This is a genomic window from Shewanella sp. M16 (assembly GCF_018224605.1).
Lineage (GTDB): Bacteria > Pseudomonadota > Gammaproteobacteria > Enterobacterales > Shewanellaceae > Shewanella > Shewanella oncorhynchi.
The window spans coordinates 1-57,671 of the sequence record NZ_JAGTUL010000002.1; the positions used below are offsets into that span (position 1 = coordinate 1).

At 45.1% G+C, this 57,671-nt stretch carries 50 protein-coding genes and 2 rRNA genes (1 of these 52 running past the window's edge); 24 read left to right on the plus strand and 28 right to left on the minus strand.

The genetic code is table 11. The features are described 5' to 3' along the window. The 3 genes from KFE26_RS01360 to KFE26_RS01370 form a co-directional block, all read left to right on the plus strand. Positions 1-102: ribosomal RNA gene (locus tag KFE26_RS01360) — 23S ribosomal RNA — on the plus strand; the annotation flags it as partial. Positions 103-240: 138 nt separating this feature from the next. Next, a 5S ribosomal RNA gene (gene rrf / locus KFE26_RS01365) occupies positions 241-356 on the plus strand. A gap of 299 nt (positions 357-655) precedes the next feature. Continuing rightward, positions 656-3,106 carry a GGDEF domain-containing phosphodiesterase gene (locus KFE26_RS01370; RefSeq protein WP_212599424.1) on the plus strand — a complete coding sequence of 817 codons (2,451 nt, stop codon included), beginning with the start codon at positions 656-658 and terminating at the stop codon, positions 3,104-3,106. Here the strand turns inward: KFE26_RS01370 and KFE26_RS01375 are convergent. Together KFE26_RS01375 and KFE26_RS01380 are read right to left on the minus strand one after the other, a co-directional pair. Next, the gene (locus tag KFE26_RS01375; RefSeq protein ID WP_105250768.1) at positions 3,063-4,046 is read right to left on the minus strand and encodes an alpha/beta fold hydrolase; all 984 of its coding nucleotides are present in this window, start codon (positions 4,044-4,046) and stop codon (positions 3,063-3,065) included. The two genes, KFE26_RS01370 and KFE26_RS01375, sit on opposite strands and share 44 nt — an antisense overlap. A gap of 95 nt (positions 4,047-4,141) precedes the next feature. Continuing rightward, positions 4,142-5,953 (minus strand): DUF885 family protein, encoded by a 1,812-nt coding sequence (locus KFE26_RS01380; RefSeq protein WP_212599425.1) that lies wholly within the window; start codon positions 5,951-5,953, stop codon positions 4,142-4,144. Between the two features lie 210 nt (positions 5,954-6,163). Between KFE26_RS01380 and add the strand changes: the two genes are divergently transcribed. Continuing rightward, on the plus strand, positions 6,164-7,159 hold the full coding sequence (gene add / locus KFE26_RS01385; RefSeq protein WP_212599426.1) for an adenosine deaminase: 996 nt from the start codon (positions 6,164-6,166) through the stop codon (positions 7,157-7,159). A 97-nt stretch (positions 7,160-7,256) separates the two neighbouring features. On the opposite strand, the gene hemN is transcribed toward add, so the two are convergent. From hemN to KFE26_RS01410, 5 genes are all read right to left on the minus strand, one after another. Beyond that, positions 7,257-8,633 carry an oxygen-independent coproporphyrinogen III oxidase gene (hemN, locus tag KFE26_RS01390; RefSeq protein ID WP_006084752.1) on the minus strand — a complete coding sequence of 459 codons (1,377 nt, stop codon included), beginning with the start codon at positions 8,631-8,633 and terminating at the stop codon, positions 7,257-7,259. Positions 8,634-8,898: 265 nt separating this feature from the next. Continuing rightward, entirely contained in the window at positions 8,899-9,366 is a 468-nt protein-coding gene (locus KFE26_RS01395; RefSeq protein WP_212599427.1) for a DUF2489 domain-containing protein, read from the minus strand. Between the two features lie 73 nt (positions 9,367-9,439). Next, complete coding sequence (yihI, locus tag KFE26_RS01400) at positions 9,440-10,000, minus strand: Der GTPase-activating protein YihI (RefSeq protein WP_212599428.1); 561 nt, start codon at positions 9,998-10,000, stop codon at positions 9,440-9,442. 89 nt (positions 10,001-10,089) lie between these two features. After that, positions 10,090-10,728 carry a class I SAM-dependent methyltransferase gene (locus tag KFE26_RS01405; RefSeq protein WP_212599429.1) on the minus strand — a complete coding sequence of 213 codons (639 nt, stop codon included), beginning with the start codon at positions 10,726-10,728 and terminating at the stop codon, positions 10,090-10,092. Between the two features lie 816 nt (positions 10,729-11,544). Beyond that, positions 11,545-12,168, minus strand: a complete 624-nt coding sequence (locus tag KFE26_RS01410) for a cytochrome c (RefSeq protein WP_212599430.1) — start codon at positions 12,166-12,168, stop codon at positions 11,545-11,547. Between the two features lie 167 nt (positions 12,169-12,335). On the opposite strand from KFE26_RS01410, the gene yihA reads away from it, so the two are divergent. After that, on the plus strand, positions 12,336-12,995 hold the full coding sequence (gene yihA, locus KFE26_RS01415) for a ribosome biogenesis GTP-binding protein YihA/YsxC (protein ID WP_006079362.1): 660 nt from the start codon (positions 12,336-12,338) through the stop codon (positions 12,993-12,995). Between the two features lie 1,022 nt (positions 12,996-14,017). Here the strand turns inward: yihA and polA are convergent. Then, positions 14,018-16,786: a DNA polymerase I gene (gene polA, locus KFE26_RS01420; RefSeq protein WP_212599431.1), complete on the minus strand. Its 2,769-nt coding sequence runs from the start codon at positions 16,784-16,786 to the stop codon at positions 14,018-14,020. A 387-nt stretch (positions 16,787-17,173) separates the two neighbouring features. Between polA and elbB the strand changes: the two genes are divergently transcribed. Further along, entirely contained in the window at positions 17,174-17,836 is a 663-nt protein-coding gene (elbB, locus tag KFE26_RS01425; protein WP_113940152.1) for an isoprenoid biosynthesis glyoxalase ElbB, read from the plus strand. A gap of 88 nt (positions 17,837-17,924) precedes the next feature. Here the strand turns inward: elbB and glpG are convergent, their stop codons facing one another. From glpG to KFE26_RS01450, 5 genes are all read right to left on the minus strand, one after another. Then, complete coding sequence (gene glpG, locus KFE26_RS01430; RefSeq protein WP_212599432.1) at positions 17,925-18,770, minus strand: rhomboid family intramembrane serine protease GlpG; 846 nt, start codon at positions 18,768-18,770, stop codon at positions 17,925-17,927. Then, positions 18,767-19,072, minus strand: coding sequence for a thiosulfate sulfurtransferase GlpE (gene glpE, locus KFE26_RS01435; protein WP_006084745.1), 306 nt, complete (start codon positions 19,070-19,072; stop codon positions 18,767-18,769). The genes glpG and glpE overlap by 4 nt, the downstream gene beginning before the upstream one ends. A gap of 101 nt (positions 19,073-19,173) precedes the next feature. Beyond that, positions 19,174-20,199, minus strand: coding sequence for an L-threonine 3-dehydrogenase (gene tdh, locus KFE26_RS01440; protein ID WP_012090660.1), 1,026 nt, complete (start codon positions 20,197-20,199; stop codon positions 19,174-19,176). 11 nt (positions 20,200-20,210) lie between these two features. Then, positions 20,211-21,404: a glycine C-acetyltransferase gene (locus KFE26_RS01445; RefSeq protein ID WP_105250756.1), complete on the minus strand. Its 1,194-nt coding sequence runs from the start codon at positions 21,402-21,404 to the stop codon at positions 20,211-20,213. 286 nt (positions 21,405-21,690) lie between these two features. Further along, the gene (locus KFE26_RS01450; RefSeq protein ID WP_212599433.1) at positions 21,691-22,338 is read right to left on the minus strand and encodes a TetR/AcrR family transcriptional regulator; all 648 of its coding nucleotides are present in this window, start codon (positions 22,336-22,338) and stop codon (positions 21,691-21,693) included. 147 nt (positions 22,339-22,485) lie between these two features. On the opposite strand from KFE26_RS01450, the gene waaA reads away from it, so the two are divergent. Further along, positions 22,486-23,751 (plus strand): lipid IV(A) 3-deoxy-D-manno-octulosonic acid transferase, encoded by a 1,266-nt coding sequence (gene waaA, locus KFE26_RS01455; protein ID WP_212599434.1) that lies wholly within the window; start codon positions 22,486-22,488, stop codon positions 23,749-23,751. A gap of 26 nt (positions 23,752-23,777) precedes the next feature. Here waaA and KFE26_RS01460 read toward each other — a convergent pair whose 3' ends face one another. Further along, a complete protein-coding gene (locus KFE26_RS01460; RefSeq protein WP_212599435.1) occupies positions 23,778-24,533 on the minus strand; it encodes a 3-deoxy-D-manno-octulosonic acid kinase in 756 nt (251 codons plus the stop codon). Between the two features lie 98 nt (positions 24,534-24,631). Between KFE26_RS01460 and KFE26_RS01465 the strand changes: the two genes are divergently transcribed. The 4 genes from KFE26_RS01465 to KFE26_RS01480 all read left to right on the plus strand — a co-directional run bounded on the left by KFE26_RS01465 (position 24,632) and on the right by KFE26_RS01480 (position 28,530). After that, entirely contained in the window at positions 24,632-25,681 is a 1,050-nt protein-coding gene (locus KFE26_RS01465) for a glycosyltransferase family 9 protein (RefSeq protein WP_212599436.1), read from the plus strand. Positions 25,682-25,705: 24 nt separating this feature from the next. Then, positions 25,706-26,779, plus strand: a complete 1,074-nt coding sequence (locus tag KFE26_RS01470) for a hypothetical protein (RefSeq protein WP_212599437.1) — start codon at positions 25,706-25,708, stop codon at positions 26,777-26,779. A gap of 84 nt (positions 26,780-26,863) precedes the next feature. Then, entirely contained in the window at positions 26,864-27,970 is a 1,107-nt protein-coding gene (gene vioA, locus KFE26_RS01475; protein ID WP_212599438.1) for a dTDP-4-amino-4,6-dideoxy-D-glucose aminotransferase VioA, read from the plus strand. Next, a complete protein-coding gene (locus KFE26_RS01480; protein WP_212599439.1) occupies positions 27,970-28,530 on the plus strand; it encodes an acyltransferase in 561 nt (186 codons plus the stop codon). Before vioA ends, KFE26_RS01480 begins: the two co-directional genes overlap by 1 nt. 75 nt (positions 28,531-28,605) lie before the next feature. Here the strand turns inward: KFE26_RS01480 and KFE26_RS01485 are convergent, their stop codons facing one another. Beyond that, complete coding sequence (locus KFE26_RS01485) at positions 28,606-29,520, minus strand: WavQ (RefSeq protein ID WP_212599440.1); 915 nt, start codon at positions 29,518-29,520, stop codon at positions 28,606-28,608. A 286-nt stretch (positions 29,521-29,806) separates the two neighbouring features. On the opposite strand from KFE26_RS01485, the gene rfbB reads away from it, so the two are divergent. The 7 genes from rfbB (at position 29,807) to KFE26_RS01520 (ending at position 36,284) form a co-directional block, all read left to right on the plus strand. After that, a complete protein-coding gene (rfbB, locus tag KFE26_RS01490) occupies positions 29,807-30,865 on the plus strand; it encodes a dTDP-glucose 4,6-dehydratase (protein ID WP_212599441.1) in 1,059 nt (352 codons plus the stop codon). A 91-nt stretch (positions 30,866-30,956) separates the two neighbouring features. Then, the gene (gene rfbA / locus KFE26_RS01495; RefSeq protein ID WP_212599442.1) at positions 30,957-31,826 is read left to right on the plus strand and encodes a glucose-1-phosphate thymidylyltransferase RfbA; all 870 of its coding nucleotides are present in this window, start codon (positions 30,957-30,959) and stop codon (positions 31,824-31,826) included. 47 nt (positions 31,827-31,873) lie between these two features. Then, positions 31,874-32,755: a dTDP-4-dehydrorhamnose reductase gene (gene rfbD / locus KFE26_RS01500; RefSeq protein WP_212599443.1), complete on the plus strand. Its 882-nt coding sequence runs from the start codon at positions 31,874-31,876 to the stop codon at positions 32,753-32,755. A gap of 10 nt (positions 32,756-32,765) precedes the next feature. Then, entirely contained in the window at positions 32,766-33,305 is a 540-nt protein-coding gene (gene rfbC / locus KFE26_RS01505) for a dTDP-4-dehydrorhamnose 3,5-epimerase (RefSeq protein WP_212599444.1), read from the plus strand. A 20-nt stretch (positions 33,306-33,325) separates the two neighbouring features. Continuing rightward, entirely contained in the window at positions 33,326-34,156 is an 831-nt protein-coding gene (locus KFE26_RS01510; RefSeq protein WP_212599445.1) for a hypothetical protein, read from the plus strand. A gap of 70 nt (positions 34,157-34,226) precedes the next feature. After that, on the plus strand, positions 34,227-34,718 hold the full coding sequence (gene coaD, locus KFE26_RS01515) for a pantetheine-phosphate adenylyltransferase (protein WP_212599446.1): 492 nt from the start codon (positions 34,227-34,229) through the stop codon (positions 34,716-34,718). A 90-nt stretch (positions 34,719-34,808) separates the two neighbouring features. After that, positions 34,809-36,284, plus strand: coding sequence for a capsule assembly Wzi family protein (locus KFE26_RS01520; protein ID WP_212599447.1), 1,476 nt, complete (start codon positions 34,809-34,811; stop codon positions 36,282-36,284). Between the two features lie 72 nt (positions 36,285-36,356). Here the strand turns inward: KFE26_RS01520 and mutM are convergent, their stop codons facing one another. The 8 genes from mutM to KFE26_RS01560 form a co-directional block, all read right to left on the minus strand. Continuing rightward, positions 36,357-37,172 carry a bifunctional DNA-formamidopyrimidine glycosylase/DNA-(apurinic or apyrimidinic site) lyase gene (mutM, locus tag KFE26_RS01525; protein ID WP_011787487.1) on the minus strand — a complete coding sequence of 272 codons (816 nt, stop codon included), beginning with the start codon at positions 37,170-37,172 and terminating at the stop codon, positions 36,357-36,359. Positions 37,173-37,207: 35 nt separating this feature from the next. Continuing rightward, the gene (locus KFE26_RS01530) at positions 37,208-37,663 is read right to left on the minus strand and encodes a hypothetical protein (protein WP_212599448.1); all 456 of its coding nucleotides are present in this window, start codon (positions 37,661-37,663) and stop codon (positions 37,208-37,210) included. Positions 37,664-37,753: 90 nt separating this feature from the next. Beyond that, positions 37,754-38,737: a GTP 3',8-cyclase MoaA gene (gene moaA / locus KFE26_RS01535; protein WP_212599449.1), complete on the minus strand. Its 984-nt coding sequence runs from the start codon at positions 38,735-38,737 to the stop codon at positions 37,754-37,756. Between the two features lie 16 nt (positions 38,738-38,753). Further along, positions 38,754-40,565: a bifunctional molybdopterin-guanine dinucleotide biosynthesis adaptor protein MobB/molybdopterin molybdotransferase MoeA gene (locus KFE26_RS01540; protein WP_212599450.1), complete on the minus strand. Its 1,812-nt coding sequence runs from the start codon at positions 40,563-40,565 to the stop codon at positions 38,754-38,756. 36 nt (positions 40,566-40,601) lie between these two features. Next, positions 40,602-41,192 (minus strand): molybdenum cofactor guanylyltransferase MobA, encoded by a 591-nt coding sequence (gene mobA, locus KFE26_RS01545; RefSeq protein WP_113940167.1) that lies wholly within the window; start codon positions 41,190-41,192, stop codon positions 40,602-40,604. Further along, positions 41,176-41,886: an ATP-binding cassette domain-containing protein gene (locus KFE26_RS01550; RefSeq protein ID WP_113940168.1), complete on the minus strand. Its 711-nt coding sequence runs from the start codon at positions 41,884-41,886 to the stop codon at positions 41,176-41,178. Before KFE26_RS01550 ends, mobA begins: the two co-directional genes overlap by 17 nt. Before the next feature lie 3 nt (positions 41,887-41,889). Beyond that, a complete protein-coding gene (locus tag KFE26_RS01555; protein WP_131524429.1) occupies positions 41,890-42,597 on the minus strand; it encodes an ABC transporter permease in 708 nt (235 codons plus the stop codon). Next, entirely contained in the window at positions 42,594-43,418 is an 825-nt protein-coding gene (locus KFE26_RS01560) for a substrate-binding domain-containing protein (RefSeq protein WP_212599451.1), read from the minus strand. Before KFE26_RS01560 ends, KFE26_RS01555 begins: the two co-directional genes overlap by 4 nt. 284 nt (positions 43,419-43,702) lie before the next feature. Between KFE26_RS01560 and KFE26_RS01565 the strand changes: the two genes are divergently transcribed. After that, the gene (locus KFE26_RS01565) at positions 43,703-45,085 is read left to right on the plus strand and encodes a sigma-54 dependent transcriptional regulator (RefSeq protein ID WP_212599452.1); all 1,383 of its coding nucleotides are present in this window, start codon (positions 43,703-43,705) and stop codon (positions 45,083-45,085) included. Position 45,086: 1 nt separating this feature from the next. Next, positions 45,087-47,240 (plus strand): cache domain-containing protein, encoded by a 2,154-nt coding sequence (locus tag KFE26_RS01570; RefSeq protein ID WP_212599453.1) that lies wholly within the window; start codon positions 45,087-45,089, stop codon positions 47,238-47,240. A 338-nt stretch (positions 47,241-47,578) separates the two neighbouring features. On the opposite strand, the gene KFE26_RS01575 is transcribed toward KFE26_RS01570, so the two are convergent. After that, positions 47,579-48,037 (minus strand): GNAT family N-acetyltransferase, encoded by a 459-nt coding sequence (locus KFE26_RS01575; RefSeq protein ID WP_212599454.1) that lies wholly within the window; start codon positions 48,035-48,037, stop codon positions 47,579-47,581. A gap of 100 nt (positions 48,038-48,137) precedes the next feature. After that, positions 48,138-48,797: a 7-cyano-7-deazaguanine/7-aminomethyl-7-deazaguanine transporter gene (locus KFE26_RS01580; protein WP_105250735.1), complete on the minus strand. Its 660-nt coding sequence runs from the start codon at positions 48,795-48,797 to the stop codon at positions 48,138-48,140. Between the two features lie 205 nt (positions 48,798-49,002). On the opposite strand from KFE26_RS01580, the gene KFE26_RS01585 reads away from it, so the two are divergent. After that, entirely contained in the window at positions 49,003-49,743 is a 741-nt protein-coding gene (locus KFE26_RS01585) for a transporter substrate-binding domain-containing protein (protein ID WP_212599455.1), read from the plus strand. 21 nt (positions 49,744-49,764) lie between these two features. Here KFE26_RS01585 and KFE26_RS01590 read toward each other — a convergent pair whose 3' ends face one another. Next, positions 49,765-51,123, minus strand: coding sequence for an isochorismate synthase MenF (locus KFE26_RS01590; protein WP_173248418.1), 1,359 nt, complete (start codon positions 51,121-51,123; stop codon positions 49,765-49,767). Positions 51,124-51,638: 515 nt separating this feature from the next. Between KFE26_RS01590 and KFE26_RS01595 the strand changes: the two genes are divergently transcribed. From KFE26_RS01595 to KFE26_RS01605, 3 genes are all read left to right on the plus strand, one after another. Next, a complete protein-coding gene (locus KFE26_RS01595) occupies positions 51,639-53,009 on the plus strand; it encodes an ATP-binding cassette domain-containing protein (RefSeq protein WP_212599456.1) in 1,371 nt (456 codons plus the stop codon). Positions 53,010-53,315: 306 nt separating this feature from the next. Beyond that, complete coding sequence (locus tag KFE26_RS01600; RefSeq protein ID WP_212599457.1) at positions 53,316-54,506, plus strand: HD-GYP domain-containing protein; 1,191 nt, start codon at positions 53,316-53,318, stop codon at positions 54,504-54,506. Between the two features lie 113 nt (positions 54,507-54,619). Beyond that, entirely contained in the window at positions 54,620-55,255 is a 636-nt protein-coding gene (locus KFE26_RS01605; protein ID WP_212599564.1) for a paraquat-inducible protein A, read from the plus strand. Positions 55,256-55,329: 74 nt separating this feature from the next. On the opposite strand, the gene KFE26_RS01610 is transcribed toward KFE26_RS01605, so the two are convergent. Continuing rightward, positions 55,330-55,635, minus strand: coding sequence for a DUF3240 family protein (locus KFE26_RS01610; RefSeq protein ID WP_105250730.1), 306 nt, complete (start codon positions 55,633-55,635; stop codon positions 55,330-55,332). After that, a protein-coding gene (locus KFE26_RS01615; protein ID WP_212599458.1) for an efflux RND transporter permease subunit crosses the window boundary here: on the minus strand, positions 55,632-57,671 show its 3' portion. 1,014 nt of this gene lie beyond the right edge of the window; the window shows 2,040 of its 3,054 coding nt (coding positions 1,015-3,054); its start codon lies beyond the right edge, outside the window; it ends in the stop codon at positions 55,632-55,634. Before KFE26_RS01615 ends, KFE26_RS01610 begins: the two co-directional genes overlap by 4 nt.

Genomic DNA, 57,671 nt, shown 5'->3' on the forward strand with positions numbered 1-57,671 from the left:
CCTCTAAAGAGCCGTTCGAGACTAGGACGTTGATAGGCATGGTGTGTAAGCGTTGTGAGGCGTTGAGCTAACATGTACTAATGACTCGAGAGGCTTAACCATACAACCCAGATGGGTTTTACTGAAAGCCTTAGACAGAATATCGACACTTGATGAAGTGTGAACTCAAACAAAGCAAATCAGCTTTCCGAATTATTATTAACGTGGTCCAGAGATGGACACGGTAATAAACAGAATTTGCTTGGTGACAATAGCCTTGTGGAACCACCTGATCCCATCCCGAACTCAGAAGTGAAACGCAAACGCGCCGATGGTAGTGTGGGGTCTCCCCATGTGAGAGTAGGTCATCGCCAAGCGCCTAATTATCTCATTGAGATGTAACGAAGCCAGCTGAATAAGCTGGCTTTTTTGCGTCTGCAATTTGTTAAATTGTCATTTAAAGACCAATGCTATCTAGCATTTTTCTATTCATTTTAGTTTTGTTTCTTCTGCTGGTTCTTTACGTTTTTTCCTTCCTTTATTTCAGACTTTTATACTCTAAGTTGATTATTTACATGAAGATCTCGCTTAGTTTGATAAGTCCTTTTGCTTAGTGGTTAGTTTCCCGTTAGCATACAAAAATATTAATTTTTTTGTTAACGGCCATCTGTTGCCTATGCTTCGTAAGCTTTCGCTCGCGGTACTGCTTCCTCTTTGTATGCTGACCCTATATTTAGTGTTGGTCATAGGCGAGTACCTGTTCGAAAGTGACCAAGTTAGGGCTGAACTTGCGCAGCGACAGTCGGCTTTGATAAAGCAACAGTTGTTCCGCATGCAGAATGTGGTTCAATCGGCGCAAGCTTTACAGGATGTGGAGCGGATTGAGCAGGAAGTTTCCTTGGCTGCGCTGGATATGGGCACTATGGTGTATATCTTGGTTGATGCTGAAAGCCGTATTCGTTTTGCTAATCATACTGTGTGGCGAGATAGCAATGCGACTCAAGTCATCGATGGTTATGATGTAGACCTTCACCGCTCTGTGGTTCAAGCTTTTCTTCCGCAGATCCTCGTTAATCTCGAGCGTTTAACTATTCAAGCATATTATCCCGTTCTTCCCCAGTATGGTGGGGCTGTTGATTTGATTTATCTTGAAGCCGATTTAGCCCCTTTAGTGGCCGAAGCTTCTGCTAAGTTACAGCAACGTTTTATGCGGGTTTGGGGCCTTGGCGGATTATTGCTGATTGGCTTTACCTTTATTTTATATTTCCTGTTGATCCGCCCATTCCAAATGTTGAGCGAGGCAGCTAAGCAGGTAGGTACTTCTTCCTTTTCGACATCGATACCTTGGAGTTCATCTGAAGTTTTATCTTTGCAAGCCAGTTTGCAGCAGGCACATGAGCGTTTAAGTCGGGCAGTTAAACAGCTGAATGACAGTGAATTGCGTTGGTTATTTGCTGTGGAAGGTTCGCGTAACGGTATTTGGGATTGGGACATCAGTACGGGGGAGGTTTTTCTTTCTGATCGCTGGAAAGAGATGATTGGTTATGCGCCTGATGAATTGGCTGGAGTATTCCAGACATGGGAGACGCGGCTACATCCCGATGATAAGCAGATTGTGTTAGATGCTTTGCAGGAATACGTTAGCGGAAAGAGTAAAGAATTTGAAAGTGTTCACCGCTTACGGCATAGAGATGGCCATTATGTGTGGGTGTTAGACCGCGGTATGTTAGTTGATTGGGATCCCCAAGGGCGCCCGACTCGCATGATAGGCATTCATATGGATGTGTCAGAAAGCGCGAAGAACCATGCTGCAATTACTGAGCTTGTGGATCAATCTGTTGTCGGTCGCAAGATGTTGCCCGATGTCTTTATGGGGCGTTTATCGCAATTTTTAACCCAAGGTAATAGTTCGGGGCAATGGGGAGCATTGCTGCTCGTTGAGGTGGATCGCTTAGGATTGGTCGCCACTTTACATTCCCATGAATTAGAGCGCTTGTTAACACAAATCGCGGCCCGTTTATCGAGTTATTTCACTGAAAATATAACGGTCGGTCGATTAGAGTCTGGTAATTTCGTTTTGCTTGCTAAAGATTTAGCGGCAGATGCGTCAGTCGCTGCTCGTCGTGCTTTAGCCCTTGCGAGTGAGTTAAGGCAAGTGATTGCACGACCATTCCATTACGGTCATCATCACTTTGAGCTTAGCGCGTGTGTGGGGATCTGTTTACTCGATAGTATAGAAACCTTAGATCCTGCTTTAGTGATGCGTCGTGCCGAGTTGGCAACGTTAAGCGCTAAGCAAGCAAGTCAAGCTGGGTGTGCTTTTTACCATGCTGAAATGGACTTTCGCCAGAGCCGTGATGAGCTGTTGCAACAGGAATTACAAACCGCATTACAACAAGATAGCTTAACGTTAATGTTCCAGCCTGTGATCAATGCGACCAGTGAACTTGTCTCGGCTGAAGTGCTCACGCGTTGGTATCGTGCTGATGGAGAGTTTATTCCGCCAGCTGAATTTGTGGCGTTAGCAGAACAAGGGGGAATTATTGCTGAGCTTGATCTTTGGGTGGCTAAGCGGGTGTGTCTGTTTATTCAGAAATCGCGGGCTCAAGGAAGGAGTTTGCCTCCTTTGACTCTCAATATCAGTGCATTCTCATTTGGTCAGGCAGATTTTGTTGATACATTCGTTGGGTTGGTTAAGGAGCATGGTATTGGTGCTAATCAACTGGGTATTGAGCTCAATGAGGCCGCATTGTTAATGCAACCACAGTTTGTGGATGAGCGTGTCTCTAAGTTAGTTGAAGCAGGTGTAGGCATCATCCTCGATCATTTCGGTTCGGGCTTGAGTGCCTTGAGTTGCTTAGCGAATCAGCCATTAGTTGCGGTTAAATTGGATATGAGTTGTATTGATTCATTAACCACAATGCCAACAAAAGTGAATGTACTTATTACCTCTGCGCGGCAATTCAATTTGAGCGTTGTCGCCAAAGGTGTCGAATCATCCCAACAATATCAAGCTTTTGTTGAACTTGGCTGTGATGGCTATCAAGGCTATTTATTCAGTCGAGCCTTAAACCAAGCGGACTTTATCCAGCTTGTTTGTCCTCGTCCTTTATTGCGTAGCGTTTAAAGAAGTCGAGAGCATAGTTTAAGGCTTGGTTTCGGCAGGCGTCTTTTTCCATAAAAATCTCATGGGCAGCCCCAGCGATTACTTTCAATTGGCAATGGGTACTCACGGCGAGATTCTGGGCCGCATTATCAACAATCTTATCTTCACTCGCTTGCAGTATCAGTATCGGAGTGCGAATTTGTGCCGTTGCCAGTACGCAAGTATCTGCCGCATCTAAAGATTCAGTCAACCAACGGTTAGTGGGTGAACCGAGTTGTAACTTAGGGGCAGCATCATACAATTCTCGGTAGGCTTGGTATCGGGTTTGGCTGTGAGTTAGCTCATTCCCTTTGAATGGAACAGGTTTATAGTTTTGTCCTGCAAGTACATAATTAGGCTCGCCACCATTGAGTGTGGTATCGAGTTTACTGGCTAACCAGCGTACGAACGCTTTTGGCATAGGTAATTTAATGCCATACATGGGCGCTGAAAATGCCGCGGCGGTAAAAATATCGGGATGCTGTTTGAGATACAAAGTGCCAATCGCGCCACCCATTGAATGGCCAAGTAGCATGAGTTGTTTGTCGTTTTGTGGTAACACTATCTTCTGCATAAATAGTGCAAAATCATCAATATAATCATTGAATCTTCGCACATGGCCCATGTGTGGATTGATTGTCATACGATCTGACAGCCCTTGGCCACGGTGATCTATGGCATAAACAGAGTAACCTTGTTGGTATAAGTCGAAGACCAATTCTTGATACTTTAAATAGGACTCGACTCGGCCACTACTGAGAACGATTGCGGTATGCGCTTGGGGATGTTTGACCATCATATAGGCCAGCGTAACGCCGTCGGCAGAGGCTAGCGTGTCTTGAACAACGCTTTGCCAGAAGGCTTGCTGCTCTGAGGTATTTAAATCGTGTTCAGTCGAAAATGTCGCTTTGGCTTGGCTCATACTCAGTCGCAAATCATTTGGCTTGAATGGTTTGTTAGAGTGTAACAGACAACCATGGGAGTCTGAAAATACCGACTCCCATGAATTTCATTAACTTAGCGTGTCGCCTTTTTCGCTTCAATAAAATCATTGATTTGCTGTTCGAGGATCGACATAGGCACTGAGCCATTTTCGAGCACAGCATCGTGGAAGGCACGAATATCAAATTTGTCGCCGAGTTCCTGTTCTGCCTTGGCACGTAATCGTTTGATTGTTAACTCACCAATTTTGTAGGATAAGGCTTGTCCTGGCCACGAAATATAGCGGTCAATTTCGGTAGTGACATTGTGCAGTGATAGTGCGGTATTGCTGGCCATAAAGTCGATGGCTTGTTGACGACTCCATCCTTGGGCGTGCATGCCAGTATCTACGACTAAACGCGCCGCGCGCCACATTTCATAGGTTAAGCGACCAAAGTTACTGTATGGATCTTGGTAGAAACCAGCTTCTAAACCTAAATATTCGCAATATAGCCCCCATCCTTCACCAAAGGCAGAGATATAGCCATAACGACGGAAATCTGGGAGTGAGGTTAGCTCAGAGTTGAGTGAAATTTGCAGATGATGACCGGGTACGGCTTCGTGCAAGGTTAAGGCTTCTAGCTCGTAGAGTGGGCGCTTATCCAATGCATAAGTGTTGACCCAGTAGTAACCGGGTTCATCATCGCTGTTCGATCCTGAATATCGCCCAGTGGTGTATTTCGGTGCAATTTCGGCGGGCACTGGCGCTATACCATAGGGTTGGCGTGGGAGTTTGCCGAAGTACTTAGGTAGCATGGCATCGGCTTTTTTGGCAATAAATGCCGCTTCTTTGAGTAACTGCTCGGCACTGGTGGTGTAGAACTGGGGATCGGTCCGCAGGAAATGTAAGAAGTCGGCAAAGTTGCCTTTAAAACCTACTGACGCGATGATTTGTTCCATTTCTTGGCGGATACGTTGTACTTCTTTTAAACCCAGTTCATGCACTTGCGTCGACGTCATATTCAAGGTCGTATAGTAACGTACCCTATTCTCATAAAATTCTGCGCCGTTAGGTAAGCTACTGGCCGCGATATTTTCCCGAGCATTGGGAATGTACTCTTTAGTCATGAAATCATAAAAGTTTTGGTACAGAGGTAGAACTTTTTGCTCAACTAAAGCGCGGCCTTCTTGGGTCAGCTGAGTTTTTTGTGCCTCAGTGAAATAGTTGGGATATTGAGTAAAAGGTTTGAAATAACTGCTCTTTTCAACAGGGACGATATAAGCACTAATACTGTCTTCAAAGCCATTGAGTGTCACTTTTGGCGGCGTTATTCCCTCGGCTAATCCTTGTTTTAGCCAGTGGGTTTGCTGGGCGAAATAGGTCGGGAGTGCATTGAGTTTGGCAATATAGTTGCGGTAATCCTCAAGGGTGTTGAATCTTCCCTGTACGATTGACGTGATATAAGCGTGGAAGCCGCTTTCCGCCGTAATGGGCAGGTAATAATCCTTGAAACGATATAGGTCGACATCGTTTTGGATCTGATCTTCCAGTATTTGAGCGTTAATCTTATCTTCTTTACTCAAGTTGCTGCGGTCGAGTGCTTTGAGCTGCGCTAGTACTGCGATTTGACCTTGATTAAGCTTAGCGAGCGCGGCTGGCGAGAGATCCGCTAATTTTCCTGCTGCACTGGCATCGCCCATGCTGTAAGCCATTTCAGGACTCGCACTGAGCTGTAATTGCCAGCTTTGGTCGATAATCGCTTGCAGCGCTGGGGCGATTGGCTCAACTTGCGACTGTGCTGCTGATATTGTCTGTGACGATGGGGTTTGAATATCTTTTGTGGTTTGAGTGGCACTGCAGGCGCCTAATGCGCATATCAATAAACTGGGGGTTAAGAGTTTATGCATGTTAGATCTCTGATATTTTCGTTGTTATTGAAGTTATTATGCCTGATGAATGCGGCCGTTCCTTGTATGGATATTAAGCAGAATTGTGACTGAATGTGAATTTAAATGCGTTTAGCGCATAAATGCCCCCGAAAATGCGTGTTAAACTTAGTGTCCGCCCGCGACCAAATAACAAAAGCATTGGCTGGGTAGTTCAAATAGGGGTTAAATATGATTGATACATCCATTCCATTGGTGGATCTGCATCGTCACCTAGACGGTAATGTGCGGGTAAATACCATTTGGGAACTAGGACACCAACACGGCATTGCGCTACCTGCCGATTCTTTAGAGACGCTCGCACCTTTTGTGCAAATTCAGGGGAAAGAAACTAGCTTAGTCGCCTTCTTAAAGAAGCTCGATTGGATGGTTGCCGTACTCGCAGATTTGGATGCGGTTAAACGCGTCGCCTATGAAAACGTTGCCGATGCGGCGTTATCTGGCTTAGATTACGCTGAGTTACGTTTTAGTCCTTACTATATGGCGATGAACCATAAGTTACCGATTGAAGGCGTAGTTGAAGCGGTAGTCGACGGCGTTAAAGCGGGCTTAAAAGACTATAACGTGAAAATCAATTTGATTGGCATTATGTCACGTTCATTTGGTCAAGCTGCTTGTACTCAAGAACTTGAAGGCTTACTCGCCCATAAACAACATCTCGTGGCTATGGACTTAGCCGGTGATGAATTAGGCTTCCCTGGCGAGTTATTTAACGATCACTTTAAACGTGTTCGTGATGCTGGCCTTGCGATTACGGCTCACGCCGGTGAAGCTGCGGGTTCACAAAGTATGTGGCAAGCGATTCAAGAACTTGGCGCAACTCGAATTGGTCATGGGGTGAACGCGATTCACGATCCTAAGTTGATGGAATATCTTGCTAAGCACCGTATTGGCATCGAATCTTGCCCAACCAGTAACTTGCATACTTCTACTGTGGCTTCTTACGCTGAGCATCCATTCAGAACCTTTATGGATGCAGGCGTGTTGATAAGCCTAAATACCGATGATCCCGGTGTGAGCGCTATCGATATTAAGCATGAGTATCGTATCGCCAAATCTGAACTCAAGTTAACCGATGCTGAGTTAGCGCAGGTGCAACGTAACGGCGTTGAAATGGCATTTTTATCGGACAGTGAGCGCAAAGTACTGTATGCCGCTAAGGTATAAGTTGATTTTGAGTCATTAATAAAAATAGCTATAAATAAAAAATCCGACTCTAGAGTCGGATTTTTTGTGAGCGTTTGCGAGTGCAGCAATAAGCGTTTTAGATCACGCGTGAGAACTGTTGCTGACGCGCTTTTTGACGATAGTAAAGATCGAAGCACATACAGATATTGCGGATCAATAAACGGCCAGTAGGGCTGATAGTGATCTGTCTGTCGACGATTTCAACTAACTTGTCATCGATAAATGTCTGCATTAACTTAAGATCTTCCGCGAAATAGGTTTCGAAGTTAATCCCTAGCTTCTCATCAATTTTCGCCATATCTAATTCGAAGTGGCAAATCAGCTGTTTAATCACGACGCGGCGGATTTCATCGTCGCGGTTCAGGCTACAACCTTTCCACAAAGCATGGCCTTCCTTATCTATGGCCTCATAGTAAGGGCGGATATCTTTCTGGTTTTGCGCATAGCAGTCGCCAATCTGACTGATAGACGATACGCCAAGACCTAACAAATCACATTCTTCTTGGGTTGTATAACCTTGGAAGTTGCGGTGCAGTCTGCCTTCGCGCTGTAACTTGGCTAACTCGTCATCGGGTTTAGCAAAGTGGTCCATACCGATATATTGGTAGCCCGCGCCAGTTAAGGTCTCGATAGTTTGGTGCAGCATTTCGAGTTTTTGTTTTGGCGAAGGTAAATGCTCGTCTTTGATCTTACGTTGAGCGGCAAAGCGCGCAGGTAAGTGAGCATAGTTAAATACCGACAGACGGTCAGGCGATAAATCTAAAACGCGCTGCATAGTGACGGCAAAGGTTTCTGGCGTTTGGTGTGGCAAACCATAGATTAAATCTATGTTGGTCGACACAAAACCCATGGCTTTCGCTTTGGCCATTAAGTCGAAGATAAATTGCTCGTCTTGTTCGCGATTAACGGCAATTTGCACTTCTTTATTGAAATCTTGTACGCCGATGGAGATACGGTTAAAGCCCGCTTCTTTCAACGTGTCGAGCATTGACAGTTCTATCTCGCGAGGATCGACTTCAATCGAGTACTCGCCTTCTTCCGCAAAGTTAAAGTTAGCTTTAATCAATGACGTAAGTTTAAGAATCTGCTCTGGATTTAAGAATGTGGGTGTACCGCCGCCCCAATGCATTTGGGTCACACTGTAATGTTTGAACAGGGGCGCACGTTTGATAATTTCTTGGCTTAAATATTCAATGTACTGATCGGCTTTGTGTTGGTGGCGGGTGATGACTTTATTACAGCCGCAGTAATAACAAAGCTTGGCGCAGAACGGGATATGAATATACAGCGACAGTTTATCGCTTTTGCTATTTTCAATGGCCGTCAGCAGGTTTTGTTCGGTGAATGTGTCATCGAACTCTAATGCCGTTGGGTAAGAGGTATAACGGGGACCGCTGTAGTTATATTTTTCGATCATCGACTGATCCCAGCTAATCTGAGTGGGCTGCTTCAAGGCGTGTCCTCCGTGGGTAAATTAGCAACAAGCGAAGTATGCAAGGTTCTTAAGTAAATAACCTTGATCTAGGTTGTAAAAATGACGTCTGTCTTTTTAGAAGTTACGCAATATCTATCAAAAAAGTACGCTTGTCTGTCGATATGTGGCGATTTTGTGCGCAGGCTCACGGGAGTAAGGAGGGTAAGATTGGTGCGGGTTTTATCGAGATAACCTCAAAACCACAATATAAGTGGTCTTGAGGTATATATAGCAATGGGCTGGTTTAATGCATCGCTTTGGCTTGGTAATCCGCCAGTTTTTTCGCATCATCACTAATGCCTTGCTCTAATGCGGCTTCGGACTTCATTCTGATCAAGTCTAACTTCATTCTTTCTTGCTTAGGCAAGGCTTGACGAGCATCCATGATGGGATGATTTTTAATTAACTCAAAGTGTTTGAATAATGAAGGGTAATCGGGAGCCACACGCTCACTTAATGACAGGATTTCAAATAATCGCCCAATCCTGACCACGCCTTCAGAGATCTCACAGCGGTCTTCAATCATAGCGGTGGCGATATAGCGGATATCATCTAAAACTTGGGCACGTTTTGCGTTCGCAGTCACTTCACGCTCGGCTTGTTCAGCCTGCTGACGCTTTTTTTGCTGCTTGAGTTTTAGGATTAAGAAGGTGGCGTAGCTACTTAGCGCTACTATGATGATAAAACCGAGAATAATGATAGTCGTAGACACAAAGACTCCTTATATGAATGGCATAAGGAGCCACAGCTAAAAACTGAGTTCCCTATGCCTTAGCACTGAGAGGTTAGAACTTGTCTTGATAATCTTTTAGTAAGTTAGCGCCTGATTCGAATTTGTCGAACAACTCATCGTCAGACAAAGGCTTAGCAGGTGATGAAGGTGTGTCATCATCCATATCGTCGCTAATGCCCAGTTTAATCATCAGAGCTTCAATTTTATTTAGCTGTTGATCTAACCACTTTTGGTCAACCTCGTTGAGGTCGCGGCCTTCTTCAAGCATATCTAACAGCTGATTTAGTCTTGGATCTTCTTCCAATTTCAGCAGTTTTTGCTCGTCAGTCAGCTTAGCTTGTTTCACTTTTGGCTGAGCGGCTTTATCTGTTACTACTGCCGCAGGAATTGCTAAAGCCACAGGCTTTTTACTGCCATGACGCGGGTCTTTTTTCTTAGCGGCCTGCTGTTGCGGCGCTTGCGCTAAAATTAAGCTTTCGTTATGACGACTACCTGATTTATTGCCAGAATCTTTACGTTTGCCAGTCGCTACAGCGCGATCTTGCTTCTTCACTCTTGGCTGTAACTTAGGGCTGTTCTCGCCGCCCTTGCGTGTTTTCTTGCTACGAGACATGGTCTTCTCAATTATTTACAACGTATGGCCTTGCAGATTAAGGGGAGCTTGTCTACAAGGTGCGAAATTAGGCCGAGTGTTATACCAGATTATGATGTTTTTTGCATCAAAACGAGGTCCTTTGCGGCAAATAATAGTTCAAAATCGCTATTGTTTGCGAGGTACTCGAAGGTTTGTCGCTGATAAAAGCTCACATGGGTGAGGTTGTTCTTATAATGCCACTTAGCAAAACCATCTAATTCAGTTAGTAATGGTGTGCTTATCGCTAACCAACCACCAGAATGCAGTAGCCGAGAGAGCAAAGTCCACTCTTTTATAGGGTTTTGAAAATGCTCAAACACCCGATAACAGCAGATAAAATCATACTCTAGCTTTAACACGTCATGATTCGGGGCAAAAAAGGGATCATATTGATTTAACTTATGGCCCGCATTTTCTATGGTCGTCAGGCTCTCATCATCGAGTATGCGACCAAAATTCAATCCTAATAAACGGCCCGCTTGTTGCTGCTCTAATTGTGCTAACAGCGGCAAAATAAATTGCGATAACTGTTTTTGCTTCGACGCTATGCGTGAACGACCGTATCTTTGCTTCTCTGCCGCGGGGGGTAAATGGCTATTCGCATCCGCAAAGGTTAACTCACATGTCTTGCAAACATAAAAACTCCGCTTTTTATCTTGATGAAGGAGTCGTGTCTGACTGTTATGACAAAGAGGGCATCTGGGCATTGAGTCTGCTGAAGTGGTTATTAAGGCTTTGATTGTACCAATTATATTGGTTGAGTGCACATTTTAGACACTAATGGGGTGTTACAAAAGAAAAAAGGCGGCAGTTAAACTGCCGCCTTACAAAGGGTGCTTTAGCACCTTATCCTGATTCCAAGTATCCATACTTGCTATGCGACTTTCCCGGTCGGTATCCTTCTTTTTTTTACTGCTTTCCCTGCATTATTTTTGTTAATGGTCTTCCAGACACTTTATTTTTTTCTGTCGCCATCCTGACTACAGTTTCCGTAGATGGTCTCGCGACACATCTTTTAAAGCATCGTCATCATTGACGTCGAGTTAACCATCCATGTTACTTAAGTACCTTCCTGTGATAACAAGCATCCAGCCAGTGCATCCTAAGCTTATCGCTTCCTTTGCTACAGTTTACATCATGTAAACTATGTCCTGATGGGGCAAGTTACCCTTAGTGTAAGGTGTTTTGCTAGAAGCAAATTGGCGTTATCGGCCATCCCTTACAAAATTGTGCTGACCTGGATTTCAAGTGGAAATCACGACTCTTGTTATTATTAGAGAGTGGTCTTAAGTATATTATTGTTATTGAGTATCTTTATTCTTATATCTTGAACGTTAATTATACCGAAACCTGTAAGTTATTATTAATTTTTTTGTACAAACAGATGGGTTTATCTCGGTACGGGGCTTATTAAACCGAAATCTGTGATCTATGTCAAGCACGAATCTTTGCAGTTTACGTCCACGTCAACTTTAGGGTGTAAAAAAAGGGTGGCAATACACCCTTTTTTTCACTCGCGAAGATTACTTCAGGCTAGAAAGATACTTTGATAGCGCGTCGATATCGCTATCATTTAGTTTTTTAGCCACATCTTGCATCATGCCATTCAAGTCATTATGGCGGCCCGCTTCACGGAATTTTGTCAGCTGGCTCTTGATGTAGTTTGCGTGTTGGCCTGCCAACGTTGGAAAACCTGCAAGCTCAGCGCCTTTACCATCTGGGCCATGACATGCCATACAAGCGGTAATGCCACGAGAAACATCACCACCCTTGTAAAGTTTAGCACCTAACTCAGGAACATCTTTTGCTTCAGCCACTTGGATTGCTTGGCTAGAAAAATATGCGCTAATGTCGAGAATATCCTGATCGCTTAGAGGCATTGCCATGCCACTCATGATAGGATCCATACGCCCATCTTTACCGCCAGTTTGTGCTGCGCTACGGAAATCATGTAGTTGCTTTTGGAGGTAAGTGGCGTGTTGGCCCGCAATTTTGGGGTACATATCGATCATACTGTTACCGTCCATACCGTGACAGGCCGAACAGACAATGATTTTCGTTTTTCCCGCTTCAGCATTACCTTCAGCAATCGCAGGTGAAGATATGGCGGCAATTACAACAGACAGCGCAAGAGCTAGCTTTTTCATGGCGTTCCAACTTCTGGTTAAATTATTATCCTGAGCTTACTAGGGTGACCCGCAAGCGTGGTAAAATATGATTAATGTGATCGGAGTAATATTTTACACGAAAACGTGGGAAAGTAAGTAATTCTTCATAAATTATGGTATTGCGTAGAAAAATTTCGGAGTAAATAGTGACTGAATCTCGTATAGATTTTCGTAGGGCAAAGTTTTTAATCAGTGCACCTGACATTGCACATTTGGATCAATATCTGCCCGGCGATGTTGGAGTTGAGATTGCATTTGCTGGCCGCTCTAATGCTGGAAAGTCTAGTGCACTCAATGCATTAACTGAGCAAAAAAGTTTAGCAAGAACCAGTAAAACACCGGGCCGTACTCAACTAATTAACGTATTTGAGTTAGATGCTCAGCGTCGTTTAGTTGACTTGCCTGGTTATGGCTTTGCGCAAGTCCCACTTGCGTTGAAAAATAAATGGCAGCAAGCATTGGGTGAATATTTGCAAAAACGCGCTTGTTTAAGTGGCGTGGTTGTCTTGATGGATATTCGTCATCCATTAAAAGATCTCGATATGCAGATGATTGAATGGGCAGTTGCTAGTGAAATTCCTGTATTAGCTTTGTTAACGAAATCAGACAAATTAGCCCAAAGTGCTAAGATGAAAACCGTAAATGAAGTGCGTCTCGCACTAAGTGAGTTTGGCGACTGGGTGCAAGTTGAACCCTTCTCATCACTCAAAGGAACCGGTAAGCCTAAAGTGTTGGCAATTCTTAATGAATGGTGTCATCCACAGTGGCTGACTGATGAGTTAGATGCAGCGAATAACGCTGAATAATATCGCCTGTTTTGGTGTACATGGTAGAATTTGACTGTGTATACCTTCTCTTTGTTTTTACTGCAATTTTTTCTCTTTTGTTCAGCCTCGTTCCCATCGGTTCTTCGTTAATTTCAAGCAAAAAAATAGCCGATGATATTATCATCGGCCAAAAATATTAGCTCTTTTGGGGAGAAGCTAAATTCAACAAGACTCAAGCACCATCAAATTAGCTTCAATGGTTCTCAATGAAACTAGCATACAGCCAATTCATTCCTTATTAAAGTAAATACTCTAAAATTTACTTAAAGTCTGAAAAAAGAGCAAAAAAAAGCCTCAGCAAACAAGTTGCTGAGGCGCCAGAATTTGGCTCATCACTATAAGTGAAATAAAGGTCTGAAAGATAGAACATCTTAACCTCTGTACCCTACGCAGAGAATATTACTCTATTTATCTTTAAATGGAAAACAGTTTTTTCAAAAAAGAGGTAATTATGTGCGCTTGATCTCAGGTTGTGAGTGAAAAAGCATCTCAAATTGATCCTAAAATTTCAGTGAAAATGGTTAATTGGCTGATTTAAAGAGAAAACTCGAAATTTATATACAAAAGTGATCAATATTTGAGATTTGATTTTTTACTCTAACCCTGACCTAAGATTTTGGTGTACGCGTGAGAGAACAACCGTTATGGCACTCTTGAGCATATATGGCTGACTTGAATGCAGTTTCAATTCGAGTAAATCACACCCTTTAATATCCATCTGCTGTGGCAGTGTATCGATGAACTCTACTGCCAAATGTATCAGGTAAAGATTGTTTGGCTGTGAGTGAATCATTTTCTGTCAATGAAGTTTGTCTAACTTAACGAGCTAATTTGTATTGTGAAAGGGTTATTTATGCTGAGTGATGAAAAGGACTCTGTATTGATGTGCTTAGAGGCGATTAAGATGGGGGAGAGCTAATCTGAGCTCAAAATATTGAAGTCAGATTAGCTTTATTTGCAGTTAAATCATATTGGTAGTGATCTTCTGGATGTTACTGAGATTAGTGCGCTTCATCCCAGTTATCACCAATGCCCGCTTCGGCAAGCAGTTCAACATCGAGATTAGCTGCTTGCGCCATCAAGGCGCAGATTGTCTTTTTAAGTACCTCTGCCTTATCCGCATCGACTTCAAACACTAATTCATCGTGAACCTGCATGATCATAGTGATTTCGCCTTGGGTTTCTGTTTTGATCCACTGGGCAATATTGATCATGGCCTTTTTGATGATGTCAGCAGCCGTACCTTGCATTGGCGCGTTAATCGCAGCACGTTCAGCACCTTGGCGGCGCATCGCATTACGATCACGGATTTCGGGCAAGTAGAGGCGACGACCAAACAGAGTCGACACATAACCTAAGTCAGCAGCACCCGCGCGCGTTTCTTCCATATAACGTAATACGCCAGGATAACGGGCAAAGTAGGTATCGATATAGGTTTGTGCTTCATGGCGTGGGATATCAAGCTGACGCGCCAAACCAAAGGCTGACATGCCATAAATTAAGCCGAAGTTAACCGCTTTGGCACGGCGGCGTTGTTCTGTGGTTACTTCATCAAAATCGGTACCAAATACTTCTGCAGCAGTGGCTCTATGAATGTCTTTGCCCTCGGCGAAGGCTTTGAGTAAGCCTGCATCTTGGGATAAATGGGCCATGATCCGTAGTTCGATTTGCGAGTAGTCGGCGGCCAAAATTTTACGGCCTGCAGGGGCGATAAAGGCTTGGCGAATACGGCGACCTTCTTCGGTGCGAATCGGAATATTCTGCAGGTTAGGTTCGCTTGACGATAAGCGACCTGTTGCCGCATTAGCTTGATGATAGCTAGTGTGTACGCGACCCGTTTTGGCGTTGACCATCAGTGGCAGTTTATCGGTGTAAGTGCTCTTTAACTTAGATAGACTTCGATGCTCGAGGATCACCTTTGGCAGTGGGAAATCTAAGGCTAATTCGACTAATACTTCTTCCGCGGTCGATGGCGCGCCCTTTGGGGTCTTTTTGGTGATCGGATAACCTAGCTTTTCATAAAACAATACTTGCAGTTGCTTAGGTGAACCAAGATTGAATTTTTCACCGGCAATGTCGTAGGCTTTTTCTTCTAAGGTATCGATTTTACGCGCCAGTTCATCGCTCTGTTGGCCGAGTAACATACTGTCGATTAATACCCCTTGACGTTCAATGTCCGACAACACTTGGATTAGCGGTAATTCGACTTCGGTAAACATGGCGGCAAGTTCAGCTTCTTTCTCGAGTCTTGGCCATAAATGTTGGTGTAAACGGAGTGTGATGTCAGCATCTTCTGCTGCATAAGGTGCAGCCGTTTCTAGCGGGATTTGGTTGAAGGTCAGCTGTTTTGCACCTTTACCGGCGATTTCTTCAAAGCTGATATTCTTATGGCCTAAGTACTTGAGCGCTAAACCATCCATATCATGGCGCGAAGCCACTGAGTTGAAAACATAGGATTCGAGCATAGTGTCGAAAGCGACGCCCTGTAGTTTGATCCCTGCATTGGCTAAGATACTGATGTCGTACTTAAGATTTTGACCGACTTTCTTGATCTTTGGATCCTCAAGCAGCGGACGCAGTTTTTCTAACGCGACCGTTTTATCGATTTGAGTCGGTGCACCAACGTAATCGTGGGTCAAAGGAAGATAAGCGGCTTTTCCTGTCTCAACGGCGAAGGAAATCCCGACTAATTCGGCCACCATGTAATCTAAGCTCGTGGTCTCAGTATCGATTGCCATTAAGTCGGCTTGTTTAAGCTTAGCAATCCAAGTGTCTAATTCGGCTTCGGTGAGAATGCAGTCGTACTGTGTTTCAATCGCTTCGACTGGAGATGAGTCTTCTTGCGTTTCTGTGGATGCCGCATCAATTGAGGTATTTGCCGTCATTTTATTATCTAAGACTTCAGCTAACCAACGTTTAAACTCCATCTCGCCGTAGCATTTGATCAGTTCATCTTTGTCTGCTGGCATGAGAGTGAGTTCGTGCCAATCTTGCTCAAGTTCGACATCGGTTTTGATGGTGGCGAGTTCGTAAGAAAGCTTGAGCATGTCGGCATTTTCAATGATCTTTGCCGCCATGGTTTTAGAACCTCTAAAGCCCAGCTCGGCGACTTTTTCGGGTTCCGCTAATAAGTTACTCACACTGCCGGCTCCCGTGAGCATAGCGAGCGCCGTTTTCTCTCCTACGCCGGGTAAGCCGGGAATGTTGTCGGCCTTGTCGCCCATCAGCGCGAGTAAATCTATGATACGGTCTGGACCGACACCAAATTTGGTGACGACTTCTTCTGGGCCCATTATGGTGTCTGTCATAGTGTTGATGAGCGTAACGTTCTCATCCACTAATTGCGCCATGTCTTTATCGCCTGTGCTGATAAGCACGGCACGGTTTTCTAAGCTGGCTTGGCGGGCAATAGTACCGATCACGTCATCGGCTTCGACGCCGGAAATTGAAATCAGTGGTAAACCTAGTGCGCGAATAATGCGATGCAAGGGTTCGATTTGCGAACGTAGATCATCAGGCATAGGTGGACGCTGTGCTTTGTATTCGCTGTACATGTCATTGCGGAAGGTTTTTCCCTTGGCATCGAACACGACTGCGATATGGCTTGGTTGATAACGGGTCAACAAGCTGCGTAACATATTCACTACGCCATAAACGGCACCCGTTGCTTCGCCCTTTGAGTTTGTCAGGTGAGGAGGCGCATAATAGGCGCGATACAAATAAGAAGATCCATCCACAAGCACAAGTGGGTTTTTAGCGACGGTTGGCATAGGTATTTTTCGTTTATCGATGACTTAGATGGCGCTAAGCATGCCACAGAAGCACTATTTCAGCCATGGCAAAATGACTCCCGGCCTGTGGATAAGTCTGTGAGTGAAAAAGTCAACTGAGAATAATGGCGATGATTACGGCTTAGTGCGATTTTTTTAAGTTGTTGTTTTTTATGTTTATAAAAGATTTGTGTGAGTTCAATACTGTTTCTTAAAAAATCTTCCCAATTTGTGGATTTTTTATTGACTCCGTAAAATACATCTAAGGATTGGCTTAATTTTCGGCACTCGTCAGATTCGACGAATTAAGTTAGCACGATTTTTAATCAGATCAACTAGTTTGTTTATGGTTTGTTAAAACTTAATGACATAAGAAGGATATTTTTAATGAAAAAAGTCGCAGTGTTACTGAGTGGATGTGGTGTTTTCGATGGAACTGAGATACATGAATCGGTTTTAACGCTTTTATGCTTATCCCGATCAGGGGCTCACTACCAGTGTTTTGCACCTGATATCAAACAGATGCATGTGGTAGATCATCTCACTGGTGAGGTTGATGCTGCTGCAAGTCGTAACGTGCTGGTGGAGTCGGCGCGTATCGCCCGTGGCGAAGTCAAAGCGACCACAGAATTAGATATCGCCGAATTTGATGCCTTGATCATTCCCGGTGGCTTTGGTGCGGCGAAAAATCTGTGTAACTTTGCGACGAATGGCAGTGAGTGTGAAGTGGAACCGCTGGTGACTGATTTTATCAATGAGTTCATTCTGGCGAAAAAGCCCGTTGGTTTTATCTGTATTGCTCCTATGATGATCCCGCGTTTATATCCCCAGGGTGTAAAAGGCACTATTGGTAATGATAGCGATACTGTCGCAGCGTTTAATTTGATGGGCGGTGAGCATCAAGTTGCGACAGTACATGAGATAGTCGTGGATGAAGCGAATCGCATTGTCAGCACTCCCGCTTATATGTTGGCTGGTAATATTGCTGAAGCGCATTCAGGCATCGAGAAGCTAGTCGTTAAGTTACTAGAAATGACTGATCAGAGTTAGTTTGAGCGGTTTGTAGAGGAGTGAAGCGAGTCATTGAACCAAGATAAATTTTAGGATTTATCTTGGTTCACCATATTAGATTGAGTTATTAGATTGAGCTCGAGGATTTGCGGCTATCAAATAAACCTTGGGCTAAACCTATGAGTAAGCCGCCAATGTGGGCGCCGTTAGCAACCGAAACCCCGAGAATATCTGTGAATCCCAATGCCAACCATATCATCATAAAGCCCATATATGATGGTGGGAAATCTATTCCAGCTGCGGGTTTACGTATACCCATGATCCAAGTGTAACCCACCACTGCATACACAACGCCGGACAGCCCGCCAAAGTTAGGTCCACCGACATAATATTGGATAACGTTTGGCAGAGTTCCTGCGACAAACAGCAGGATGAGTAATGGTGCAGTACCGATACGGGTTTCGATTTTGCCACCTAAATACCACCACCAGAGCAAATTAAAGATGACGTGCATGGCTGAAAAATGCAGTAGGCTCGGTGTAAAAATACGCCAGAACTGGCTGAACTCTGAATGAGGTACGGCCCCAAAATAGGACAGTGCTTCGTAGGTTTGGTTGGCGAATCCTAAGTTCATCGCCGCAAAAATGATTACGCAAACCGCAAATACGATCAGCGTGACTGGGCCTGCGCCAGTAATAAATTGGGTGAACAACTGCAGCGAAGGGGCACCATAATCGAGTTTGGTTTGGGTATCGCCGTGTTCCCACGAGGCTTGCAGATATTTATTGTCGTATGGGTGAGCAATAAAATGGGCAAACTCTTTGCGTGCTTGCTCCACATCTTTGTCATGGATGACGAGAATGGCGACGCCTTGCTCCAGCGGCTCAATTTGGCAGTCAATGTCTTCCCCTTTGAGGTAATCGACAAATGCCTGCGCGGCTCTACTGTTGGGGAGTCGGCCAATTTCTATCATGCATTCGCCTCATGCCAGGCGCTATAGCCGCCGTCTAGGCTGTAAACGTCATCAAAACCTTGTTCGCATAAATATTGCGCCGCATTTTGGCTGCTCATGCCGTGGTAACAAACCACCACCAGTGGGCTATCCATATCGGCTTGGCTAATAAATTGCGCTAGGTTTTCGTTATTCAGGTTAGTTGCACCTGCAATATGGCCGTTGGTGAAGCTATTGCCATCGCGGATATCGACGATTTGCACTGGCTGTGCTTCGGTCATTTGCAGCAATTGATTAACGCTTAAGTGTTTAAAGGAAGACATAATAAAACCTGACAAAGCTAAGAGATGGAAATCAAGATGGGATAAGTGTGCAACAAGGGGCTGCGAGTGTACAGCCCCTATCTAGGTAATGCTCTGCAGGATTAATCCCAGCTGAGGATCACTTTACCCGATTGGCCCGAGCCCATAGCGTCGAAACCTTGTTGGAAATCATCAATCTTGAAGTGGTGAGTGATGATAGGTGAAATATCTAAGCCTGATTGGATAAGACTGGCCATCTTGTACCAAGTTTCGAACATTTCACGGCCGTAGATGCCTTTGATGACCAAACCTTTGAAGATCACTTTGCTCCAGTCGATGGCCATTTCACCACTTGGTATACCGAGCATAGCGACTTTGCCGCCGTGGTTCATGGTATCTAACATGGCGTGGAAGGCTGAGGGTACGCCAGACATTTCTAATCCAACGTCGAAACCTTCGGTCATGCCCAGTTCTTTCATCACGTCTTTTAGGTTTTCTTTTGACACGTTCACAGCGCGCGTGGCGCCCATTTTACGGGCCAGTTCTAAGCGGTATTCGTTGACGTCGGTGATCACCACATGGCGAGCACCTACGTGACGACATACTGCTGCCGCCATTATGCCGATGGGACCTGCGCCGGTGATCAACACGTCTTCACCGACTAAATCGAAGGATAATGCTGTGTGCACAGCGTTACCAAACGGGTCAAAGATTGAGGCTAAATCATCGCTGATATCATCAGGGATTTTAAAGGCGTTAAAGGCGGGGATAACTAAGTATTCTGCAAATGAACCTTCACGATTGACACCCACGCCAGAGGTGTTACGGCATAAATGGGTGCGGCCTGCGCGGCAGTTACGGCAGTGGCCACAGGTAATATGACCTTCGCCAGACACGCGGTCTCCAATCTTAAAACCACGAACTTCTTGGCCGATATCAACCACTTCACCTACATATTCATGACCAACAACCATAGGGACTGGAATGGTTTTTTGTGACCATTCGTCCCAGTTGTAGATGTGCATGTCGGTGCCACAAATCGCAGTTTTTTTAATTTTGATCAGCAGATCGTTGTGGCCCATCACTGGCTTAGGCGCATCGACTAACCAAATACCTTTTTCGGCTTTTAACTTGCTTAGTGCTTTCATTGTCTTAAGTCCTAAATAATGCCCATTTCTTTGGCAATACGGGTAAAGGCGGTGATCGCTTTGTCGAGTTGCTCACGGGTATGTGCCGCTGACATTTGCGTACGGATACGGGCTTGTCCCTTAGGAACGACTGGGAACGAGAAGCCAATAACATAAATATGTTCTGCTAATAAGCGGTTAGCAAAGTCGCCCGCCAGTTTCGCATCACCAATCATCACAGGGATAATCGCGTGGTCGGCGCCGCCCAAAGTAAAGCCCGCGGCTGACATTTGCTCACGGAAATAACGGCTGTTTTCCCATACGGCTTCGCGCAGGGCTTGGCCTGATTTGAGCATTTCTAACACATGGATAGACGCAGTCACGATTGACGGCGCTAATGAGTTAGAGAACAGGTAAGGACGTGAACGCTGGCGTAACCAGTCGATGACTTCTTTTTTACCCGAAGTGAAACCACCCGATGCGCCGCCTAAGGCTTTGCCTAAGGTGCCAGTGATGATGTCGACTCTGTCCATCACATTGCAATATTCGTGGGTGCCACGGCCGTTTGCGCCGATAAAGCCCACAGCGTGAGAGTCATCGACCATCACTAGTGCGCCGTATTTATCGGCTAAATCACATACGCCTTGCAGGTTAGCAATCACGCCGTCCATCGAGAATACGCCATCGGTGGCGATCAAGATGTTACGGGCGCCTGCTTCTTTCGCGGCGATCAGCTGAGTTTCTAAATCGGCCATGTCGTTGTTGGCATAGCGGAAACGTTTGGCTTTACATAAACGTACGCCGTCGATGATAGAAGCATGGTTTAACGCATCGGAAATGATGGCGTCTTCTGCATCTAACAAGGTTTCGAATAGACCTGCGTTCGCATCAAAACATGAAGAGTAAAGAATGGTGTCTTCAGTGCCGAGGAATTCGCTCAGGCTAGCTTCTAGCTTTTTATGTATGTCTTGGGTACCGCAAATAAAACGTACTGATGCCATACCAAAGCCGTGGCTGTCTAAACCCTGTTGGGCGGCTTTGATTAGCTCGGGGTGATTCGCTAGGCCTAGGTAATTATTCGCGCAAAAGTTAACAACTTCTTGGTGATTAACTTGAATGGCAGTCTGTTGTGGTGAGGCAATAACACGCTCGCTTTTATATAAGCCTTCGGCTTTGATGTCTGCAAGCTGTTGATTAATCTGTGCGTAGAATGAGGTAGAGGCCACCTGATATCTCCTTAGTTAACTTTATTCTGATTTTGGGAGTGGCGGCATTCTAACTCTAAACCTAATCGGCCTACAGCCTTTTTTTCATGCAGGTTCGCAAGATAAACTAGTTTAGGGCTAAAGTGGTTTTTACATTATAAAAACTAATGTGCAACATAAGTTTGCCACTGTTTGACTGAGTATTCTTTTAAGCGTTGTAGAGCGAAAACGGGTTCGCACTCAGTACTATAATTGCTTTGAGTTTAGTTCCGAATGCGAGTTCCCAACATAGGTGTTTGGGATGACGTTATAGAGATTCTTGACTCGCTAGCGCGTGGTAATGTTGCTCTAGGCGAGTAAAAGTCGCAACGGAAGTCGGGGTTGCATAGGCTTTGAAAATCATCAGCACCCTTAAAACGCCTTCATAAAGTGTCGCTTTAGTAATGGTGGACGTGCTGGATTGTGTGAGTTGATAACCAATCCAAAAGCTGACGATCATCTTAATGGTATCCGCCAGTGGCGTGATTTTGTCAGCATCGACAAACAGAAATCCATCTTGTGTGAGTTTATGCAGCACATGGCTTGAACGCGTTAAGACTTGCTGCTGTGCGTGCAAATAGCGTTTTTTTAGTTCTTCATCGCGGGCGAGAATATCCGCAAGATTGGCGTACATAAAACGGAATTGCCACAAGGTATAGAACATCGCATCGAAGTAGCCGATTAACAGTTCTACATCCACTTGCTTATCTTCATAGGGTTGGAAACCCGATTCGAGATGATTCTCATATAGACTGAAAATACAGCGGATAATGTCTTCTTTATTGCGAAAATGGTAATAAAGATTCCCGGGACTCATATTTAAGTGAGCGGCAATGTGATTGGTGGTGATGTTTCTTTCGCCATGCTCGTTGAACAGTTCAAGACTGGCATAGATTATTTTGTCGCGGGTTTTCATAAGTTATCCAAATTGCTAGTGAACGCCACATAATTGATCAAAGAAAGCTAACCAACGACCGCCGAACTGCTGGTAAATTATCCCTAATTTGGTGCATATGCTAACATTGCCGCTATTCATCAGGCAAAACTCATAAGCACGTTTTTAATGAATCGTTTTCTCTATTCCACGATCTTATATTTATTATCCCCTTTGCTAATCGTCTATTTAGCATTTCGTGCTATTAAAAGCCCTGATTACCGCGGTCGTTGGGGGGAACGTTTTGGATTAACCCGACTTAAATCGACGGATGTACTGGTCCATTCTGTGTCTATGGGTGAAACGCTTGCGGCAATCCCATTGATCCGTTTGATTATGCAATCACACCCTGAGCTAAGCATTACGGTTACCACAACCAGCCCAACAGGGTCTGCAGAAGTGCGCAAAGCCTTTGGTGACTCAGTGCAGCATTGTTATTTGCCCTTTGACTTACCTTGGTGTGTGAGGCGTTTCTTGTGCCAAGTCTCGCCTAAGTGGTGTGTGATTATGGAAACTGAGCTGTGGCCTAACTTAGTTGCTGTTGCTGCCAAACGCGGTGTGCGCTTGATGTTAGCGAATGCCCGCCTGTCGGCCAAGTCGGCGGCGCAATATGCTAAGCGCCCTAAACTCAGTCGACCTATGTTGCAACGACTCGATGTTATTGCGGTGCAGACTCAAGTAGAAGCGCAGCGTTTTATCGAGTTAGGTGTATCGCCGGACAGAGTGACAGTATGCGGTAGCTTGAAGTTTGATCTCAGTATTACGCCTGAGCGTTTAGCCAATGCCAAGCTGTTGCGTCAGACTTGGGGGCGTAAAACCTCGCCGATTTGGGTCGCAGGCAGTGTGCATCCTGGAGAATTTGACGCCATGCTCATCGCCCATAGGCAATTATTGGCTCAGTGGCCCGATGCCTTGCTGATTATTGCACCGCGTCATCCTGAGCAGTTTTCTGCCGTTGCTGAGGTTGTTGCCAGTCAAGGTTTTGAATTAATTCGTCGCAGCAGTAATCTTCCTGTGACGGCCACGACTCAAGTGCTGGTCGGCGATACCATGGGTGAACTTCTGACCTTTTATGGCGCGGCGGACCAAGCCTTTGTCGGTGGCACGCTGATCAATAATGGTGGCCATAATCCCTTGGAGCCTGTTGCTATGGGCGTACCTGTTATGGTGGGGCCGAACCATTGGGACTTTGCCCAGATTACGCAGATGTTGGCGGATGCTGGTGGGTTAAGGGTTGTCGCTTCGGCGGATGAACTTGCCGCTAACTTGATTGAGTATTTTGCTAAACCTGAGTTACGCCAGCAGGCGGTGAACGCGGGATTGGCTGTGGTTGAGGCAAATCGCGGTGCCTTGCAACAACAATATCTTCTCGCGCAATCTTTAATAACCGCTTAATTCAACTGGATAATTCGTTTAGTGGTTCAGGCGCTTTGCATCGCCGCTTGATAGCCCTGCATCAGTGATGACCAGTTATCAGCGGTGAAGGCAAGGTTTGGTAGCTTGGCTTGTTCTTTATTGAAGGAACGTAACAGTCTGTCTAGATTTGATTGCTGCCATTGCGGGCTCGGTGTTTTTAACTCGCCGCGGTCGAAATCGATAAGATAAAACCGCTCTGGCGTTAAGGGTTCAGTTTGTGCGGGCTGGAACAAAATATTCTTGGCATTGAGATCGGCGTGGTACACACCGCGCTGGTGGAATTGGGCGATGCAAGCCCCTAATGCCTGCCATTGCTCTGTGCTCATAACCCCTTTGCCGAGTTTAGCGACTAAATCTTCGGCACCTTCGACCCGTTCGATAATGATATCGGCGCGGTAAAATAATCCATCGCGCACTATGTTGGCGGCAATCGGTTTAGGTACAGCAAAATCTTCGCGATACAAAATGTCTAATAAGCGTAACTCTCCCATGGCGCGGGTATTTTCGAGGCCAGTATAAACGTAAGCATCTTTGCTGAATTTCTCCATTAAGCCGCCACGCCAATAATGACGCAATACCCAATGACTGTGCTCAAATGCCACAAACCAAGTGGTGTAGCGGCCTTTGGATGAACCGACGACAGCATTTTTAGCCCGCCAAAAATCCACCGAGAACCACGCGGGATCGATATCTGTTGGCGTATCTTGGCAAACTGCCATGTGACCTTGGGCGGTTTTTATGAGCTGTATCTGAGCATTCATCGGAGATTTGTTGACTTAAGCGTGGCACCTAGGGCCATTCTACATTAAGATCCTTAGCTTGCGCCAAATAACCTTAAGAGCTTTTAGCTTCAATCCCAATGAGTTTAAATCCCAATACCATGAATTCTCTTTGTTTGCTGCGCTTATCCGCTATCGGTGATGTCTGTCATGCCGTGGCAATGGTGCAGGCGATTCAGCGGCAATACCCCGAGCTCAAAATCACATGGGTGATCGGTAAACTCGAATATCAATTGTTGAAGCATTTACCCGGCATTGAGTTTGTTATTTTCGATAAATCTCAAGGATGGCGCAGCTATTTTAATTTGCGTAAGGCCTTAAAAGGCCGACGTTTTGACGTGCTGCTGCATATGCAGGTTGCGCTACGTGCCACTTTGGCTTCATTAGCCATTTCGGCAAAGGTGCGCATAGGTTTTGATCGTGCCCGCGCTAAAGAAGGTCAGTGGCTAGTGACAAATCACAGGGTGGAGCCCTTGGCCAAGCCCCATGTGCTCGAAGGATTTATGGGATTCGCTAAGGCGATTGGCGTTAACGATCTCACTCCTCAATGGCATATTCCTGTGCCAATTGCGGATACTGAATTTGCCCAGACGCAGATTAAAGACAATGAAAAAGTCTTTATCATTTGCGCCGCAGCCAGTAAGGCTGAACGTAACTGGTTACCAGAGCGTTATGCCGCCGTTGCGAGCCATGCGATTGCGAAAGGATTTAGAGTCATGCTTTGCGGTGGCCCAACTCAACTTGAGAAGGATTTAGCAGAGCAAATTTTGCAGGCTTGTCCCTCTAAAATCGATAATTTAGTGGGCAAAACCAGCCTGACGCAATTATTGGCCCTGCTAAAACGTGCAAGCTTAGTGTTAGCACCAGATACAGGCCCTGCGCATATGGCGGTTACCCAAGGTATCCCAGTCATTGGTTTATATGCCCATTCCAATCCTGGGCGCACAGGTCCGTATTTATCGCAGCAATATGTGGTGAGTGCCTATGATAAGGCCATGAGATCGCAACATAGTGGACAAATTAAGTGGGGAACTCGCGCCAAAGGCGAGCATTTGATGGCTTTGATCAGTGTTGAAGCCGTGATTGAGAAGTTTGAGCTGGTGGCGCATGACACTAAAGCTTCAGAATAAATTTATTTGGATTAAAGGTTAATTATGGCTCCTCAAAAAGCCCCTAAGTTCTTGTTTATCCCAGTCTCATCGGCTGAGGGCATAGGTGAGTATATGCGCTCAATGATCATTGCCGATGAGGTGAAGAGAACTTGGCCGAATGCCGAGATAAAGTTTATTTTGAGTCAACAAGCTCCCTATGCGACTCAGTGCCCTTATCCTGCTGAGCTACTCGAAGATACGCCGACTAAACAAGTCAAGGCGGTTAACCAAATCATGTCTGATTTCCTGCCTGATATAGTATTGTTTGACGCATCAGGTCGTAAATCGCAGTTAGTCCATGCCCATAAACTCGGTGCAAAGGTAATCTTTATCAGTCAGCATAAGCGTAAGCGTAGTCGTGGAATGAAAATTGGCCGCGCTTTAGTGACGGATTGTCATTGGGTCGTGCAACCAGAATTTGTGATTGGCCCTATTAGTTGGTTAGATCGCCTTAAGCTGAAGCTAATTAATAGACCTGAGCCTTTGAATATTGGTCCTGTCTTTACCCAGCCAGATACAATTACCCAATCAGCATTATTAGCGCAATATCAGCTAACGCAAAATGAGTTTGTATTATTCAATGCGGGTTCTGGTGGTCACAGGGTGAATGGTGAACTAGCCGCTGATATTTTTGCTAAGGCTGCCAGTGAAAGTTATAAAGCATCTGGTATTTTAAGTGTCATGGTTTTCGGCCCGAATTACCCCAATCTTCTGCCTGAGCTTGAGGGGGTAGTTGTTATTCCTCAATTGAATAATCAGCAATTTATTAATATGCTGGCTGCGGCTAAGGCTGCCGTATTGAGCGGTGGGGATACTTTATTACAAGCGATAGCGCTGCACAAACCGACATTAGCAGTTCCCGTATCGAAGGATCAGCCGCCACGAATTGAAAAGTGCGTATCAGAAAAGTACGTAATAAGTTGTGAAACTAAATCAGAAGCCATAGGACATAAGATTGCCTTGCTCTTAGATCCTACATTAGCCAATCAGCTAATAACATCATTAGCAAGAGGCGAGCAGCTTAACGGACTTGATGTGGCGATGAAGGAGCTGGCATTTTTATTAGATCTTGGCTGATTTTTTATGATGAGTCATTTTTAGCCTATTAATCTTACCTGGCTAGTTTGCAATATTTCTGCATTATTTATTGAGAGAATACATATGTCTAAACTGATCCCTGTGACTCAACCATTCTTGCCCGAACTGAATGAATTTACCCCATATCTTGAAGAAATATGGCGTAATCGTTGGTTAACAAATAATGGCCCATTCCATCAGAGACTCGAAAAAGAACTGGGTGAGTATCTTGGGGTACAGCATGTCTCATTATTTAATAATGCTACGATCGCGCTAATCACGTCTTTGCAGGCATTAAAGATATCTGGAGAAGTGATTACAACGCCATATTCTTTTGTTGCTACGAGTCACTCTATTTTATGGAATGGACTCGTGCCAGTTTTTGTAGATATAGATCCCAATACGTTCAATATAGACCCTAAAAAAATTGAGGCTGCAATCACACCTAAGACATCGGCTATTATGCCTGTCCATTGTTACTCCAATCCTTGTGATGTTGAGGCGATCGAGGTTATTGCAGATAAACATGGACTTAAGGTCATTTATGATGCTGCCCATGCATTTGGTGTTAATTACAAAGGTCAGAGTTTACTTAACTATGGTGATTTATCGATTTTAAGCTTTCATGCCACGAAAGTGTTTAATACTTTTGAAGGTGGAGCTGTGATTAGTCCTGATGCAGAGACCAAATTGCAAATCGATAGGTTGAAAAATTTTGGTATTGAGGATGAGTTAACGGTTACTGCGGTAGGCATAAATGGAAAAATGAGTGAGATCAATGCCGCCTTTGGTTTGGTACAGTTGAAACATATTACCCAAGCGATAGAGCAACGAAAAGTTATCGACCATCACTATAGAGAGAAGCTTGCTGACGTCGAAGGGATTCGTGTGCCTGAATTATCTAAAGATAGTAACAGTAACTATTCTTATTTTCCTGTGTTGGTTGAATCATCTTATCGTCTGAGTCGAGATGAGCTTTATGAAAAACTAAAGAAAAACAATATATTATCTCGCCGCTATTTTTACCCATTAATCAGTAATATGTCTATGTATAAAGGCTTAGAGTCTGCTTCAGTCGATCATCTTCCCTATGCGAATGAGACGTCAAATAAAGTCTTGTGCATTCCTATTTTTAATGAGATGGAAATGGATGATGTTAATTTAATTATTGACTTGATAAGGAGTATCTAATGGCCTATTTGAGCCGCGATGAATTAGAAAAGATGGGTATCGCTTCAGTTGGAGAGGCAGTTTTTATTTCAGATAAAGCATCTATCTACGGTGCTGAGAGAATTACTCTTGGTAATAATATTCGCATTGATGATTTTTGTGTGTTATCCGCTGGTGCTGGCGGAATCGTCATTGGCGATTATGTCCACATAGCCGTTTTTTCCTTATTGATTGGCGCTGGGAAAATTGTGTTATCTGATTACAGTACATTATCATCTCGTGTCAGCGTATATTCTAGTAGTGATGATTACTCTGGTGAGTATATGACAAACCCCACAGTGCCAGCAGAATTTACAAATGTAAATCATGGTGATGTATTAATTGGAAGGCATGTTGTTATAGGCAGTGGTAGTGTGATCTTACCTGAGTCCATCATTCATGATGGTGTTGCTGTTGGGGCATTATCTTTGGTTAATAACATATGCCATGAATTTGGCATATACGCTGGCGTGCCAGCAAAGAGAATTAAAGAACGGCAGCGGAAGTTACTTAATGTTGCAGATATTGCAAATCTTAAGTAGGTTTTACTTTACGTAAAGATATGCCTAGTATTTATGCTGAATAAATGCCAAGCATATCCCCTGTGGCTATAGCCGTCAGGATAAATTAAAAAATGTTTTTGATTCCAGCATAAAATCAGTCACAGATTGAGCATATTGCTTATCTAGCTTTTCAAAGTGCAGTCTTTTTAGATACCTGGTCGAATTGGCGAACTCTAAGTCTTCCAATCCATAGGCTATGCCATACCGATTCTCAATGTTGGGATACCATTGTTCCTTTGTGATCCCTTCCTCTGGTACTACAATTGACTCGCAGCCGCATAAGCTCGCAAATGATGAATAGGCTGAGTATGCGTCATATGAAATAAATTGTTTCACCCTTTTGAATATGTTAGCAATTTCTTCATGTGATAAACCATCAATAAGAATTGCATCTTTTGGGTGGTATGTCTTAGGCTTTATTTTATCTTTTCGGATTGAATATGCGACACCGACTCTAGGCTCTTGCGTATTTTTTTCATTGTATATTTCATAGGGAATATGCAATATATTGAGAATGTTATTCGATAATGTCGAGCCATGGAAATGAAAGTCATTGACTAGACCATGGTCAAATTTGAAATAAAGTTCATTAGCACCATAGAAAACCTCTCCGGTAAAAAAACCCGGCTGATTTAGTAACCACCGAATGATGTTCTTTGCTTTTAAAGGATTACCAAAAACGAGTTCAGGGTAAATAACAATATCATTATCAGTGACTTCACCTTTATATATCGGCGTGTTGAATTCAGGGTTGGTTCTATATTTTCTAAATAACCCATCAATAGACTTATTAATAAGTTTTTTTAGTCCAGAGAGATCTTTTTTGCTGATTTTATATTGTTGAAAAAGAGGGGATATCACAGCATTACCACCGAGCTCATTAATGAGATGGCACAGTTTGTGTAAAACAATGACGCCTCCAGAGGTTCGGTTATATGAAGGTGCAAAAATGATGTATCTCGTTTGCATTATCTAACCTATTATGTTGTTTAAGTGCATTTTATCTTAAGTTGTTGATTTTGATAGCGAGGCTAAGTATTTTAACATTGCTTAGAAAGTATTGTAACTGCTTGTGTAGGCTTGTTGGTATCTCAATGCATTCATCCGATTGTTTAGGAAAAGTCATAACAATATTTTGGGTAGGCTGTGGCTTTGTGCCTACCGTCATGCTGTTACTTTGGTTGATCGTGTACCTTTACTGAGTGGTTTGATATCATAAACCTCATAATTTTTGTGATAATTTTTTGAGGTTGGAATGAAGATCTTAGTAACGGGTGGTGCAGGGTTTATTGGTTCAGCATTGATCCGGTATATCTTAAGTAACACCGAAGACTCGATCGTGAATCTCGATAAATTGACCTATGCGGGTAACTTAGAATCTCTGGCTGTCGTTGAATCGAATCCAAGCTATCAATTTGAAAAAGTTGATATTTGTGACAGAGCCGAGTTAGACCGTGTATTTTCTGCTCATCAACCTGATGTTGTTATGCATCTTGCTGCTGAAAGTCATGTCGATCGTTCGATCGATGGTCCAGCCGCTTTTATTGAAACCAATATTATAGGCACGTATCAGTTGCTGGAAGCGGCTCGTCATTATTGGCGTGGACTCGATGCCGAGCGACAGTCACAGTTTAGATTTCACCATATTTCAACCGATGAAGTGTACGGTGATCTCCTCAATATGACGGATCTTTTCACTGAAAAAACTTCCTATGCCCCTAGTAGTCCGTATTCTGCCTCTAAGGCCTCCAGTGATCATTTAGTACGTGCTTGGCAACGCACCTATGGCTTGCCTGCTATCATCACGAATTGCTCGAATAACTATGGACCCTTCCATTTCCCCGAGAAGCTTATTCCCTTGATGATCTTGAATGCTTTGGAAGGTAAGGCTTTACCCGTCTATGGTAATGGCCAACAGATCCGTGACTGGTTATATGTGGAAGATCACGCCCGCGCACTTTATCGAGTTGTGACTCAGGGCGTTATTGGTGAGACTTATAATATCGGTGGGCATAACGAACAGAAAAATATCGATGTTGTAATGACTATTTGTGAGTTATTGGAAGAGTTGGCGCCGACAAAACCTAACGGTGTAAATCGTTATAGTGATCTCATTACCTATGTTGATGATAGGCCTGGGCATGATCTGCGTTATGCTATTGACGCATCTAAGATTGCGGCTGAATTAGGCTGGCATCCTGAAGAGACCTTCCATTCAGGTATTCGTAAAACTGTTGAATGGTATCTCACCAATCAATCTTGGTGCCAGCATGTACACGATGGCTCATATCAACGTGAGCGTTTAGGCATTTAATCATTTCACTCAATAACTTCAATAAGATCTTAGGTTTTCGGTCATTTTTGTTTTGACTGGGAAACTAGGATCTAAAATCTTAGGATATTCAATGAAAGGTATTATTCTCGCGGGTGGTTCTGGTAGCCGTTTATATCCTATCACTCGAGGTGTCTCCAAACAGCTGTTGCCTGTTTATGATAAGCCAATGATTTATTATCCATTATCGACACTTATGCTGGCAGGAATACGTGATGTGTTAGTGATCACTACACCGGAAGATAATGCGAGTTTCCAGCGATTATTGGGTGATGGCCGTGACTTTGGTATTCACATTTCCTACGCGATTCAAGCGAGTCCCGATGGCTTAGCGCAAGCATTTATTATTGCAGAAGATTTTATTGGTAGTGACAGTGTTTGTTTAGTACTCGGCGACAATATTTTTTATGGCCAATCTTTTAGTAAAACCTTAAAACAGGTCGCTAGCCGACCTACGGGGGCGACGGTATTTGGATATTACGTCCGAGATCCCGAGCGTTTCGGAGTCGTGGAGTTTGATCAAGATTACCGCGCTATCAGTATCGAAGAAAAACCGCTCACACCGAAATCGAATTGGGCTGTGACTGGTTTGTACTTTTATGATAATTCGGTCATAGATATCGCTAAAAGCATCAAGCCATCTGCCCGTGGTGAGCTTGAAATTACTGAGGTGAATCAAATTTACCTTAATGCCAGCAGCTTAAATGTTGAAATTCTTGGGCGTGGCTTTGCCTGGTTAGACACTGGTACGCATGAGAGTCTGCATCAGGCCTCTTCCTTTGTGCAGACAATTGAAAACGTACAAGGTCTAAAAGTGGCATGCTTAGAAGAAATTGCATGGCGAAATGGCTGGTTGAGTGATGCTGAATTGATTGCTCTGGCTCAACCTATGTTAAAAAATGATTATGGTCGCTATTTAGTCTCACTTATGGATAAGCGATAGTCCTATGACTTTTCATTCAGTTCGATTCATTGTGGGTAGATAAGCCGATGAAGATACTCGTCACAGGTGCAAAAGGACAAGTCGGTAGTCAATTGGTTGAGAAACTGAGCGGCGGCATTAATACCCACGTGGAATTATTGGCAGTGGATCGACACTTGCTGGATATTACCGATGAGTTGGCCGTAAATGCTTGCATTGAACGTTTTTGCCCTGATGTCGTGATCAATGCCGCAGCTTATACTGCAGTGGATAGAGCGGAGCAAGATGAGCTTAATGCAAAGCGTGTAAACCACTTGGGGCCTCTTTATTTAGCTGTTGCGGCCAATAAGATTAAAGCCACTATGATCCATGTTTCTACCGATTATGTGTTTTCTGGTGATGCAAAGGTTCCTTATATTGAGTCAGATACAGTCGATCCTCGAAGTGTTTACGGTGAAACTAAGCTAGCGGGTGAACAAGCTGTTATTGACGCAAATCCTCAGCATTTTGTCTTGAGAACCTCATGGGTATTTGGCGAGACTGGGCCTAATTTTGTCAAAACGATGTTGCGTGTTGGCCGTGAACGGTCGGATATTCGTGTTGTCTGTGATCAGTTGGGGAGCCCCACCTATGCGGGTGATATTGCCGACACGCTGATCGCTATGGCAAAACGCTCAATGAAGCCTGAATGTCCTTGGGGTATCTATCATTTTAGTGGTTTACCCTATGTTTCTTGGCATGAATTTGCACAGTATATTTTTGACGAGGCCTATGCCCAACGGTGCCTAAATACGCATATTAAAGTTAAGCCTATTACTACATCTGAGTACCCCACTGCCGCTAAAAGACCCTTAAATTCACGATTGAATTGTACAAAAATTGCTGCAAATTTAGGTGTTTATGCGAGTGATTGGCGATTGGCGTTTAAAGACATTAAGACCTATTTATAGTAGTAAGACCATGAATATTATAGAAACTAACATTGTAGATGTGAAAATTATCGAGCCTCAAGTTTTCGGTGATGAACGTGGCTTTTTTATGGAGACCTGGAACCAGAAAGATTTCCAACAAAAGGTCGCCTACTGCCTATTTGTGCAGGATAATCATTCGAAGTCTTGTAAAGGGATACTGCGCGGTTTGCACTATCAGACTGAGCAAACTCAAGGCAAACTTGTACGAGTTACCTCGGGTGAAGTCTTCGATGTGGCAGTTGATTTACGTAAAAATTCCCCGACTTTTGGCCACTGGGTTGGTGTTTACTTATCCGCAGAAAATAAAAGACAGTTGTGGATTCCTGCAGGCTTTGCCCATGGTTTTTATGTCACGAGTGATGAAGCTGAATTTGTGTATAAATGTACCGATTACTACCATCCAGCCTCTGAACAGAGTATTGCCTGGGATGATCCCGAGTTAGCAATAGCTTGGCCGATAACTGCCCCTCCCATATTGTCTGCTAAAGATAAGATGGGTACGGCATTTGCCGATGCTTTTACATTTTAGTTCGTCGAGGTTTACTGTAAATGTATGATCGAAAACGCCAAGCGATAGTAATTCTTGTGAGTTATTATCCGCATTACAAGGAAAACGCACTTAAGTACAGTGCCGATATCCTGTCAAAAATTTCTGACGAAGTTAAAATCTGTGTTGTATACAATACGGCTGAGGCGCGTTCACAAACCACTCAATATGATCACTTTATTGATTTTGAGCTTGAAGGCAGTAATAAAGGTTGGGAGTTTTCTGCTTGGGACGAAGGGCTTGCCCATGTTCGACAGCAGATTAATATAGCAGATGATGATGTACTGATTTTTGCTAATGATACTTTTTGCCACCATTGGCCGTTTTCATCCCTTAATGTGAAATTTATTAGTCAGGCTATTAATCGCGCTAGCTTTGGTGAGGTAGTGGGCGATATAAAGCATTTTAAACAGACCATTCAGTTAAACCAGGTGACGGGTGATGCGTGGATGGCGTCTTATTTATTGGCAGTACATATGAAGGATATCGGGCTATTACTACCGTTCGATAAGATTGGTTGCGATGATGATTTTAAAGCGTCGATTCTAGTCAATCATGGCAAGATTGAGTTTGCCCGTAGCTGTGTTGAAATACAAAACCATTTGTCGACTTATATGTTTCCTACCAAACAAGGTAAAGGCTGGTATAACGCGAGTTGTAAAAATCCAGAGCTGATAAAGCTTAAGGTGATCGCTATTCTCAATGAGATACTATTGTCTATAACTTGTGTTCAGCGTGGCGGTAAGTTAGTTTCATTTCATCCGCAGAAGTGGATGCGATCCTTAAATCGTTTTCGGCGGAAGTGGATGGCATTTAAGCGTAAATTAAGTTAGCAGCGTGTTTTAGGGTATCTTCTTGGGTGCCTTTAATGAATATATGATAGCGGTGGGATGTACTTTTACTATGCACACAAGAGCAATTTACCCAGGAACTTTCGATCCTATCACCAATGGTCATGCCGACTTGATTGAGCGTGCGGCTAAACTGTTTAAACATGTGGTGATTGGCATTGCGGCTAATCCTTCCAAGCAGCCTAGATTCACCCTTGAAGAGCGAGTTGAATTGGTCAATCGAGTAACTGCTCATTTGGATAATGTCGAGGTGGTGGGGTTTTCGGGGTTGCTAGTGGATTTTGCCAAGGAGCAAAAGGCCAGTGTACTTGTGCGTGGGTTACGCGCGGTATCCGACTTTGAATATGAATTCCAATTAGCAAATATGAATCGCAGATTGAGCCCTGATCTGGAAAGCGTATTTTTAACGCCCGCTGAGGAGAATTCTTTTATATCTTCCACCTTAGTAAAGGAAGTCGCCCTGCATGGTGGCGATGTGAGCCAGTTTGTTCACCCTGAAGTAACGGCTGCATTGGTGGCAAAGCTTAAGTTGGTTAAACCTTAGATTTTACCTGCGAACTAGATAGTTTTTACGTAGGAGTTTTGTGTTAACTTTGAGGCATTGTTGCCTTGTGATGATACTTAAAAGGATGTTATGAAGGCTTTTTTTTCCCCCACGATCCTTGCTACTAGCATTGCCTCTGGCCTATTTTTTTCTTCAATGCTTGCTGCTGCACCTTGGGTCGATGCCTCTGATATATATCTTAGAGCTGACATTCAAGCACTTGCTGATGCGGGTGTGATCACTGTGCCTGTGAATACTTATCCATTGATGTGGTCTGGCATTGGTGGTGATTTAGCGAAAATTGAGCCTGAGCTGCTTTCTCCTTCTTTAGTACAAGCCTTTGCACGGGTTAATTTTTATTATCAAAATGCTGTCGATAATCGTGGTAATGCACGGATAAAAGTATCGGCAGCATCTGATCCTGCTCGCTTTCAACATTATGGTTCTGACTATCGCGAGAAAGGTGAAGTGCTGGGCTCCTACGAGTATTTAGGATCGCGTGTTGCTTATAAGGCGACTGTGGCAGAAACCTATGATCCGCAAGATAATAAAAATTTCCGCCTTGATGAGTCTTATTTTGCCATCATTTTTGGCAATTGGATCGCAACCTTAGGCGCGGTTGAGCAGTGGTGGGGACCGGGGTTTGACTCGGCTCTACATCGTTCTAATAATGCCCGCCCTATGTCATCGTTAACCTTGAGCCGTAACAATGCCACGGCTTTTGAAACACCTTGGTTATCTTGGATTGGCCCTTGGACCTTTAAAACCGGATTTAGCTTAACTGAAGTGGATCGTGCTGTGCCTAAGACGGCTGAGTGGGATATGCGCTTAAGTGCAAGACCGATTAAACAGTTAGAAGTGGGATTGTCTTGGTCGACCTTATTTTGTGGTGAGGGCCAAGATTGTAACTTTGACTCTTGGTGGGATTCGGTTGCGAGTAATGCTGTTTGTATCGATGGTACAAATGATTGTGCGCCCAATGAGCGCCGCGATGCAGGTCATAGAACTCAAAGTATTGATATGCGTTATGCCGATACTTTGCAGGATATCCCCGTTGGATTATATCTCGAACATAGTTGTGAAAATGGTAGTGACTGCGGCTCACTTTGGGGTATTGATACCCATTTTGGCACATCGGGTAAGCAGTTTAAGTTGTTCATGGAATATTCGGACACCTATGTAAAATGCGATGGTGATAGTGCCAATTGTTTCTATGAGGATCCTGTCTATCTGAGTGGTGCTCGCTACTATGGTCGTGCTTTGGGTTCTACCTATGATAGCGATGCACAAGTGTTCGTGGTTGGATTAGTTGGCCAGTTTAATAACAGCCGTGGTTTTACCTCGTTGCTGCGTTATGCGAAGCTGAATAAAGATGGCTCCAATGTGGCAAACACTTGGGCGCCACAACCGCCAAAAGAAGATTTATTGATGCTGGAGCTTTCTTACCGTATGCCTGTGTGGAAAGGCATGTGGAGCTTAGGTGGAACAGTATCGAGATCGGAGTTTGAAGTTCAAGAAAATGATACCAATGCCACGCTATTTAGCAGTTTTGAGTATCGTTTTTGACAGATATAATTGATTAAATAACGAAAAATGCCAAGCACTTGCTTGGCATTTTGGCTTATAAATAACGCAATGTTAGCGTGTTTGGCAAATGCCACAAAATACTGTGGTGCGCTGGCCTAAACGGATCTCACTCAGTAGGTTACCGCAGCTTGTGCAGGTTTCACCGCCGCGACCATAGACATGCAGTTTTTGGGCGAAGTAGCCGGGCTTGCCATCGGCATTGGTGAAGTCTTTCAGCGTGGTGCCACCCTGTTTAATGGCGTGGGCTAAGATTTGCTTCACTTCGGCAACTAAAACGGTCAAACGCTCGATATCGATTTTACCTGCCTCGGCCTCTGGATGAATACCTGCGGCAAACAGGGCTTCATTGGCGTAAATATTGCCTACACCCACTACGATATGATTATCCATCAGGCAGAGTTTGATCGCTTTTTTCTTGCCTGTTAAAGCTGCTGCTAATTGTTTGACATTAAAAGCATTAGTCAGTGGCTCTGGCCCCAGTTTGGCAAGTAATGGATGCGCTTCTTCTGGGAGTTCACACCATAGCCAAGCACCGAATCGTCTCGGATCGTTAAAACGTAAAATGCGGCCGTTGGCGAGCACTAAGTCGATATGGTCATGCTTTTCCACTGGCGTGTCGTGGGGCAAAATCCGTAAACTCCCTGACATACCCAAATGCACTATGCTGGTGCCCGCGTCAGTGTCGATTAATAGATACTTAGCACGGCGTCGCACTTGGCGTATAACTTGACCGATAATCTGTTTGGCTATGTCAGGCACAGGCCAGCGCAACGAGCCATTGCGGATCACAAGATCTATTACGGTTTGCTCGACAAGGTAGGGGGCAATACCCTGACGGGTGACTTCAACTTCTGGTAATTCCGGCATGGATTCTTTCTTATCTTAAGTAAAATGGGGTGACATTAAGTTGCGGGTTTCGCATCGAGGATCGGTTGCAGTTTAGCTCTTAAACTCGGTGGTACTAAATACCAATTACCTGCGGGAGACTTTAAGGCGCCTTCATTGGGAAAATAGATCCACAGTTGAGCATCGCGGATATCTGCAATCTGGATGACTAACTCTTGCGGATTATCTGTGGTTTCTGGCGCGGCGGTTAAGGGGGATACCCGTATGGTTTGCCACGCCTTTGCCCATTCATCACAGTTGAGGACTTTAGTGTCGCACTCCCATTGTGATGCTTGCTTGTGCAGCCATAACCCGTCGAGTTGCAGCTGTGAAAGCGGCGCATTATCGTCAAATAGTCGCTGAGCATCACTCGGAACATTATTGGTTTTGTTATCCATAAAAGTCAGCACGGCGACCATAAAGGCGCAGGCGACTATGATGATGTTATTCCATTGCTTACGAGTTAATGCCATAGAAATGTGTAACGCTAAGTATGGGGTGATGCTTCGAGTTTATCACGGCCAAATTGAGATGCTAGCCCTTAAGCGATGGAGTGGTGATGCTTAACCGCCAGTGGCATTCATAAAGCGTAGGATTTGTACCTGATTATTGCCAAAGTCGTGCTGCTTAGGCTTGAGATTAATTCCCGCGAGAATAGCGACTTTTAATCTTTCAATATCAGCCGGAAATTCCCGGACTATGCTTTTGAGATCAACGGCATGTTCATTGCCTAAACACAGCAGTAATTGGCCTTCGACTGTGACGCGCACGCGATTACATTCGTGGCAGAAGTTGTGGCTGTGGGGCGAGATAAAGCCGATATGGATTGGGCTGTCGGCCATAGTGTAATAACGTGCTGGGCCACCGGTACGTTTGTTGGAAAGCTGTAGCGGATAGTGACTATTGATGATGGCTTTTACTTCATCGCTGCTGCAATGACGGGCGCGTTTCCGCTCATCCATTTCGCCAAGTGGCATTTCTTCGATAAAGGCGATGTCTAAGTTACGGTCACGGCAGAAATCAACTAAATCAATAACTTCATTATCATTTTGCTGTTTTAAAATCACCGCATTAATCTTGATACGTTCAAATCCCGCCGCAATAGCCGCATCAATACCATCTATGACTCTGTCTAATTTGCCGTTACGCGTTAGCTGAGTAAACAGTGTGGGGTTTAAGGTATCTAGGCTGATATTGAGGCGCTTTAATCCTGCATCAAACATGGGTTTAGCGAATTTTGTCAGCCTTGAACCATTAGTGGTCATGGATAAATCCGTCAGCCCAGGCAGCTTACCAAGCAGACCCACTAGCTGGTCGCAATCGGTGCGAACTAAGGGCTCACCGCCGGTCAGGCGAATTTTAGTCACACCAAGCTCGGTAAAGGCTTGGGCAATCCAAGCTAATTCTTCGAGGTGGAGTACGTGGTCCTTTGGCAGAAAACAGGGATCTTCCGTCATGCAATAAACACAGCGAAAGTCGCAGCGGTCGGTGACCGAGAGCCGTAAATATTCGACCTTACGGCCAAAGGAATCCACAATTAGACTCATAAAAACTCACTGGATCCTAAAGCAGATCCGCAAAGGGTTGAATAAATACAGTTTCACCTGCATTCACGGCTTCTGCATCATCCCCTATGATGATGAGGCAATTCCCTTTGACCATTGAACTTAACATCCCAGAACCTTGGTTGCCCGTGCTACTCACGTGCAGACGTCCATCTTTACCAAGCTGATAAATCCCGCGAATAAATTCGGTGCGGCCTTGACGGCTTCGTAGAGTTTCATCACTTATTGCAGGGAATAGCTGCGCTTGCCAGTTCACTTCACCTGCTAATTTTCGTAAAGCGGGCTGCACAAATTGCAGGAAAGACACCATGACTGCGACTGGGTTGCCAGGTAGCCCGAAGAATAAGCTGTCATTCACTTTACCAAAGGCGAGTGGCCGACCCGGACGCATGCTAATCCGCCAGAAATCAATTTTGCCGAGGCGTGCAAGCACGGTTTTGATGTAGTCCGCATCGCCGACAGACACACCACCAGAGCTAATGACGACATCGGCAAGGTTGGCGGCTTTAGCGAGAGTTGCTTCAAGGGCGGCTTCGGAATCTTCGATAATGCCTAAATCGATAACGTCACAACCGAGACGTTTTGCCATCGCTTTGATGGTAAAGCGGTTTGAGTCATAAATGCAGTTAGCTTTGAGTACTTCGCCAGGCTGGCTCACTTCATCGCCGGTGGAGAATACTGCAACAGTTGGGCGGCGATATACACTCACGTGATTGAGCCCGAGTGAGGCTAGTAAACCTTGTTCTGCGGCGCTTAGGCGAGTGGCTTTTGCAAGTGCGACTTGGCCTTGAGCAATATCTTCTCCAGCGAGGCGAACGTGTTGGCCAGAAAGAATGCGGCCTTCAAAGCTGACAATGCCATCGACTTCCTTGGCAAGCTCTCGGGGCTGCACTGTATCGGCACCCGCGGGCACTGTTGCGCCCGTCATGATACGCACGGTTTCGCCGACCATAAGCGTGCCCGAATATTGATGACCGGCAAGAACCTCTCCCACCAATTTTAAGGTGGCAGGCATTGGGTCTTGATAGACAAAGGCGTAGCCATCCATTGCCGAATTGGTTTGTTGTGGCACGTCGACGGGAGAAATGCTGTCGCTGGCCAGTACGCGGTTATCTAAGGCGTCTAAGTCAATCTCTTCGACTTCAGCCACGGGTGATACATGGGATAAAATCTGCGCTAAACCTTGGCTGACGCTGAGGTTTTTATTGTCGCCTATGGCGCAGGCATCCACTGCCGAAATGGGGTATTGGAGTGGCGCTTCCCAGTTTTGGGTGTACTCCATCACAAAATCGGCAATCTGGCTGACATTGTTGAGATCGAGTCGGCGCAGCTCATTTGGAATTGCGTCGTTTGGCAACTGAGTGTCATCGCAACAGGCGATGGCGAGGATATTCTCATCTTGGGTGTAGATAAAAGGTTTGCCGTGGGCGGCGCGGTGCAATTCAATTTTAGGTAATGCGAGCTTTTTAAAGCCCTCGACTAGGACGATATCGACTTTGTCGGCTTCGATTTGCTTGAGTAAATGGACTAACTCAGGATCGCCATCGCGCGCGTCTTCTGTCATCAGCGCCCAGCGTACATGGGAAGCGACCAGTATTTGTCGTGCGCCCGCTTTACGCATTTCGTAACTGTCTTTGCCGGGAATATCTACGTCGAAATTATGGTGGGCATGTTTGATTACGGCTAAGCGCAGGCCACGTTGATTTAATTCGGGGATCAATTGCTTGAGTAAGGTGGTTTTCCCCGTGCCACTGTAGGCACAAAATCCGAGAACGGGAATAGCGAGCGGATTGACGAAGGGGTTACTCATTTGCACCTCTAATTTGGGTTATTGGAGCCTTTTTAGCTATTGGGTGATTTCTATCGCTAGTCGTTGTTTTTGTTCTGGCGTATTCACATTCACAAAAGCATTGGGCTGGTCGGCGAATGACGCTACGACGAAGTGATGTTTGATATACCAAAAGTCCACTTTACGCTCACCCGCCTCAAGAAACGCTTTCATCGAGTCACGTAAGCTAGGTTTTAAGAGTAAAACAACGGGTTGTTCATACTCACCGTCACTGGCGACAGCAATCTCGGCTTTTTCTGCTTCAATCGCTGCCAACATACGCGGAACAAGGTCAAGAGGCAGGAGTGGACAGTCGCAGGGTACTACCAATAAGTAGTCTGCATCTGTTTGGCCCATAGCTGTGATCATACCCGCTAAAGGTCCGAGGAAACCACTATGCTCGTCACTTATTACCTTAAAACCGAACTCAGCATAACGTGTTTGGTTACGATTTGCGTTGATCAGGATCTCCTTAACCTGAGGTTTTATTCTATCTATTGTGTGCTTAATCATGGCTTCGCCGTTTAATTCGACGAGACCTTTATCGTCGCCACCCATGCGACGGGCCATACCACCGGCGAGAATAACGGCATCAATTTGCGATGACATACAAAGGCTCCTGTGCTGGCAAAGATTCAGGCTGTTGATAAGAGGTCATCACGCGCTCACCTTCTATGTGCCACTGTTGTTCGCAGATGGCGGTTAGCGCGCAATTCTGATGGCTACTCAGTAACATTCCTGTGCCTTCGTGTTTGAGTTGTTGGATCATTTTTAATACTAGCTCTTGGGAATCCTTGTCCATATTGGAGGTGGGTTCATCGAGCATTAATAGTTTAGGTTGTAGGATCCAAGCGCGCGCAATCGCGAGGCGCTGTCTTTCGCCGCCAGAGAGATTACTGGCCCTTGCCTGCAGCAGCGACCCTAGCTGCGCCATCTCAATTGCTTGAGTAATCCGCTGTTTCGCCTTGGCTTTTGTTTCTGAGCTGAAATTCAGCCCATAGGTGAGATTATATTCTACTGTGCCGTCGAACAAATAAGGATGTTGGTGCAGATAAACGGCCTTACCTAACAATGGATTGCGTCGCCACCAAGCATTTTTGGCAAAACCGACAGCCTCAATATGGCCTTTGGTTGGTGGCATTAAGCCCGCCAGAATTTTCATCAAGGTTGATTTGCCTGTGCCATTGTCGCCTTGCAGATAAATCACATCTCCTTGGCAGAGCGATAATACGTCGGCTTTGAATAACAGGCGCGCGCCAAAGGACATTTCTACGTCACGGGCGATCAGTTTGACCTTAGTCATTGCTTAATGGCTCCTTGGCATGGCTTTGCCGCGTAAACTACCTAAGGCAAAGTTGAGGATCAAGGCCAAGATTAGCAGCACTAGCCCGAGGGCGATAGCTTGGGCGAAGTCACCTTTGCTGGTTTCAAGTGCGATTGCGGTAGGAATATTACGGGTCACGTTTAAAATATTGCCGCCGACCATCATAGAGCAGCCAACTTCGGTCAGAATGCGACTAAACGCTGCGACAATCGCCAGCAGTAAGGGCATGCGCAGTTCTCGGCATACTGTCCACACTGCACGGCACCAAGAGGCACCTAAGGTGCGTGAGGTTTCCCAAGCTCTGCGATCAACGCTAGTGAATGCGGCTTGGCTCATTGCAATTAGCACGGGGGCACAGATGAACATTTGCCCGAGAATCATGCCTTCTTGGGTAAATAACCATTTTAGATCGCCCATAGGACCGTTGCGCGTTAACAGTAAATACACGAGTAGACCGATAACCACTGTAGGGATTGATTGCAGAGTTTGAACTAAGTTAGTGACTATCCATTTGCCGCGAAATGGCGCAAACGCCAACACAAAGCCGAGCACCATGGAAGGAACCAGCGTGATCAGCAGTGCCGCGAAAGAAACCGAAAACGAGATCGAAATGATGGACCAAACGTCAGGGTCTAAAGAAAACAGCAGGCTTAACGCCTGCTGTAATAGTGCTAGCCAGCCGTCGTTCATTCGCTATAAGTTGCCTTGAACAATTGCTCGCCTTCAACTTTGAAGCTGTTGATCATGCTTTGACCTTCTTTGCTGATCAACCAGTCGCTGAATGCTTTAGCGCCTTTGTGGTTCAGATCTGGGTATTTAGTAGGGTTGATGAGAATGACTTGGTATGGGTTGGCTAAGGTTTTACCACCATCGAAATCAACGGCAAGATCGAGCTTAGTTTTATAAGCCACGAAAGTACCACGGTCAGACAGAGTGTAACCTTGCATTTCGTTTGCCATCAGCAGGGTTTTACCCATGCCTTGACCGACTGAAGTATAACCTTTGAAGTTAGGAGTAACATTTGCCGCTTTCCATACTTCTAACTCTTTGATGTGAGTGCCTGAATTGTCACCACGAGAGATAAAAGGTACGCCTGATTTTGCCATTTTAACGAAGGCTTCTTCGGCCGTTTTGCTGTCACGGATTTTTGCTGGGTCGTTTTTAGGGCCAAGTACTACGAAATCATTTTCCATAATGCCACGGGGCTCAACACCAAAACCATCGGCTACGAATTTAGCTTCGGCGCTAGGCGCGTGAGTCATGACTAAATCCACGTCACCTTGCTCACCTAGTTTCAGGGCTTTACCTGTACCAGTGGCGATGACTTGAACCTTGTAGCCTGATTCACTTTCGAACTTAGGTAACAGTTCTTTCAATAGGCCTGAGTTTTCTGTGCTGGTGGTGGTGGCTAACTTGATAATTTCAGTCGAGTGAGCGGGTAAAACAGTGAACATACTGGCTGCAACAACCAGTCCCAGTAATGACTTCATATGAGATTTCATGTTTAGCATGGGTACTCCTTGGCGGAAAATAGGATTCCAACTCAAATGCCTACTGAGTGGAAGGTCTCGTAAATTGTAATACGTTCGGTTGAAAGCAAGTTAGATGCCAAGCTGAGAATGCGGTCATTTTCTTCACAGCTTAACCTAATTTGTGAGCTTGATCCCAAGCTTAACAAATACTCTACAGACAAATTGTCTCAGGACAAACTTCTGATGGTTCATAGTGACCTATTCATCTATTTTCAGTGCTAGAATTGGTCGCAAATGAGTCAAAATGTCCAGAAGCAGACAATATGAGCCAGATAGATAATAACCTCAAGCCTCTTCCATCGGCAGTATCGGTACTGATTGTTGATGATGAACCCGGAATGCGGAGTTTTTTAAATAAGGCACTCTCGAAGAAATTTGCCTTAGTCGAAACGGCGGGCAGTATCGAAGATGCGGAGCAGCTGCGTAGCCGTTGCCATTTCGATTTGCTTATCGTCGACATTCGTCTGCCTGGTCGTTCGGGTATCGAATGGCATGAAGCGTTGGATGAGCAGGGGCGTCGTTCGGACATCATATTTATGACTGGCTATGCTGACATGGAAGTCGCGATTACCGCGCTACGCGCTGGTGCGTCTGACTTCATCATGAAACCTTTCCATCTCGAACAGATGATGACTGCGGTCGATCGCTGTATCGAACGTCGCTTGCTTAAACGTGAAAACTTGATGCTGCGTCGTGAGGTTTCAATCGGTTATTCATCGACCATTATTGGCAGCAGTGAAGCCATGAAGTCGGTGAAACATATCATCGAACGTGTGGCGCCGACCAATGCCGTCGTCTTGATCCAAGGTGAGTCGGGCACGGGTAAGGAATTAGTCGCACGGCAATTGCATTTGCTTAGTGGACGTCAGGGACCTTTTGTCCCAGTTAACTGTGGCTCTATCGCCCCTGAACTGCTCGAAAGTGAATTGTTTGGCCATACCGCCGGTGCATTTACGGGTGCGAAAGGCAATCGTGAAGGTTTATTCAGTTTTGCCTCGGGCGGGACGATTTTTCTCGATGAAATTGGCGAAATGCCACTGAAAATGCAAACGGCTTTACTCCGAGTATTAGAGCAAAAAGCGATTCGTCCTGTGGGCAGCGAGAAAGAAGTTAACATCGATGTGCGAGTGATCGCGGCCACTAATCGTACTCTGATTGATGAAGTGGATGCAGGGAATTTCCGTCGAGATTTATATTATCGGCTGAATGTGCTCGATATTTTAATCCCGCCATTACGTGATAGACCCGAAGATGTCGTGGAGTTAACCCATCATTTCACTCGCCAACTTGCCGCTGAATTAGGGGTAAGAGAAGTCGTGTGGAGCCATGAAGATATGGTGAAACTACAGCAACACGAGTGGCCTGGTAACATTCGTGAACTGCGCAACATGATTGAGCGTTGTATTTTGCTGGGCAAACCGCCAGCGGAATATTGGAAGCAACAGCTGAAGAGTGAGTCTTTATCTACATCGGGTTATCCATTGGATTGGCCATTGAAAGACGTGGAAAAACACCATGTGACTAGCGTTGTGGACTTACATTCTGGTAATAAGTCTGCTGCGGCGAGGGATTTAGGCGTTTCGCGTAAGACCTTAGATCGCAAGTATAAAGAGTGGTTTGATTTTAGTGGCGAACAGGAGTTATAAAGTGTCATTCTTCACTCACTTTTTTGGTGTCAGTTGGCAGCAAATGCAGGCCAAGGTGCGCTATCGCATATTAATCCTGACGTTACTGCCCATTCTACTGACACTGGTGAGTTTAGTGTTTATCACTATTTACTGGAACATCAGTTATACAGGTAAGCAGCTGTTTATGAAGGTTAAAGCTGACTTATCTGTTGCCGAAAACACTTTGCAGCAAGTGCAAGTACGCCAAGAAAAACAACTTGAACGTGTGGTGACGTCTTGGACTTTTCAAAATGACTTTAGGCCACTTTTCAGTGGTAAAGAATTAAGTGGCGAAGTCAGCTACCGAGCCAGTATTGATGCTTTTCTCCTTGAACAGAAAAAACAGCTAAATCTCGATTATTTGCGTTTAGTTAGTGTTGCCGAAGCTGCCGCAGACCCCGATTTACGTCAAATCCTCCCTAAGTTAGACGGTTTATTACCTTACTCCGGCTTGATGGTGCTGCCGCCCGAGCGTTTAGCACGTATCGACCCCGAATTGGCTATCACTGCGAGCATTCCGATAGTTGCAACCTTGCGGGCGCAGAGCCCCGTTAAAACCGTTGAAGAACGTGGTTTATTGAGCCGTAGCCTATTGCCCGTCCCTGATATGGAAGGCAAAGTGGCTTGGTATCTCGATGGTGGGATCTTGTTTAATCGCGATACTCGAATTGTTGACCACATTCGTGATCTGGTATACGACAAAGGCACCTTGCCCGAGCGTTCCATCGGCACTGTGACCATCTTCTTAGATAACATCCGTATTTCCACCAACGTGCCGCTGCATTTTTATCCCACAGGCAATGAGACGCTGGGCCGCGCGCTTGGCAGTTTAGTGTCGGAGGAAGTGAAAGACAAAGTGTTAACTCAAGGCGAGCAGTGGGTCGATCGCGCTTTCGTATTTAACGATTGGTTTATTTCCGCTTATGCCCCCTTGGAAGATGTTCGCGGCCAACGTGTCGGTATGATCTATACCGGCTTTTCTGAATCGCCATTTATCCATAATTATTTACTCAATATCATAGAGCTAGGCACGATTCTAATGTTAGTGCTGTTGGTCTCTGGCCTGCTGGTTTATCGCGGTGCTTATAGTTTATTGCAGCCCATTGAACGTATTCACCATGTTGTACAAGCTGTGCAGTCGGGGCGCAATATTCGTATCGGCGCCTTAGGATTAGATCGGGATAATGAGTTATCGAACTTAGCCGAGCAATTTGACAGTATGCTTGACTTACTACAGCGTCGAAATGCCCAAATTCAAGCGGCGGCAGAACAGCTTGAAATGAAGGTTGAAGAGCGTACTCGTAGCTTGCAGGATAAAACCTTAGAGCTGCAACGTAACGTGGCATTACTAAACGAAACGCGTCAACAGCTCGTCACCAACGAGAAGCTCACTGCTCTTGGCGAATTGACCGCAGGTATCGCCCATGAAATAAATAATCCGACTGCCGTAATTCTTGGCAATATGGAATTACTGCGCTACGAGCTTGGCGACAATGCAGAAGTGGTAAAAGAAGAAATTGATCTAGTCATTCAACAGGTTGGGCGGATCAGCACTATCATCCGTAGCCTGTTACAATACAGCCGACCTGGCGAATTCAACGCACCACTAGAAATGCATCCGATGACTCCTATTATCGAAGAAATGTTGGTGTTGGTGCGACATTCGATTCAAAAACAAGAAGTCGTGCTGATCACTGAGTTGAACGCCAGTTGTCCAGTACAGGTTAATCGTCCGCAGTTGCTGCAAGTCTTGATTAATCTTGTCGTGAATGCGGCGCATGCGATGGACGGTAAAGGACGTATTTGGGTGCGAACCTATGACTGGGTGCAGCAAGATATGCCGGTTGGCGTCAAAATCGAAGTGGAAGATGAAGGCTCAGGGATAGCGCCAGAGCAGCTGGGACGGATTTTCGACCCTTTTTATACCACACGTAAGGATGGCACTGGTTTAGGTCTTTCGCTCAGTTACGGCATTATCAAGCGAATTGGCGGCACGATAGAAGTGAGTTCAACTTTGGGTAAAGGGTCTTTATTTACCATAGGTTTGTATCATGAAGCGAAGGAAGATCAGCAAAATAATCCCTACGATGGCTTACACTTTGCGGGCAACTACAGCGATATGTCTGCAGATTAGTCTTATCCCGTTAGATAGGCAGTGTGTTGTATTTGGCTAATTACGTTTGAATTAAAATATGTTGAGCGATTGCTAGCTTTGTATTATGTGGCTTTGCATTACTGATTTTTAGGCAAAAAAAAGCCGGATGATGAGTCCGGCCACAAAGAGTGTGTGTGAGCAATGTCGTGCTTGCAAACTCAGGAGCTCCATAACAACGTCGATTACCAGTCATCGTTGTTAAAGATGAGTTTTGGAACGCACGTTAACGATAATCATTCTCAATTGTGTTTGCAAGCTATTTATTGCAAAAAGTGCACATCTTTACAAATATTGTTTTGCTCTCATCCATTAACGGTTTAGATCGACTTGCACAGATACAGTTTATGATCGACTAAGCTTTTAGGATCGGCTGTCAGTTCAGTAATTAAATATTGATTACTGATCAATAAATTAAGCATCGCAGGGAAGCGGTTCAGCGTCTTCACTTGAATATGATTATATCCTTGGCGGCGCGCCCAAGTTTCTTGATATTCGAGTAGACTCTGCGCTAAGCCTAAACGTCTAAAGTCGGATGCAACGCCACCTAACCAGCTATAAAATATGGCTTCTTCTTGCTCGTAACCCAGTTTAAACCCTGCCAATTCACCTTCTACATATGCGACTAAGATCAAACATGTCTTGCCCTGTAAGCGCTGGTCCAACACTTCGTTTGTGAGTGGGTGATCGAGCTCAGGGATTTGTTGGCTAAGTTCGATAAGCTGAGCGGCTAACTCGGGAGTCAAAATTGACTCTGCTTTAATTTCAATAGAATACATAGTTTACTCTCATAAAAAATCAGCCCCACTCGCGCGTTAACAGGAGCAGGGCTGAGCTATTAACTGGTTAAATTGTAACAGGTCTGGCCAGTTGGGTTAGTTAGGAAATTGATTCTTGCGGATTGGCTCGCAAAATCTTGTCCTGTAAGACTTTTAGCAAAACACCGTATGCCGGTAGGAAAAGGCCTAAGCTCACGATTAGCTTAAAGCCGTAATCGACTGTAGCGATTTCGGGCCAATTGGCAGCCATAAAGCTATCGGAAGAGGCGTAAAAGGCGATACTGAAAAAGACTAGAGTATCGACCAGATTTCCGACTAAGGTGGAGGCTGCTGGGGCGACCCACCAAGAGCGACTGGCTCGAATACGGGCAAAAACCTTAATATCCATCAACTGACCAATCAAATAAGCCGCGAAGCTGGCAAAGGCAATTCGGAACACAAAGGTATTCCACTGTGCAAGTGAATCAGCACCTTGAAAGCTACCTTGATGGAACATCACTCCCATCACGTAGGAAATCATCAAAGCGGGAATCATAGCTTTGAGTATGATGCTGCGTGCGGCTTGTTGGCCAAAAATACGGACAGTGAGATCTGTGGCTAAGTACACGAACGGAAAGCTGAATGCCCCCCAAGTTGTGTGGTAGCCAAACAGTTGAAATGGCAATTGTACTAAGTAGTTGCTGACGCAAATAATCAGTATGTGAAATCCTACTAATAGGAATAAAGCGCGGCGAAGCTGCGCTGTGGTTAACATTAACATATGTGGCCTTTTTAGTTGTGTAGGGCGGGGTGAGGGAACCCGCTAATATTCAATTTATTATGTTTACGACTTTATTGCCGGTGACAGCGTGCTGAAATCGGGTCGCCATTATAGTGGTCGAGTTTTAAGATGCAAGTCTGCTGTTTAAATGTGCACATAGAATGAAAACTCTTCTACACTTTGAATACGTCGAAGGAGGATAGCCATGAGACGATTTTTTGCTACTTTTTGCTTATTTTTAGCAGTGTTACCTGTATCTGTTTCCGCCGCTCAGCCGATAGTGGTCAATGTCGCAACGTCAACGTGGGAGGGATTTGCCAATCGTGATAAAACGGGTTACTACTTCGAGTTACTTCAGCGGATTTTCCCTGAGCCAGAATGGCAACTCAATGTGCAGTTTATGCCTTTTGCCCGCAGTTTATATCTTGCTGAGCACAATCGTACCGATATCACGCTCAGCGTTTACAAGGGGGATATTAAAAAGGGGCTATTAACAGAGAATATGGTTGAAGTGGACTCTATCGATGTGGCTGTTACTGCCGAGGTGGCGGCAGGCTGGACTGGTATTGAAAGCCTATCCCACAAGAAGGTTCAGGCCATGCTGGCCTACAGATACAATATGCTGACACCTGTGCCTATGTATTACGAAGAAAGTAGCGATATGTTGACTATGCTCAATAGCTTAAATGCTGGACGTATAGATGCCGTGCTAGATTACAAACCTAATTTGCTTACGTTTGTTCCTAAATTAAAGGCGCCACAAAATTTTGTGATTATTCAAGGCGTACTTAAGGCCGAAACCTATTTTGTTTTCGCTAACACCGAGAAAGGCCAGATGTTGAAACAACATTTTGACCTTGCACATAAGCGCTTAATCGATTCGGGTGAACAGGACAGGCTTTACCTTGAAACGATTGAAAAACGAAGGGCTGATGGCGCTGAATAGTCTTAATGTTTACTAGGCTTATTACATTTCGAATAAAATCGACATTATGGTTGCGAGTTTATTTTCAAGCTCTTGCCACTCAGCTTCGGGCTCAGAACCTGCAATAATTCCCGCACCCGCAAATAGGTTAATCCGACCGGGTTCGATCAGCGCACTGCGGATCGCTACCGAAAACTCACTCTCATATTTATTGAAATAGCCGCAGGCACCGGCGTACCAACCGCGAATATAACCTTCACGTTGACGAATAAAGTTTAGCGCTGAATATCGCGGCAAGCCGCCAACTGCAGGAGTAGGATGCAGGGCTTGCAACAGTTGGAAATCATTCACGCCCGGCTTCAATTCGGCTCGAATTGCACGGTGTAAATGTTGAATATGGTTCAGTTTAAAAATAGTCGCTAATTCATCGGCGCCAACATAATTGCTCAGCGGCGTGAGCATATTCACTATGTGGCTACGAACAAGTTGGTTTTCAACGCTATTTTTGTTGTCTTCTAATAAAGCGTTCGCCAGCGCAATATCTTCTTCTTGATTGAGACCGCGTACCGTTGTACCGGCAAGTGCCTCGGTAAATAGCTCCTGCTGACGGCGGCGGAATAAACGCTCTGGTGAGCAAGAGATAAAAGTGCGATCTGGGCTAAATTGAAAGCCAAACTGGAAACTATTGGGATTACGGCCCTGCCAGCAAGCCAGTACCATCCAAGGATCGATAGGTTCGTTGACTTCAAGTTGTGTTAAGCGGGATAACACGACTTTTGGGGTATCTTGATTGAACTTAGGATCCACCACTTGCTCGACTAATGTCTTCCAACGTTCAAAATCAGGTTTGTCACTGCGCCCAAGTGGAACGATCTTTTTAGGTGGCGAGAGTGGCTTAGCTGGCATGACGGCTTCGATAGCGCCGATGGCCTTATCTATCTCGCTATGGTGATCATTATCAGCAAAATTAAGATTCACTAATAGGCTAAATTTGTTACCACTGCGTCTAAATTCAATGCGCGGCAGGATAAAGCGGCTATTACCGAACTCAGGCCAAGACTCTATAGTGCGATCGAAGGCAACACCGCCATAGTAGCGAATATTCTGATTCGTCGATAAGGCTCGCTGCTCTTGGTAGGCCATGGCCAGTTGCTGATCATTGATTCCGGTTTCAAATCTAAAGTCTTTGCACGCCCCTATCGCCGCGACTTCTTCGATTCTGTCGCGCCCATGCCAGTAGATCCTTGGGTATTGAGTCTGTGATGCCAGCCATGAAATTAAAGGCATAGCGACAGTGTTTAGTGACAACTGCACTATCGGTTCCGTCGGTGGAACTTGCTTTAATTGAATGAGTTTGTCGATGAGAGACTTAAGGTCTTCAGACAGGGCATGAACGGGCAAATAGAACTCCAAAGATAACGGATGAAGGCGAAAGCTGAAGGTCACTCTGTCAGCGTCAGTAAATTCGACTCAGGTTAATGCCCTCTTTTACAAGCCATTTACCTGTAGTGATTTTAGTCTGTAAATAAGAATCTTTCGCTCAAATTAAAGGCCACGGTCGAGTGTGTCAAGATGTAAGGCCCTACCGTGTGACTTTCGCCATAGTCTCATTTTACGCTGATAAAAAATGTGACTTGAGTGGGTCTTTTTGTCGGGCAAGTCACCATCGGTGGACATTTTGTCTCTTAGTCGCTAAATGTACTGTCCCTTTGTCGTAATTAGTCGATCTAGGTTGGTTTTTAAACGTTTTTCGGTTGAGACAGATTAATCGCGGTCCACAATAGCTGGCACATCTTAAATTTTCTACGTGACAAGTTAGATGTCTATTAACGTATGACTCGCCGTGGGAATGAAAAGACGACTAGGGTGAAGCCTTGTCATAGGCTGTTCGTTAGATCTTTATAGGCAGATATAGCATGAAACTCTTAGATCTCGAAGGCGTTAGCTTCAACTATGGCAGCCAGTTACCGACGGTATTACAGGAAATTAACTTGGCGATTTGTACAGGCCAATGCCATTGCGTGAGCGGTCCTACGGGCTCAGGAAAATCGAGTCTGCTAAACCTACTGGCGGGCGTGTTAAATCGCCCGCATGAAGGTGACATCTGGCGTTATCCTCAATTGGTTACGGGTCTGGTAATGCAAGACCCACAAACTCAGCTACTAAGGCAAACCGTTGGTGCCGAGGTGGCTTTCGCCTTAGAAAACCTCGGTATTCCCACCGAGCAAATGCTACCTAAAGTGCAATTAGCTCTGCGGCGTGTGGGCTTGTATTTGCGCCTCGATACCCAAGTCAGCACGCTTTCTCTCGGTCAAAAATATCGCTTAATGATCGCCGCCCAGTTAGTGTCAGAGCCGCATTTACTGCTGCTCGATGAACCTTGGGCACAACTCGATGATCACGGTGTGAGTGAGCTGCTGGTCGTGCTTCGCAATCTTATCCAAGATGGTATGGCGCTAGTATTAGTTGAGCATAACGCCTCGGCATTCGCCGAGATTATTCAGCATTATTGGCAGTTAGAGGCTGGCAAGTTGTCCGAAGGCATCTATACCGTGAGCGATGCGCCGCAAATTGAAGCGCCTGCGTGGCGACATCAAGCTAAATTTGAGCATTTAGGCAAAGTCTTGGTCAGCGCCGAAGCCTTTGATTTTGGGTTCGATGCTTGTCCCATGTTATTTGCGTGTCCGCAAGGATTCCAATTACAGGCGGGGGAGATAGTGACCTTAGTGGGCGACAACGGCTCTGGTAAAACGAGTCTATTGAAAACCATAGCGGGCGTGCACAGTTTAAGGCAGCGTCTTCCCCTTAAAGTGCTAGGGCGAAGGCCTAAATTGGGGATTTATGGCGCGGAATTGGGACTGTTGATGCAAAGGCCGAGTCGACAATTATTCGAGTCTAACGTGCTAGCCGAAATGCAGTTTAGCCTTAGGCGCTTTGAACTCCCCAAAGAGCGAGCGGTGCAAATGTTGGACGAGTTGGATTTATTTAGCTTAGCCCATCTGTCGCCCCACAAATTATCCTACGGCCAACAGCACTTGATTGCCTTAGCGTCACTCGCCTGCCTACGCCCTAAGGTGCTGCTTTTGGACGATCCATTGGCAGGGATGGATAAGCATTACTACGGCAAAGTGTGGTACTTGCTAAAGCGGTTAAGCTCCCAAGGTTGCGCTATTTTGCTCAGCACTCACAGAAGCATTGAACACAGTGCTGTGTCACGGCAACTGAGTTTACGCAATGGTTTATTGGTGGAAGAGTCAACTGAAATGGCTGAGCGTTATGTGGGGTAGTTGTGAGCTTTTCGCGCGTGAGGGTCGCTGGTTTTGAATGCCTAGCCCTTAGGCATTTGTTGAAATAATGAGAGATTGAAATGGGCCTAATCTACGCCTTAAGCTCTGATTTCATCGTATCTTGTTTAGGACCCTTTATTTACCAAGAAAGTCTATGGTGATTTTCTAATCCTCGTCTTAGAATGCCCCTCACGTCTGTTCTATAATAATCAAAAATAACAACAGAACATTTGAGCGTAAGTCGCTTTAATGTCGTATGGTTAAGTTGATATTTTATTCAGGCACATCATCCTTGGGGTTGTAGATATGAGTGAGTCGGCAGAATCAGTTGAACTTATCAAATTACCTGTGTCGCAATTGACATTAGGTATGTTTGTCAGTGCCATAGACAAAAATGATAAAGGTCAACTTGCTATTGCAAATGCAGGACAAATTAAACACAAGGATGCGATTTTAAAGTTAGCTAAAAGTGGTATTAAATTTGTTTGGGTAGACGCTGATCGTTCGGCTGAACATTGTGGGTTAAAGAAAAAAATTATTAACGATAATCAAACCGACAATAAAAAAGCGCTCATTAGCCGAGATAAGCAACAAGCTCAAGCTAAAGTCATGCTTACCGAAGCGAAAGACCTCATTCGTAAAGTCTTATCTGAGACTTTCGAAGGTAAAGCCATCGAAGTAGCTCCCTTCGAAGCGTTAGCCGATACCATGATAGAGTCAGTGATGTTGGATGCTGATGCGCTTAAATGTATGTCTGCACTCCGTTCAAAAGATGCCTATCTACTTGAACATTCAGTGAATGTCGCCTTTCTACTGGTTACCTTTGGTAAATACTTAAAGCTAGATCGTGTCATGCTACGGGAAATGGCGGTCGGGGGTATTTTGCATGATATTGGCAAGATTAAAGTCGACAATAAAGTGCTGCACAAGCCGGGCAAACTGACGCCGGAAGAGTTCGAACATATGAAGCTGCATCAAGTGTATGCGCTTGAAATTATGAACGAAACTACTGGTCTGTCGCAGATCAGTAAAGATATCTGCTTAATGCACCATGAAAAATTAGATGGCAGAGGTTATCCAAGGGGTTTGAAGGGTGATGAAATCCCCCGCCATGGCCGTATGAGTTGTATAGTCGATATCTTCGATGCTTTGACAGCGACGCGATGTTATAAAGAGGCTATGAGCCCTGCCGCGGCCTTTAAAATTTTACTCAGTCTAACGCCATTCCATTTGGATCAAGAATTGGTCTATGAGTTTATTCGTTGTATTGGTGTTTACCCTGTGGGTTCCTTAGTTGAATTGTCGGATGGTCGTGTTGGTATTGTTTGGGCCTCGAAAGATAGGGATGCGCTACATCCAATCGTAAAGTGTTTTTATTCTTTAAAAGTAAAACGTTACACTGATGTCGCTATGGTGGATTTATTAAAATCTGAACTTTATATTGAACGCGGTGTGTCACCGAGTACATTAGATATCGATCCGACTCCTTTCTATTAATCTTCAAATCCTACCTTAAATGCCGGTCATCTGAGTCGATGGCTGGTGTGAATGATTGCAGAGCCTGCGCTAAAAACCGTAAACTGAAAGTATTTCTCTGGTCGAGCAATGCTATGAACAGTGCTATGAAATCTCTATTTCCTATTTTTATCATTATCTTATCCTTGGCTTTGTTAATCCCTGGGGTGACTCAACCAATTTTGAGTATCAGCGGCAGTATCGATAAGGCCAAGCTGGCGGAACAAGGCATAGAGCAAGTTGCCCAAAGCTTTGATGAGGACTCTGGGCGTGAAAGTGCCCGCGGTATGTTAAGCATGGTCAGTGGCTTGCTTGGGTTTAATAGTCTTAAAGGTGAAGTCCAAGTGCTGCAGAAGACTCGTAGTATTTGGGGAACAGTGACCGAGCTTTATCACTCTGGTAATGGACTCGTCGCGGGATTAGTCATGTTATTCAGTGTGATAGTGCCTGCCTTGAAGTTGAGCTTAATGCTGGCACAGCAATGTGTTAGCTCGATTGGCCTGAAACTGAGGATTAATGCCGTCGTCAACTCACTCGCCAAGTGGTCGATGGCCGATGTGTTTGTGGTAGCGCTGATCATCACCTTTATGGCGGGGAACGCCTCAGGTGGCATGGGGGAAATGCTAAAAACACAGGCGCAATTTGAAAATGGTTTTTACTTCTTTACCGCTTACTGCATTTTATCGATCCTGAGTGGTTTTTTAGTGCGGCGTCCAACGCCAATTTTGTAGCTATTTTATAAGGCATCCCGACCTTAGCGATAAGGCCGGATGCCGAGATTTAACGCGGTTAATGGCGCAGTGAGTTAGGACAAAGTGCCATTTTGATAAATGGGCATAATCCAATAGCGACAGGGATTATGTTTGCAGACCAACGCCAGCGCCGCGAGCAGCGCGGCTTGTTGTGCAACGGGGTGCATGATTTCGAATTTGCAAAACTCCCGATAACCTTCAACTTGTTCCTTGATATTAAAATGGCTGTGTTCACGGCTAAAACCACAAATATTCCCTAGGCTAAAACCCGATAGAAACTCTAACTCTATCAAGGTATCGACTATGTCGTCCTTAATATCATTTTGGGCGATCAGTACTAACAGTTGTTCTGTGCTCATTTACGTTTCTCCAGCCAAAAATACAGAATAGGCAGTAAATACAGTGTGGTAATGGTTGAAGTGAGCAGACCGCCAATCACCACAATCGCTAAAGGTTTTTGAATTTCAGCCCCAGGACCTGAGGCAAACACTAGCGGCATAAGACCAAACATGGCCGTTGTCGCCGTCATCAAAATGGGGCGTAAACGCCGCGCCGCACCTTGTTCTACCCGTTCGCGCAGATTACTGAACATGTGCTTGGTTTGTTCGTAATAGCTGACCATTACCACGCCATTGAGCACAGCGACGCCGAGCAGGGCGATAAAGCCAACTGAGGCGGGCACGGACAAATACTCCCCCGATAAATACAGGCTAACTATGCCGCCCATCATAGCGAAGGGAACGTTGGCGAGGATTAAGCCCGCTTTGGCCAGTGAGCCAAATGTGGTGAATAAAATCAAAGTGATCAGTGCGATAGCAATGGGGATCACTAACAGTAAATTGCTGGTGGCCCGCTGCTGGTTTTCAAACTCGCCACCAAAACTCACGCTATAACCGCTCGGGAGTTTGATTTCCTTTGCGATTTTAGCGTTGAGCTCTTCTACAAAACTCACAATATCGCGACCCTGCACGTTGGTGGTGATCACTGAAAAGCGATTCCCTTGCTCACGCTCGATAAGGATGGGGCCTTGCTTATAGCTTAATGTGGCGACATCACTGAGGCGTTTTAAGGAGTGATCTGGCATCACCAGTAACTGATTTTTAAGCTCATTAATGCTGCTTAAGTGGCTCTGATTATTAGCCATCAGCACGGGTGTGCGCTTCTTACCTTGCAGCACTTCGGTCACGATCACGCCTTCGAGCTGGCTTTTCAGGTAGCGAGCAAACTCCATGGTGCTCATGCCAAAGCCTCGGGCGAGCTCGTTATCTAAGGTGAGGTTGATAAAAGGACTGCCTTCGATCATCGCCATTTTTACATCGACGCTGCCGCTGGTGGCATTAACGAGCTGTTGGATCTGGCTCGTGAGCTGGCCTAAGGTGTCGATATCATTACCAAAGACCTTAATCGCCACATCGCCAATGCTGCCGGTGAGCATTTCAGACACGCGCATTTGTATCGGTTGAGTAAAGTTAAAATTAACGCCGGGATAGTCCAATAACACAGTGCGGATCGCATCGATGAGCGCTTCTTTATTTGCAAAGCGCCATTCGCTGCGGGGCAAAAGTTCTAAGAACACATCGGTTTCATTGAGTCCCATGGGATCTAAGCCGATTTCATCCGCGCCAGTACGCGCCACCATCTGCCTGATTTCAGGTACTTTAGCGAGCAAGGTTTGCTGAATTTGCTTGTCGATGGCAATCGAAGCTTCGAGTGAAATCGACGGGGATTTCTCCAACTGCAGGATAATGTCGCCTTCATCTAAGGTCGGCATAAAGGTTTTTCCCACTAACCCGAACAAGCCTAAGCTGACGATAAGCAAGCTAAAGGCGATCACCATAAAGCGTTTTTGATGGCTAAACGTGCTCTTGAGGCTGGCCAGATAAAGCTGTTTAAGCTTTTCAATCGCCTTAGGTTCCTTGGCGGCTTTTTCGTTGACGAGATAAGAAGCGATAACCGGAATGACAGTTAACGACAACACCAGCGCCGACAGCATTGCAAACACGATAGTGACCGCAACTGGGGTGAAGAGTTTGCCTTCAAGCCCGCTTAAGGTCAGTAAGGGCGAGAACACTATCATGACGATCACAGTGCCCGACACCACGGGAATGGCAACGTCTTTAGTCGCGCGAAAAATCAAATGCAGCCGCGGTAATCTCTGCTTAGTAGCGATAAGATTTACCATGTTTTCGACTACGACCACAGATGAATCCACTAACATGCCGATGGCGATAACCAGCCCGCCTAGGCTCATTAAGTTCGCAGAAAGATTGAAGTAATCCATCATCAAAAACGTCATCAACGCGGCAAGAGGCAGCGAGAGTGACACGACCAATGCGGCGCGCACGTTACCTAAAAATAGCGCCAGCAAGATGATCACCAAGACTACGGCTTCGAA

Excerpts from the sequence above, each read along its gene's own strand:
- waaA (WP_212599434.1), top strand. The coding sequence starts at position 22,486 with ATGAATCGTTTTCTCTATTCCACGATCTTATATTTATTATCCCCTTTG.
- KFE26_RS01605 (WP_212599564.1), top strand. The coding sequence starts at position 54,620 with ATGAACAGTGCTATGAAATCTCTATTTCCTATTTTTATCATTATCTTA.
- glpG (WP_212599432.1), bottom strand. The coding sequence starts at position 18,770 with ATGATAGAAATTGGCCGACTCCCCAACAGTAGAGCCGCGCAGGCATTT.
- KFE26_RS01580 (WP_105250735.1), bottom strand. The coding sequence starts at position 48,797 with ATGTTAATGTTAACCACAGCGCAGCTTCGCCGCGCTTTATTCCTATTA.
- glpE (WP_006084745.1), bottom strand. The coding sequence starts at position 19,072 with ATGTCTTCCTTTAAACACTTAAGCGTTAATCAATTGCTGCAAATGACC.
- KFE26_RS01470 (WP_212599437.1), top strand. The coding sequence starts at position 25,706 with ATGGCTCCTCAAAAAGCCCCTAAGTTCTTGTTTATCCCAGTCTCATCG.
- KFE26_RS01520 (WP_212599447.1), top strand. The coding sequence starts at position 34,809 with ATGAAGGCTTTTTTTTCCCCCACGATCCTTGCTACTAGCATTGCCTCT.
- polA (WP_212599431.1), bottom strand. The coding sequence starts at position 16,786 with ATGCCAACCGTCGCTAAAAACCCACTTGTGCTTGTGGATGGATCTTCT.
- mobA (WP_113940167.1), bottom strand. The coding sequence starts at position 41,192 with ATGTCATCGCAAATTGATGCCGTTATTCTCGCCGGTGGTATGGCCCGT.
- KFE26_RS01480 (WP_212599439.1), top strand. The coding sequence starts at position 27,970 with ATGGCCTATTTGAGCCGCGATGAATTAGAAAAGATGGGTATCGCTTCA.
- KFE26_RS01485 (WP_212599440.1), bottom strand. The coding sequence starts at position 29,520 with ATGCAAACGAGATACATCATTTTTGCACCTTCATATAACCGAACCTCT.
- rfbB (WP_212599441.1), top strand. The coding sequence starts at position 29,807 with ATGAAGATCTTAGTAACGGGTGGTGCAGGGTTTATTGGTTCAGCATTG.
- KFE26_RS01565 (WP_212599452.1), top strand. The coding sequence starts at position 43,703 with ATGAGCCAGATAGATAATAACCTCAAGCCTCTTCCATCGGCAGTATCG.
- KFE26_RS01560 (WP_212599451.1), bottom strand. The coding sequence starts at position 43,418 with ATGCTAAACATGAAATCTCATATGAAGTCATTACTGGGACTGGTTGTT.
- coaD (WP_212599446.1), top strand. The coding sequence starts at position 34,227 with ATGCACACAAGAGCAATTTACCCAGGAACTTTCGATCCTATCACCAAT.
- yihI (WP_212599428.1), bottom strand. The coding sequence starts at position 10,000 with ATGTCTCGTAGCAAGAAAACACGCAAGGGCGGCGAGAACAGCCCTAAG.
- KFE26_RS01375 (WP_105250768.1), bottom strand. The coding sequence starts at position 4,046 with ATGAGCCAAGCCAAAGCGACATTTTCGACTGAACACGATTTAAATACC.
- KFE26_RS01465 (WP_212599436.1), top strand. The coding sequence starts at position 24,632 with ATGAGTTTAAATCCCAATACCATGAATTCTCTTTGTTTGCTGCGCTTA.
- KFE26_RS01450 (WP_212599433.1), bottom strand. The coding sequence starts at position 22,338 with ATGAAAACCCGCGACAAAATAATCTATGCCAGTCTTGAACTGTTCAAC.
- KFE26_RS01600 (WP_212599457.1), top strand. The coding sequence starts at position 53,316 with ATGAGTGAGTCGGCAGAATCAGTTGAACTTATCAAATTACCTGTGTCG.
- moaA (WP_212599449.1), bottom strand. The coding sequence starts at position 38,737 with ATGAGTCTAATTGTGGATTCCTTTGGCCGTAAGGTCGAATATTTACGG.
- KFE26_RS01540 (WP_212599450.1), bottom strand. The coding sequence starts at position 40,565 with ATGAGTAACCCCTTCGTCAATCCGCTCGCTATTCCCGTTCTCGGATTT.
- KFE26_RS01575 (WP_212599454.1), bottom strand. The coding sequence starts at position 48,037 with ATGTATTCTATTGAAATTAAAGCAGAGTCAATTTTGACTCCCGAGTTA.
- KFE26_RS01585 (WP_212599455.1), top strand. The coding sequence starts at position 49,003 with ATGAGACGATTTTTTGCTACTTTTTGCTTATTTTTAGCAGTGTTACCT.
- KFE26_RS01460 (WP_212599435.1), bottom strand. The coding sequence starts at position 24,533 with ATGAATGCTCAGATACAGCTCATAAAAACCGCCCAAGGTCACATGGCA.
- KFE26_RS01510 (WP_212599445.1), top strand. The coding sequence starts at position 33,326 with ATGTATGATCGAAAACGCCAAGCGATAGTAATTCTTGTGAGTTATTAT.
- KFE26_RS01405 (WP_212599429.1), bottom strand. The coding sequence starts at position 10,728 with ATGCCCAGATGCCCTCTTTGTCATAACAGTCAGACACGACTCCTTCAT.
- KFE26_RS01410 (WP_212599430.1), bottom strand. The coding sequence starts at position 12,168 with ATGAAAAAGCTAGCTCTTGCGCTGTCTGTTGTAATTGCCGCCATATCT.
- rfbC (WP_212599444.1), top strand. The coding sequence starts at position 32,766 with ATGAATATTATAGAAACTAACATTGTAGATGTGAAAATTATCGAGCCT.
- KFE26_RS01370 (WP_212599424.1), top strand. The coding sequence starts at position 656 with ATGCTTCGTAAGCTTTCGCTCGCGGTACTGCTTCCTCTTTGTATGCTG.
- KFE26_RS01380 (WP_212599425.1), bottom strand. The coding sequence starts at position 5,953 with ATGCATAAACTCTTAACCCCCAGTTTATTGATATGCGCATTAGGCGCC.
- KFE26_RS01555 (WP_131524429.1), bottom strand. The coding sequence starts at position 42,597 with ATGAACGACGGCTGGCTAGCACTATTACAGCAGGCGTTAAGCCTGCTG.
- rfbD (WP_212599443.1), top strand. The coding sequence starts at position 31,874 with ATGAAGATACTCGTCACAGGTGCAAAAGGACAAGTCGGTAGTCAATTG.
- elbB (WP_113940152.1), top strand. The coding sequence starts at position 17,174 with ATGAAAAAAGTCGCAGTGTTACTGAGTGGATGTGGTGTTTTCGATGGA.
- mutM (WP_011787487.1), bottom strand. The coding sequence starts at position 37,172 with ATGCCGGAATTACCAGAAGTTGAAGTCACCCGTCAGGGTATTGCCCCC.
- KFE26_RS01595 (WP_212599456.1), top strand. The coding sequence starts at position 51,639 with ATGAAACTCTTAGATCTCGAAGGCGTTAGCTTCAACTATGGCAGCCAG.
- add (WP_212599426.1), top strand. The coding sequence starts at position 6,164 with ATGATTGATACATCCATTCCATTGGTGGATCTGCATCGTCACCTAGAC.
- vioA (WP_212599438.1), top strand. The coding sequence starts at position 26,864 with ATGTCTAAACTGATCCCTGTGACTCAACCATTCTTGCCCGAACTGAAT.
- KFE26_RS01610 (WP_105250730.1), bottom strand. The coding sequence starts at position 55,635 with ATGAGCACAGAACAACTGTTAGTACTGATCGCCCAAAATGATATTAAG.
- tdh (WP_012090660.1), bottom strand. The coding sequence starts at position 20,199 with ATGAAAGCACTAAGCAAGTTAAAAGCCGAAAAAGGTATTTGGTTAGTC.
- rfbA (WP_212599442.1), top strand. The coding sequence starts at position 30,957 with ATGAAAGGTATTATTCTCGCGGGTGGTTCTGGTAGCCGTTTATATCCT.
- KFE26_RS01530 (WP_212599448.1), bottom strand. The coding sequence starts at position 37,663 with ATGGCATTAACTCGTAAGCAATGGAATAACATCATCATAGTCGCCTGC.
- KFE26_RS01550 (WP_113940168.1), bottom strand. The coding sequence starts at position 41,886 with ATGACTAAGGTCAAACTGATCGCCCGTGACGTAGAAATGTCCTTTGGC.